The organism is Rhodopirellula europaea 6C, assembly GCF_000338295.1.
GTDB classification, from domain to species: domain Bacteria; phylum Planctomycetota; class Planctomycetia; order Pirellulales; family Pirellulaceae; genus Rhodopirellula; species Rhodopirellula europaea.
Map to the genome: position 1 here is coordinate 1 of NZ_ANMO01000211.1, position 57,671 is coordinate 57,671.

Annotated in this window: 39 protein-coding genes, 1 tRNA gene and 1 pseudogene (1 of these 41 running past the window's edge); 13 read left to right on the top strand and 28 right to left on the bottom strand. The window is 56.3% G+C overall.

Features of this window, described 5'->3' with window-relative positions:
- Window positions 1–497: 497 nt before the first annotated feature.
- The 5 genes from RE6C_RS21190 to RE6C_RS21215 all read right to left on the bottom strand — a co-directional run bounded on the left by RE6C_RS21190 (window position 498) and on the right by RE6C_RS21215 (window position 8,224).
- Window positions 498–1,190, bottom strand: coding sequence for an RDD family protein (locus RE6C_RS21190; protein WP_039962962.1), 693 nt, complete (start codon window positions 1,188–1,190; stop codon window positions 498–500).
- A 419-nt stretch (window positions 1,191–1,609) separates the two neighbouring features.
- Window positions 1,610–2,764 (bottom strand): hypothetical protein, encoded by a 1,155-nt coding sequence (locus tag RE6C_RS21200; protein ID WP_008659925.1) that lies wholly within the window; start codon window positions 2,762–2,764, stop codon window positions 1,610–1,612.
- A gap of 307 nt (window positions 2,765–3,071) precedes the next feature.
- Window positions 3,072–3,659, bottom strand: coding sequence for a TVP38/TMEM64 family protein (locus RE6C_RS21205; RefSeq protein WP_008659928.1), 588 nt, complete (start codon window positions 3,657–3,659; stop codon window positions 3,072–3,074).
- A 4-nt stretch (window positions 3,660–3,663) separates the two neighbouring features.
- A complete protein-coding gene (gene hrpA / locus RE6C_RS21210; protein WP_008659930.1) occupies window positions 3,664–7,794 on the bottom strand; it encodes an ATP-dependent RNA helicase HrpA in 4,131 nt (1,376 codons plus the stop codon).
- Window positions 7,775–8,224 carry a PH domain-containing protein gene (locus RE6C_RS21215; RefSeq protein ID WP_008659931.1) on the bottom strand — a complete coding sequence of 150 codons (450 nt, stop codon included), beginning with the start codon at window positions 8,222–8,224 and terminating at the stop codon, window positions 7,775–7,777. The genes hrpA and RE6C_RS21215 overlap by 20 nt, the downstream gene beginning before the upstream one ends.
- 217 nt (window positions 8,225–8,441) lie before the next feature.
- Between RE6C_RS21215 and RE6C_RS21225 the strand changes: the two genes are divergently transcribed.
- From RE6C_RS21225 to egtB, 5 genes are all read left to right on the top strand, one after another.
- Window positions 8,442–9,002 (top strand): sigma-70 family RNA polymerase sigma factor, encoded by a 561-nt coding sequence (locus tag RE6C_RS21225; RefSeq protein WP_008659933.1) that lies wholly within the window; start codon window positions 8,442–8,444, stop codon window positions 9,000–9,002.
- Window positions 8,999–10,690 (top strand): LamG-like jellyroll fold domain-containing protein, encoded by a 1,692-nt coding sequence (locus RE6C_RS21230; RefSeq protein ID WP_008659934.1) that lies wholly within the window; start codon window positions 8,999–9,001, stop codon window positions 10,688–10,690. The genes RE6C_RS21225 and RE6C_RS21230 overlap by 4 nt, the downstream gene beginning before the upstream one ends.
- Window positions 10,677–13,514: a PSD1 and planctomycete cytochrome C domain-containing protein gene (locus RE6C_RS21235; RefSeq protein WP_008659935.1), complete on the top strand. Its 2,838-nt coding sequence runs from the start codon at window positions 10,677–10,679 to the stop codon at window positions 13,512–13,514. The genes RE6C_RS21230 and RE6C_RS21235 overlap by 14 nt, the downstream gene beginning before the upstream one ends.
- A 189-nt stretch (window positions 13,515–13,703) precedes the next feature.
- Window positions 13,704–14,699, top strand: a complete 996-nt coding sequence (gene egtD, locus RE6C_RS21240; RefSeq protein ID WP_039962907.1) for an L-histidine N(alpha)-methyltransferase — start codon at window positions 13,704–13,706, stop codon at window positions 14,697–14,699.
- On the top strand, window positions 14,696–15,892 hold the full coding sequence (gene egtB / locus RE6C_RS21245; protein ID WP_008659939.1) for an ergothioneine biosynthesis protein EgtB: 1,197 nt from the start codon (window positions 14,696–14,698) through the stop codon (window positions 15,890–15,892). Before egtD ends, egtB begins: the two co-directional genes overlap by 4 nt.
- A gap of 153 nt (window positions 15,893–16,045) precedes the next feature.
- Here egtB and dinB read toward each other — a convergent pair whose 3' ends face one another.
- The gene (dinB, locus tag RE6C_RS21250; RefSeq protein ID WP_008659940.1) at window positions 16,046–17,236 is read right to left on the bottom strand and encodes a DNA polymerase IV; all 1,191 of its coding nucleotides are present in this window, start codon (window positions 17,234–17,236) and stop codon (window positions 16,046–16,048) included.
- Entirely contained in the window at window positions 17,233–18,015 is a 783-nt protein-coding gene (locus RE6C_RS21255) for an SOS response-associated peptidase (protein WP_008659942.1), read from the bottom strand. The genes dinB and RE6C_RS21255 overlap by 4 nt, the downstream gene beginning before the upstream one ends.
- A 371-nt stretch (window positions 18,016–18,386) precedes the next feature.
- On the opposite strand from RE6C_RS21255, the gene RE6C_RS21265 reads away from it, so the two are divergent.
- Window positions 18,387–18,653 carry a hypothetical protein gene (locus RE6C_RS21265; RefSeq protein ID WP_236618397.1) on the top strand — a complete coding sequence of 89 codons (267 nt, stop codon included), beginning with the start codon at window positions 18,387–18,389 and terminating at the stop codon, window positions 18,651–18,653.
- Window positions 18,654–18,846: 193 nt separating this feature from the next.
- Here the strand turns inward: RE6C_RS21265 and RE6C_RS21270 are convergent.
- A tRNA-His gene (locus RE6C_RS21270) sits at window positions 18,847–18,920 on the bottom strand.
- Window positions 18,921–19,327: 407 nt separating this feature from the next.
- On the opposite strand from RE6C_RS21270, the gene RE6C_RS21275 reads away from it, so the two are divergent.
- Complete coding sequence (locus RE6C_RS21275) at window positions 19,328–23,191, top strand: serine/threonine-protein kinase (RefSeq protein WP_039962909.1); 3,864 nt, start codon at window positions 19,328–19,330, stop codon at window positions 23,189–23,191.
- Window positions 23,192–23,690: 499 nt separating this feature from the next.
- Here the strand turns inward: RE6C_RS21275 and RE6C_RS21280 are convergent, their stop codons facing one another.
- Window positions 23,691–25,040, bottom strand: a complete 1,350-nt coding sequence (locus RE6C_RS21280) for a DUF1598 domain-containing protein (protein ID WP_008659951.1) — start codon at window positions 25,038–25,040, stop codon at window positions 23,691–23,693.
- 175 nt (window positions 25,041–25,215) lie between these two features.
- Between RE6C_RS21280 and RE6C_RS21285 the strand changes: the two genes are divergently transcribed.
- Window positions 25,216–27,465, top strand: coding sequence for a sigma-54-dependent Fis family transcriptional regulator (locus tag RE6C_RS21285; RefSeq protein ID WP_039962911.1), 2,250 nt, complete (start codon window positions 25,216–25,218; stop codon window positions 27,463–27,465).
- 105 nt (window positions 27,466–27,570) lie between these two features.
- Here RE6C_RS21285 and RE6C_RS21290 read toward each other — a convergent pair whose 3' ends face one another.
- From RE6C_RS21290 to ftsY, 3 genes are all read right to left on the bottom strand, one after another.
- Complete coding sequence (locus RE6C_RS21290) at window positions 27,571–28,647, bottom strand: hypothetical protein (RefSeq protein WP_008659954.1); 1,077 nt, start codon at window positions 28,645–28,647, stop codon at window positions 27,571–27,573.
- A gap of 266 nt (window positions 28,648–28,913) precedes the next feature.
- A complete protein-coding gene (gene miaE / locus RE6C_RS21295) occupies window positions 28,914–29,495 on the bottom strand; it encodes a MiaE family protein (protein WP_008659958.1) in 582 nt (193 codons plus the stop codon).
- A 5-nt stretch (window positions 29,496–29,500) separates the two neighbouring features.
- Window positions 29,501–30,514 carry a signal recognition particle-docking protein FtsY gene (ftsY, locus tag RE6C_RS21300; protein WP_008659959.1) on the bottom strand — a complete coding sequence of 338 codons (1,014 nt, stop codon included), beginning with the start codon at window positions 30,512–30,514 and terminating at the stop codon, window positions 29,501–29,503.
- 193 nt (window positions 30,515–30,707) lie between these two features.
- Between ftsY and RE6C_RS21310 the strand changes: the two genes are divergently transcribed.
- Complete coding sequence (locus RE6C_RS21310; protein ID WP_008659960.1) at window positions 30,708–33,647, top strand: PQQ-dependent sugar dehydrogenase; 2,940 nt, start codon at window positions 30,708–30,710, stop codon at window positions 33,645–33,647.
- Between the two features lie 291 nt (window positions 33,648–33,938).
- Here the strand turns inward: RE6C_RS21310 and RE6C_RS21315 are convergent, their stop codons facing one another.
- The 5 genes from RE6C_RS21315 to RE6C_RS21340 form a co-directional block, all read right to left on the bottom strand.
- Window positions 33,939–36,119 carry an RNA polymerase sigma factor gene (locus RE6C_RS21315; protein ID WP_008659962.1) on the bottom strand — a complete coding sequence of 727 codons (2,181 nt, stop codon included), beginning with the start codon at window positions 36,117–36,119 and terminating at the stop codon, window positions 33,939–33,941.
- 488 nt (window positions 36,120–36,607) lie between these two features.
- On the bottom strand, window positions 36,608–38,125 hold the full coding sequence (gene malQ, locus RE6C_RS21325) for a 4-alpha-glucanotransferase (protein ID WP_008659963.1): 1,518 nt from the start codon (window positions 38,123–38,125) through the stop codon (window positions 36,608–36,610).
- A gap of 109 nt (window positions 38,126–38,234) precedes the next feature.
- Window positions 38,235–39,392 (bottom strand): cyclic dehypoxanthinyl futalosine synthase, encoded by a 1,158-nt coding sequence (gene mqnC, locus RE6C_RS21330; RefSeq protein WP_008659965.1) that lies wholly within the window; start codon window positions 39,390–39,392, stop codon window positions 38,235–38,237.
- On the bottom strand, window positions 39,392–40,195 hold the full coding sequence (locus RE6C_RS21335; RefSeq protein ID WP_315852362.1) for a menaquinone biosynthetic enzyme MqnA/MqnD family protein: 804 nt from the start codon (window positions 40,193–40,195) through the stop codon (window positions 39,392–39,394). Before RE6C_RS21335 ends, mqnC begins: the two co-directional genes overlap by 1 nt.
- 236 nt (window positions 40,196–40,431) lie before the next feature.
- A complete protein-coding gene (locus tag RE6C_RS21340; RefSeq protein ID WP_008659967.1) occupies window positions 40,432–41,154 on the bottom strand; it encodes a hypothetical protein in 723 nt (240 codons plus the stop codon).
- Between the two features lie 125 nt (window positions 41,155–41,279).
- Here RE6C_RS21340 and RE6C_RS21345 point away from each other — a divergent pair, with 125 nt between their 5' ends.
- Window positions 41,280–42,380 carry an ATPase, T2SS/T4P/T4SS family gene (locus tag RE6C_RS21345; protein ID WP_008659968.1) on the top strand — a complete coding sequence of 367 codons (1,101 nt, stop codon included), beginning with the start codon at window positions 41,280–41,282 and terminating at the stop codon, window positions 42,378–42,380.
- Complete coding sequence (locus tag RE6C_RS21350; protein WP_008659969.1) at window positions 42,368–43,201, top strand: hypothetical protein; 834 nt, start codon at window positions 42,368–42,370, stop codon at window positions 43,199–43,201. The genes RE6C_RS21345 and RE6C_RS21350 overlap by 13 nt, the downstream gene beginning before the upstream one ends.
- A 309-nt stretch (window positions 43,202–43,510) precedes the next feature.
- On the opposite strand, the gene RE6C_RS21355 is transcribed toward RE6C_RS21350, so the two are convergent.
- From RE6C_RS21355 to RE6C_RS32290, 11 genes are all read right to left on the bottom strand, one after another.
- Window positions 43,511–43,921: a hypothetical protein gene (locus tag RE6C_RS21355; protein WP_008659971.1), complete on the bottom strand. Its 411-nt coding sequence runs from the start codon at window positions 43,919–43,921 to the stop codon at window positions 43,511–43,513.
- Window positions 43,922–43,936: 15 nt separating this feature from the next.
- The gene (hemP, locus tag RE6C_RS32625; protein ID WP_007331092.1) at window positions 43,937–44,197 is read right to left on the bottom strand and encodes a hemin uptake protein HemP; all 261 of its coding nucleotides are present in this window, start codon (window positions 44,195–44,197) and stop codon (window positions 43,937–43,939) included.
- 39 nt (window positions 44,198–44,236) lie between these two features.
- Entirely contained in the window at window positions 44,237–45,736 is a 1,500-nt protein-coding gene (gene gatA, locus RE6C_RS21365; RefSeq protein WP_008659975.1) for an Asp-tRNA(Asn)/Glu-tRNA(Gln) amidotransferase subunit GatA, read from the bottom strand.
- Between the two features lie 114 nt (window positions 45,737–45,850).
- Window positions 45,851–47,182, bottom strand: coding sequence for a sensor histidine kinase (locus RE6C_RS21370; protein WP_008659976.1), 1,332 nt, complete (start codon window positions 47,180–47,182; stop codon window positions 45,851–45,853).
- A complete protein-coding gene (locus RE6C_RS21375; RefSeq protein WP_007328727.1) occupies window positions 47,169–47,756 on the bottom strand; it encodes a response regulator in 588 nt (195 codons plus the stop codon). The genes RE6C_RS21370 and RE6C_RS21375 overlap by 14 nt, the downstream gene beginning before the upstream one ends.
- 881 nt (window positions 47,757–48,637) lie before the next feature.
- Entirely contained in the window at window positions 48,638–49,666 is a 1,029-nt protein-coding gene (locus tag RE6C_RS21380; protein ID WP_008659983.1) for a zinc-binding alcohol dehydrogenase family protein, read from the bottom strand.
- Window positions 49,667–49,668: 2 nt separating this feature from the next.
- A complete protein-coding gene (locus RE6C_RS21385; protein ID WP_039962967.1) occupies window positions 49,669–50,949 on the bottom strand; it encodes a tagaturonate epimerase family protein in 1,281 nt (426 codons plus the stop codon).
- 372 nt (window positions 50,950–51,321) lie between these two features.
- A complete protein-coding gene (locus RE6C_RS32285; RefSeq protein WP_039962926.1) occupies window positions 51,322–51,564 on the bottom strand; it encodes a hypothetical protein in 243 nt (80 codons plus the stop codon).
- Between the two features lie 36 nt (window positions 51,565–51,600).
- Window positions 51,601–52,782 carry a DUF1559 domain-containing protein gene (locus RE6C_RS21395; protein ID WP_007336171.1) on the bottom strand — a complete coding sequence of 394 codons (1,182 nt, stop codon included), beginning with the start codon at window positions 52,780–52,782 and terminating at the stop codon, window positions 51,601–51,603.
- A 400-nt stretch (window positions 52,783–53,182) separates the two neighbouring features.
- Window positions 53,183–53,509 carry a cupin domain-containing protein gene (locus tag RE6C_RS21400; RefSeq protein WP_008659992.1) on the bottom strand — a complete coding sequence of 109 codons (327 nt, stop codon included), beginning with the start codon at window positions 53,507–53,509 and terminating at the stop codon, window positions 53,183–53,185.
- Entirely contained in the window at window positions 53,506–53,649 is a 144-nt protein-coding gene (locus RE6C_RS32290; protein ID WP_008659994.1) for a hypothetical protein, read from the bottom strand. Before RE6C_RS32290 ends, RE6C_RS21400 begins: the two co-directional genes overlap by 4 nt.
- A 411-nt stretch (window positions 53,650–54,060) precedes the next feature.
- Between RE6C_RS32290 and RE6C_RS21405 the strand changes: the two are divergent.
- A pseudogene (locus tag RE6C_RS21405) lies at window positions 54,061–54,456 on the top strand (BlaI/MecI/CopY family transcriptional regulator).
- A gap of 2 nt (window positions 54,457–54,458) precedes the next feature.
- On the top strand, window positions 54,459–57,671 hold the 5' portion of the coding sequence (locus tag RE6C_RS21410; RefSeq protein ID WP_039962929.1) for a M56 family metallopeptidase. The gene runs 171 nt beyond the window's last position; only the first 3,213 of its 3,384 coding nucleotides appear in the window; the start codon lies at window positions 54,459–54,461; its stop codon lies beyond the right edge, outside the window.

Genomic DNA, 57,671 nt, shown 5'->3' on the forward strand with positions numbered 1-57,671 from the left:
CATAACATGGTTGATGCACTGGGCCCTTCGGGACACGTTGGCGTCTACGATGCCGGGCAATCTTCTTGAAGAAAATCCCGGTCGTTCAGGCATCGGTCGCTTCGTCTTGGTGCGGTGCCGTAAGAACCTGTCAAGATCGTCAAAGCTGGTTACCTGAGATACTGATAAGTGTTCGATTAGCGAAGATCAGTGTTCCTTAGGAACAGAACTGTACTGAACACTGATCTTCGCTAATCGAACACTCATCCAGTGTGGGCTGATCGCAGGAGAGCAGGACTGCGTTGCAACATAGTGTTGTCGCTGGACCATCAGCGCCGTTTTGGTCGTCGGCTGCTGCTTTGGTTGCCTTGGCCTGGACTCCTGGGACCCTGGTCTCGTGTTTGAATAGCGTGTTGATGCGGTCGCAAACATGTTTGGTTGAAGCTGGCCGTCGCATCCATTGATTCGGCAAGCCTGCAACGCGGCGGCTTGGATGGTGCAGGCTTCTTGCTATTCGTTCAAGACTTGCTGATGTCGATCACGCGTGTGCCCGAAAGCGTGTCGTGCCATCCGAGGCGTTTGTCACCGAACAGGTAGGAAAGCGGATCGAAGGGAATCATGCGAGCCAAGCTTCGCCCAAGGATCTTTCCGAAACCGGCTTTGCCGCCGTCGACTGAACGCACACGAGTTTTCGTAATGAATTTGGCGAGCGTCGCGCCAAAGACTGCTTCCATCAAAATGTAGTAGAGGGCGAAGAATCCGAGCCCCACCAACGTTGAAACAAGTGACATCGTTGCCTCTTGTTCGGGAGTCATGTCGACTCCGTGCATTACGACGAACACGATCCCAACGACAATGCCGATTCCGAATGAAAATACCTGTACGAAAACCCAATCCAAAAAGTAGTTTGCCAGTCGTTTGTTCTGGGACGCGTAGGTGCCGGTGGCAAGTTCCGATGAGTCTGCGGCGTCGTTCAATGACGAAGCATAGGGATTGTGCCCACCGGTGGCTGCTGCTGGCATCATGCCGGGTCTGGGAGCGACGGTGACGGGCTCCAAGTCGGTTTCGGTAAGTTCATCGAACAGACCAGCGTCGGCACCGAGGGGACTGGCAACCGGTTGAGGCCGCCGCGCCGGAGCTGCGGGCCTTGCGGATGCTGACGCTGGCCGTGCCGCGGCGGCGGCCGGAGCTGCTCCTTTAGGGGCGGGCACTCGGAGCTGCTTCCCGCACGGGCATTTCACGGTCTTGCCCGCAGCCGTGTCAGGAACTTGGAGCAGTTTGGAACAACCCGGGCATTTCAATTTCATCGATCATCATTCCCATCGTTTTGGTTCCGGGAAAGTTTCCATCCGGAACAGCCAATTTCTCCGCGAATCGGTTCGCGACGATGGAGATGATAACCCAATTGATTGGTCAAAGATCAGGTTGGTTGTCAATTGCCGCACGATCTATCGCCGCGTGGAGGCTGAATGCTCTGATTTCGGGGATTTCTCTGGCGGGTGCGGCCAAACGAATGCCGGTGCGGACGAATTGATTTGGGAAGATTGCATGAAAAAACGCCCGGGCTCGCTTGAGCTTCCGGGCGTCCTGGGAATCATTTGATCAATTCGGCAACGTTGTGCCGTTGAGATTATTTGATCGCACCGCCGAGGTCAGCAGCAGCGTCAACGCCGGCGTCCACACCAGTGTCGCTAGCTGCACCGTTCAAGTTTGAGTTGACTTCGGTGCTAGCACCAGCGTCTCCGTTGGGCGTGAAACCAGCGTCCACGTTCGACTCAGCGTTCGCTCGTGTTTCGCCAACAACGTTTGCATCGGTTTGATCATCGACTTGTGCGTCGGCGTTCACGTTAGCTTCGCTGTTTGTGTTAGCGGAAGTACGCGACTGAGTGGTAGCGTCCGTTTGAAGGTCAGCGTTTGCATTCACGTCACGGTCACCGTTCAGATTGGCATCAGCGGATTGGCTCGTTTGAACCGCACCGTCGACTTCCGCGTCCAGGTGTTCTGTGGTGTTGCCATCGACCGCTTGACCGCTTCGCGGGGGCGCCGCGTAGTCTTGATCGGCATTTCCATAGCCAGCCTGATACTGTTCTTGGCTACCGGTCGTGTTGGTGTTCGTTGCACCGTCGAAATAGATTCGTTGTCCGGAGACGCAGATATACTCTCGGCCGCTGGCGTCATGGCGTAGCGTGTGGACACCTTGGCTGGTGGAACCATAGTGATTCACCGAGCCATGATGGTAGGTGGTTCCCGCATGGTGAGTCGTGCCGACCTGCGAACCACGGAAGGGATGTCCTGTTTGCCCGTGTCCAATTTGGCCGTGTCCATATTGCACGTTGCCGTGGTTGGAGTAGCCGTTGTGGTGCTGGTACCCGACGCCTGCACTTGCACCGACGTTTTGGTTGAACGATTGTCCATTGATGGTGGCGTTCTGACCCACGTTCGCTCGGATGCCCTGGCCAGAGTACACGTTTCCGTCTTGATCTGCTCGGCTGTTGGCAATTCCATTGGACTGAATGGATGAGCTGGCTGCAGCGTCATCGACTCGGTTGCGGAAACCATCCGCGGCTCCGCGAGTGATGTTCTGGGCTTGGCCAGCGGCTCGGCTGACTGCATTGCCAGCTTGGGTCGCGGCGTTGTTCAAAACACCCTGTGCGCTTGCCATCGTGCCTGTTGCGACGAAGCCCAAGAACGCGGCGGAGTTGATGAATTTTCTCATGTTGTTTTCCTTTGTTGTGGGGTGATGGGGCACGGACGACAAAACGCTCAAAACGTTTGCGACGTCCAATGGGGGATGCCCCGGATGCGTCTTTGTTGGGGAGACAGTGAAGGCAAGCTGTGTTCCGTAAACGCGAAAGTGAAAACAATCTTGAACAAGGCGGCTAAGATGGGTGGATCTACGCACTGCCGTGTTTCTGTCCGCGACTGATCGGCTGGTAGGGCGCTGTGACGCTTGCTCCAAGTCGTTTCATCGTTGGGCGAAAGTTGATCAAGCCCAGCGGTGATTGGTAGAAGTCGACTCGCTTGAGTTGCAAGCCGTCGAGATTGCCGGCGGGAGCATCTGTGGCGTACGCGTGACTGATGGCTCCGGGTGGTCAAGCACTGCTGAGCAGGTGAGCACCGATCGCGGAGAGAAGCAGAGCGCCGGGGACGATGGCAACCGCGGTCCACAGCAAGTATCGCTTGAGAGAGACTCCGCCCGCAGCGGCGACCCCAGCGGTCAGGTGAGCGCCCACGCCGGGGATTTGCCGGCCGAGGACCAGGAACCAAGGGCTGCCGGCGGGCCAGCGTGACAACCATGTTGGCATTTTCTGGCGAGCGTCTTCGGCGGACTCGACACCAGTCAACAGACGAATGGTCAGGAACTCGAGCGTCGATCCGAGGAACCAGCCCAGCCAGCCAAGCAGCACGGCGAACGGATAGGGGTACAGGCCTCCGTTGGCAATCACGATCACATCGGATGGGACCGGGGCGGCCGCGATCACCGCGTGCAGCGGCACCGTGACGACCGGAGCGATCCAGCCAAGACGCTGGTGCATCGCTCGCAGATCGTCACCACTGGTTTGGAACGCGAACCAGCATCCGACCAGCAGAACGATGGGCAATGCCACGCGAAAAACGCTTTTCCAGAGTGGTTGGCTCTTGCCGGTGGGGTGTTCTTCGGCGGGATCGGCGGGGGACATGCGATCAGCTTAACAGCTTTTCGCAGCGTTTCTCGGACACCTTCACCGCGGTGCCGAGGGGCTGAGCGAATTGGCTGACTCGGAGTTCCTCGATCAGCCAGCGGAATTCGCTGGTGCATTGTGATTTGGGATCCCGTCGGTCTTCCGGCAAACCGTTCAGCCAGCGCTGCCATAAACGATCGATCAATTGTCGGCTGTCGGCATCTCGCGAAGCGGCACTGGTGGCTTTGTCCAATCGGTAGGCGATTGCGTTTAGATAACGAGGCAGGTGCTGCAGGTGCTGCCAGGGTGTCCACTGCACGAATTGATCTGCCACCAACCATTCGATTTGTTGCATGACGTCCGCGCGAACCTCATTCAACTTGGGTGAACCGGATTCTTCCCACTGGCAACGCATCGAGTGGTAGGCGTCGGTCAGTTTGCCCAGCCATCCGGCGATGTCTTGGGTTGCTTCGCCGATTCGCTGCGGTGCCATTTGGATGCGTTCATCGTACTCGGTTCGTTTTCGAACCACCGGCATCTTGCGACCCGGTTGGCTTTCGACCAACGCAACTCGAACGATCAGGTCAGCGAGCGCCGTTTCAATCACCGCCGAAGAGACGATCGGTGCCAGTTTGATTTTGGCTTCCGCGAGGGCGGGCAAGTGGCGAACTTGGGCACGCAGGTCTTTTCGACAAGCGATTGCAAACAGTCGCATCATGCCGAGCCGGGTGGCGTCTTCCGCGGCGGCTTCGTCGGAGAACAGTTTGGTCGAGACCGAGTCGCCTTGATCAACCAGTCCGGGATACTGGGCGACTTGAACTCCGCCACGTTTGCGAACGACCTCGCGAGGCAACACGTCCAGTTCGAACGTCGTCATCTTGTCGCGAGACCAATCCGCTTCCGGACCGCTGGCCGCAGCGGCAACTTCGGCGTCGTCGATCACGCGCGAGCCGAGCTTGGCTTTGACAGCGTCGACCCCGCGAGTTTTCTCGATGACGTTGCCGGTGTCGTCGACGACGTTGACGAGAAACTGCAGGTGTGGCTCGAGCTTTTCGTCTTGGAAATCGGACTCGACCACTCGGACTTCCGCATGCCGCGTCAAAGCTTCGCACAGAGTCGGCATGAATGGGACTTGGCCGCGTTTGTCGGAGATTTCTGCGACGACTCGGGCCGCGACGTCGGCGGCGGGAACCAAGTTGCGACGCAATCGTTTGGGCAATGATTTGATCATCGCGATGACCTTGGGTTCCAGCAGACCTGGCACCAGCCAACCGAGTGCATCGTCGCTGACTTGCGGGAGCGCGGCCTCATGGATGGTCAGGTGAACCCCGTCGTCCTCGGCTCCGGGACGGAAGTGATACTGCAACGGCAGACGCGATGACCCCGCGGCCAATTCGTCGGGGTAAGCGTCTGCGGCGATCGCGACCGAGTCGACAGACAGGATGTCTTGCGGACGCAGGTACGGCGTTGTCTTAGAATCCTCGTCGGGAGTTTCGGGTGGTGGATCCGCCAACCAAGCCGCGAGGGCGACGTCGTCGTTCAGTTTGGATGCCCAGGTAGGGGCTGGGTTTTGCCGGTCGAACTTCTCCAAACGCGGTCGATCGCATACATCTTCGGGCAATCGCGACGCATAGAACGACAGCAAGGAATAGTCGTCGACCACCAAGTCACGGCGACGAGTTTTCGCGGCCAACTTTTCAATCGATTCGATCAAGCGTCGGTTGTGGCGGACGAATTTCGCGGTCGTCGGCAATTCGTTCTCCAACAATCCGTGCCGGATCAACAGGTCTCGGGAGGTGGTCGGATCAATGGGTGCCAGCGGAACGCGGCGGCGAACGACGACCGGCAAACCGAACAACGATTGGCGTTGGTAGCAGAACGCTCCGCCGCTTTTGCGACTCCAGTGCGGGTCGCTGTAGGACGCTTTCAACAAGTGTGGTGCAACAGCCTCGATCCATCCGGGTTGAATCTTCGCGCACGTCCGAGCGTATTGTTTGGCGGTTTCAACCAACTCGGCGGCAACAATCCACTTCGGTTTGGCATCGAAGATTCCGCTGCCCGGCCACAGGAACAACTTCAGTCCGCCCGCACCGGTGTACTCGTTCTTATCGCCGGCCATTGCGATGCCAGATAGCAAACCCGTCATCAAGGCTTGATGGATCAGAGCGTATTTGTCCTGATCAACGACCGGTTGTTCTTGGTCGGCTTTGGCGGGATCCAATTCGGCGTAGCGGATCTTTCCGACGGAGCCACGTGATTTGGACGACTTGTTCTTCGAACGACGTTTGCCTTCTCCGATCGTGGCCGCCATCTCTTTGAGTTGGCGATAGACGTCCGACCACTCTCGCATTCGAGTTGGCGACAAAAAGTTCTTGCGAAGGATTCGCGTGAGCTTTCCTCGACTGTGATCGCTGCGCATCGTGTCGTAGAAACGCCACAGTCTCAGCAGCGAAAGGAAATCACTCTCGGGATCCTTGAATGCCGAGTGAGCTTCGTCGGCGGCGGCACGTTTTTCCGGCGGGCGGTCGCGAGGATCGGGGTTTTCCATCGCGGCAGCAATGGGCAAGACTTCCGGCAGCACGCCCATCTCTTTGGCAGCGATCAGGATGCGACCAACACGAGGGTCGACGGGAAGGCGGCCGAGTTGCCAACCAATTTCAGTCAGTTCCTTGTCTTCGTCGATCGCACCGAGTTCATGCAGCGTTCGCATGCCTTCGCGGATGGCTTCGGCACGGGGCGGATCGATCAGCGGGAACTCTTCCAACCGACCAAGACGCAGCGTTTTGCTTTGCAGGACGACGCTGGCCAGGTTCGTTCGCCGAATCTCGGGAGTCGTGAAGGCGTCGCGGGTTTCGAAGTCTTCGACACTGTACAGACGCACGCAGATGCCGGGGCCGACGCGACCGCAACGACCGGAGCGTTGGTTGGCACTGGCGCGGCTGATCGCTTCGACAGGTAGTCGCTGGACTTTGGTTCGTGCGCTGTAGCGACTGATTCGTGCGGTGCCCGAATCGATCACGTATCGGATTCCTGGAACCGTCAGAGAAGATTCCGCGACGTTGGTCGCGAAGATGATTCGGCGTTTGTTGCCGCTGGGGTGAAAGATCGCTTGTTGTTGCGATTGAGGCAGCCGAGCGTACAGCGGCAGCAGTTCGACTCGGTTGGTCAGCCCCATGCGTTTGTAGTGGCCGGCAACTTGGTGGCTGACTTCACGGATGTCGCGTTCGGTGGGCAAGAACACCAGCGTGTCGCCGCTGCCGTCTCGTGACAGCGAATCGAGACCGCCGATCACGTGTCGGGAAAGATCGTAGTGACGTCCGTCGATCTCCGCGTCTTCGCCGGCGATTTCTTCCCAAGGAAGGTACCGCAGTTCGACCGGGTAGCCGCGGCCTTCGACTTGCAGAATCGGAGCCGGGAGGATGTTCGATTCGTTGTCAGGGTCGCTGGCGGCTTCTTCGCAGTAGGTGCCGAAGTGTTCAGCGAAACGTTCGGCGTCGATCGTTGCCGAGGTGATGATGACTTTCAATTCGGGGCGGCGGTCGATCAGTTGCCGCAGGTATCCCATCAAGAAATCAATGTTGAGCGAACGCTCGTGGGCTTCGTCGATGATGATCGCGCTGTAGTTGCGCAGGTCGCGATCACTTCGGGTTTCCGCCAACAGAATCCCGTCGGTCATCAGCTTGATCTTGGTGCGATCGCTGGTTTGATCGCCGAAGCGGACTTGGTAACCGATGGCTCCACCAAGTTTGGTTTCGGTTTCCTCCGCCAGACGAGTCGCGATGCTGCGGGCGGCCAAACGTCGGGGCTGGGTGTGGCCGATCATGCCGTGTTCGCCCAAGCCAGTATCAAGCAGCATTTTGGGAAGCTGCGTGCTTTTACCGCTGCCCGTTTCGCCGCACACAACCAGGACTTGGTTTTCGGCGAGCAGGTCCACAATCGCGTCGCGATGGGCCGTGATCGGCAACTCGCTCGGGTATTCGATCTTGATCGGCGGATCCGCCGGACCGGTCGCACCGTTGGCCTGATCCTCGCCCGCGGGGCTCTCTCCGTTTGGAATAGATTCCGTCGATGCGAGGTCGACCGGTGGAAGTTCGACGTCGCTTGGCAGGGAGGGGCTGTGCGGTTTCAGCGGGCTACTTGGTTTCTGATTCACTTGGATCCATCGATCGGGCAACTCGGTCCATCAATTCCTCGATGAAGCGTTCTCGTTCTTCGGGGGAAAGAATGTGATCGCGTTTGGCGGTGCGAACAATCACCCTTTTCAGTGACATCGCCGGGCCGCTGATCCAAGTCGATGACGGAATCGCTTCGGTGATGTCGGCGTAAGCGACTTGGTAACAGATCAATCCACAGCGAATCGATAGAGCATCGTCCAGCAATGTGTAGCGGCAGGGGATTGTGAACACACCGGTCACCGCCGCGATCGCGGCGGCCATCAGGATCATCGTGCCAGCCTCGTCGGCGCGGCCCTCGTTCAACAAATACGCGGCGAACGCGATGGCCATGAAGATCGGGGCGAGCAGCAGAACGAGCAGCCATCGATCGACGGCGGATGGGTAGACGAGCGGGGCAGTGTTTCTCATTCGAGCAGTTTACCAGCCGGAATGGTTTTGTTGACCGGAGGCACTCTGCGGTGAATTGCTCGTTCAGAGAGCCGCTTTGCCACCAATGTTCGGGGTTTTGGCCGCGAAATCCGCCATTTTGGGAACAACTGCACAAAAATCTTCAGTTTTCTGTAACGAACCGGTATCTCGCCGCAATTGCTAGTGAGACCGAAATGCCCGCCATTAAAATCTGTTCATGACCGATCGTTCCCATCCCGCCGCAAATCGCCTGACCGCCGAATCGGCGGAGGAGCACTTTGTGCAATTAGTGACGGAGTACCAGCCTCGAATCGGGGCTTACATCCAGTCTTTGATGGGCGACGCGAATCGGGCGGCTGATGTGCTGCAGGAAACCAATTTGGTGCTTTGGCGACGCAAATCGGACTACCAGGTCGGCAAACCGTTTTTGCCATGGGCGTTCGGGATCGCTCGTTTGCAGGTGCTTTCCAACCTGCGTGATAAACGAAGAGCCCCGTCCTTGCTCGACGCAGATGTTGCGGAACTGGTTTCAACGGAAGTGGAAACCGAAGCTGAACGCTTGCACGACATCCAGTCGGCTCTTTCGGAGTGTCTGAATTCCTTGCCCGAGAATCGACGGCAGATGATTCAAAATCGATATTTCGAATCGCAAACAATCGATCAAATCGCCAACACGTTGAGTCAGGGAAGCTCGAACGTCCGCGTGACGTTGATGCGAGTCCGACGCCAGTTGGCCGAATGCATTGAACGTCGCTTGGCAACCGGAGGTGCCTCTTGAGTTCATCCAAAACCATCGAAGAGTTGCTGCTGGCCAGCGAAGAAGGAACGCTCAATTCCGCCGATCGTGAACAGTTGAACGAACTGTTGCGGCGAGATCCTGACGCGCGTGCCAAGTTTGCTCGTTGGCAGATGATGACCATCTCGCTGCAAGAGGGAGCGTCGAAGCTACCGAAGACCGAGTCCAGCTCTGTTCATGCGGAAAGCATTGTTCCGGCGGAAGCCAATCAAAGCGTTTGGTCCGAACGTCAAATCTATCGGTGGGTGATCGCCTCGGCCGCCGCGTTGTTGATCGCGGTCACGTTCCGCTGGGTGCAACTCGAAACACGTCCTTCCGCGCCTGTCGCCGAGACCGCGGCAACGAATACTCGCACGTCGGCCAGCGAGCCCACGTCATCCGGCGTCGCAGTTGTCACTCAGTTGGTCAACGCGAGAGATGCGGTGATTCGGGATGCGTCTGGAACAAATTCAAAATCGCTTAGCGTCAACTCGGCTCTCAATCCTGGTTCGGTTCGTTTGGAATCGGGTTGGGCTCAAATCGAATTTCTGAACGGCGCGACGGTTGTTCTTCACGGACCCGCTGAAATGGAATTGGTGTCGGCCGCCGAGGCCATCATGCATCGCGGACGCATCCGGGCGGAGGTGCCGCCCGCGGCACGAGGGTTTGTGGTGCGAACGAATGACATGAAGGTGGTCGATCTTGGCACGGAATTCGGTTTAGAAGTTTCCGAAGAAGGTTCCAACGTTCAGGTCTTCGACGGCGAAGTCGAATTGCAAGTCGATGAAGATCAGCCGCAATTGGTCGGAGCCGGGAAATCGTTACAACGTCGAAGTGGCGTTGGTATCGGATTGATTGATTTGCCGATGACGCCTGAGCGATTTGTCGACGCGGCGGAACTGCAACGTCTCGCGGAAACGCAAGAAAATCAACGTTATCAACAGTGGCGTGAGGCGAGCGAAAGCCTTCGAAATGATCCGCGATTAATCGCCTATTTCGCGATGGATTCGCCGCTGAAAGGCCAGCGGTTCCTGTCGAACGACACGGTTCCGCGAAATGCAGATTTGGACGGCGCGATTGTCGGAGCCACCGTGACGAAAGGCCGTTGGGACGCCAAGCCCGCGTTGCAATTCAAACGTCCTGGTGACCGGGTTCGTGTGAACGTGCCCGGCGAATTTGGATCGCTGACCATGGCGACTTGGGTTCGCATCGACAGTTTGGATCGTTGGTACAACTCACTGTTTTTGACGGACAGCTATCAGCTCGGCGAACCTCACTGGCAGATCCTAGATACCGGTGAAATTCATTTTTCCGTTCGAGCATCCACCGAAGCAAGCGAAGACCAACCGAGTGTTGGTCCACCGCACCACGTCGCGCTGTCGCCATCGTTTTGGAACCCGTCGCTCAGCGGTCAATGGTTGCATTTGGCGGTCGTGTACGACGTCGAGAATGCCACGACGACTCACTATTTGAATGGGGATGTCCTGAGTGTGGACCGCATCCCCGATCATCAACTCGTTCGCACCACTCGTATTGGAATGGCGTCGATCGGGAACTGGTCCACACCTTTAGAACCTGACGAACATTTTGCCATTCGAAATTTGAACGGCAGCATGGACGAGCTGGCTATTTTTGCCGCCGCTCTTTCCCCCACAGAAATCAAGGAAATGGTTGAACATGGAAAACCGTGATTCATGGATGCAAGTTCTCACTGCATCATTTGCTGGACTCCTGATCGGCGGCGGCTTGTTTCTGTCGCACGGCGGCGCGATGCTGCACGCCGAGGATACGGTTCATGCGGTCGGCGATGCCAATCATTCCGCGGAAGACATTGAGCAATTGTTCACGCTGAAGGTGATGCCTTTGCTGACTGAAAAGTGCTTGGGATGTCACGGCACCGATGCGGACGACATCAAAGGCGACTATGACGTTCGCACGCGAGATGCATTGTTGCGGGGCGGTGAGTCGGAAGAAGCGGCGATCATTCCTGGCAACGCCGAAGACAGCCCGTTCTTTTGGGCGGTCAATTGGGATGGTTTGGAAATGCCACCCAAAGAGAACGACCGGCTGAACGAGAAGCAAATCGAAATCGTCCGCATGTGGATCGACGCTGGGGCTCCTTGGCCGAGCGAGGAACGCCAGCAAGAAATTCGGCTGGAAGAATCCATGGTCGCCGAGAACGAAGACGGCGTGCTGATGGCGACCAGTGGCGGTCAAGGCGATGAGTGGACTTATCGTCGTTACAACAAAGACGAAGTTTGGGCGTTCCTTCCTCGTCAAACGGAGTTCGAACTCGACAGCGTCGATGCATTCGTCAACGCGAAGTTGGATGAAAACGGATTGGAACCGGCTCCCGAAGCGGATCCAAACACGCTGATTCGTCGCGTTTACTTCGACATGTTGGGATTGCCGCCAACTCCCACTCAGAAACGCGAGTTCCTGTCGGCTTGGGAAACGGACTCAGAAGCGGCCTGGAACAACTTGATTGAGGAATTGCTCGCCAGCCCTCACTACGGTGAACGTTGGGGGCAGCATTGGTTGGACGTCGTTCGATACGCTGACACGGGCGGTTTTTCAAACGACTATGAACGCTCCAACGCTTGGCGGTATCGCGACTACGTCATTCGCAGTCTGAACGAAGACAAACCGTACAACGAGTTCATCATTGAACAGATTGCTGGCGATGAATTGCATGCTGATAAACCGGCCGACGATCCGGATCGCGTGGAAGCTTTGATCGCAACCGGTTTTCTGCGAATGGGACCTTGGGACACCGCCATGGTGCCTCTCGAAGAAGCCCGCCAAATTCTGCGAGACGACATGGTGCACAGCATCGGTCAGTCGTTCTTGTCGATGCCGATGCGTTGTTGCAAGTGTCACGATCACAAGTTTGATCCGGTGCCGACGCAAGACTACTACCGCATGTACTCGGCCGTTTCGACGGCCCAACCCGTGGAGGCGGAAGCTCCTTTCTTAGCCGAAGAAAATTTGGCCGGATTTGAAGAGGGCAAGCAGCAAACGCAAGCGTTGTACGACTACGCGAAAACGCGCGCGGATCGTCTGACTCGTCAGCGTGAAGAAGCGGCCCGCGAGTGGTACGCCGAACACGGCAAAGAATACAAAGCGTTGAACGCTCGGAAGGATGATCCAGACGCAGAAAAACCACCGCGTGCGGTTGGACTGAGTGAGATGGAACAGGGGCGTTTGAAGGTTCGGGAGCAAGACGTTTGGATTTGGAATCGTCGGCTGGAACGCTATCAGCCGATGGTCCAAACGGTCGTCAACGCTCAAGACACCTGGATGAACGCTCGGAAACTGCGTGCACCGGAAAAGATCAAAGAGGATTGGCGTCCTGACTCGTTCATCTTCAATGGTGGATCGTTGGCCGCGCCAGGGGATCCGGTAACACCGGGTGTGCTGAGCGGTTGTGGTTTGCCCGTCGAAGGTGCTCCTGAGGATGACCCTTATGCGTTGCCCGATACGTTGAACGGACGTCGTCTGGGTTTGGCGAAGTGGATTGCTCATCCCGACAACCCAATGAGCACGCGTTCGATCGTCAACCGAATTTGGCAACATCACTTCGGTCGTGGCATCGTGGCGACGCCTAACAACTTCGGCGTCAAAGGTGCCTCACCGACCCATCCTGAATTGCTGGACTGGATGGCGGATAAGTTTGTGAAGAACGGTTGGTCGATCAAGTCGATGCATCGGCTGATTTTGCAATCGGACGCTTACCGTCGAAGCACCGAGCATCCATCCGCGGAAAAGGACGCCGACAACACCTGGTTCGCTCGCTATTCACCACGACGGATGACGGCCGAAGAAATTCGTGACAGCTTGCTCGCCGTGACCGATGAATTGAATCCTGTCGTTGGTGGCTTGCCAGCGCGACCCGAGATCAACATGGAAGTCGCGCTCGAGCCACGAATGATTCAGTTCTCCATCGCACCGGCCTACCAGCCATCGCGAACGCCGGAAGAGCGAAATCGTCGATCGATCTACTCGTATCGCGTGCGTGGCCAGGCGGACCCATTCCTCGAGGTCTTGAACAAGCCCAACCCGAATGATTCAGCGGACCTTCGCGATGCCGCTTCTGTTTCGCCGCAAGCGTTCACGTTGCTCAATAGTGACGTGATGACCGACCGATCGATCGCGATGTCGGTGCGTCTGCAACGGGAAGCTGATCAGGTGACCGATCAGATCAACCGAGCGTTCGAATTGACGTTGGGACGTTTGCCGACTGCTTCGCAAATGCAGCGGATGAAACGCTACGTCAAAGACATGACCGAGTATCACTCTCAAATCAAGCCGAAACCTCGGACCTACCCAACCGAGATCACGCGTTCCTTGGTGGAAGAGTTCTCAGGGCGTCCGTTTGAATACACGGAATGGTTGCCATCATTCGAGGACTACCAAAGCGATCTGAAGCCTTGGGAAGTCGATGCGAAAACGCGAGCGATCGCAGACATGTGTTTGGTGTTGTTCAATGCCAACGAATTTGTGTTCATCGATTGATCATTGAACTCCAATCGAAACCACAAGAGCCCACTTCACGCCGGAAACGGAGTTGAGTGGGCTCTTTCGTTGGGTTTTTGAGCCGATTGTCGGACGAGAATGTCGAAGGGCAATTTCTCCGACATTGGCACTAGACGTGCTGGTAATCTGATTTGGACATTCTCAACTGGCACTCATTGATGGATTTGCATGGTGATTTCTTCCACTGGATTGGCTGCTGCCAATAGAGCCGAGTGTGCGGTTGCATACGACAGTCGATTGATCGACCGCGATTCGGTCATGGAACTGCATCGTGGATTCTTCAGCGATCAACCTTCGCTTCCGTCGAAGTACTTCTACGACCAATCTGGTTCGGAATTGTTCGATGAAATTTGTGAGCTGGATGAGTACTATCCGACGCGGACGGAAGCATCGATCATGCGAGAATGCGTCGATGACATGGTTGACGCAATCGGTTCCGCGGGTCGATTGATTGAATATGGAAGCGGCAGCAGCCTGAAGACTCGGTTGTTGCTGGAACACATGCATCCCGATGTGACCTACGTTCCAGTGGACATCTCCGGCGATTATCTAGAACAAGTCGCGGGGAAGCTTCGACGAGATTTTCCGAGTCGTCGGATCGCTCCGATCGCGGCTGATTTCACTCGCCCGTTTCGATTGCCCAGTTCCGATGCGACCAAGTCTCGCGATGTGGTCTATTTTCCGGGATCGACGATTGGGAATTTTCGACCGGCGTTTGCGGCGACGTTGTTGTCTCAGATGAGGAACCAAGTCGGCACGGGCGGTGGTTTGTTGATCGGATTCGATCTGCAAAAGGATCCATCGGTTTTAGAAGCCGCCTACGATGATCGACGGGGTGTGACGGCGTTGTTCAATTTGAATTTGTTGCGGCACCTGAATCGTGTCGCCGATGGCAATTTCAATTTGGACGCCTACCGACATGTCGCTCTGTACAATGACCGCGATCATCGGATTGAAATGCACCTGGAATGTTGTCGCGAACAGCAGGTGACGCTGGCCGGACGATCTCGAACGTTGGCAAAGTCACAACGCATTTTGACGGAACTGTCTCACAAATACACGATTGACGGTTTCACTCAGATGGCCGCCGCGAGTGGTTGGAAACGGGAGCAGATTTGGATGGATTCGAACGAGTACTTCGCCGTGGGGATGTTCCGCTCGTGAGTGATTCGATGCTCGATGCTTACCGGCAAGTGCGAGAGCACTCGCGAAAGATTTGTGCGCCGCTGGAAACGGAAGACTATGTTATTCAGTCGATGCCGGATGTTTCGCCGACGCGTTGGCATCTGGCTCACACGACTTGGTTCTTTGAAACGTTTTGCTTGAAGAACTTGCCGGACTACGTGCCGGAGCAGCCTGAGTTCGAGGTGCTGTTCAACTCCTACTACAACTCGGTCGGCGAGCAATTCCCTCGCGATCGTCGCGGTTTGCTTTCCCGACCGACGGTGGCGGAAGTGTGGCGGTATCGAGACCAAGTTGACGAGGCGATGTTCGAATTGCTTGAACGTCCCGACCGTGACTCGATTGTGACGGATGAGGTTTTGCGTACGGGCCTGAACCATGAACAGCAGCACCAAGAGTTGATGCTAACGGATTTGTTGCATGTGTTCTCGTGCAACCCACTTCATCCCGTTTACAGATCCGACGCGGTGCCCGAATCTTCGCCCGTCGAGGATTTGCAATGGATCGAATGCCCTTCAGAAGTTGTCGAGTCGATTGGGTTTGATGATTCGTGTGATGGTCCCTTTTGTTTCGACAATGAGCTGCCTCGACACTCATCACTGTTGTTGCCTCATGCGATTGCGAATCGGTTGGTGACCAACGGTGAGTACTTGGAGTTCATCGAAGACGGTGGTTACGAAGATCCTTCGTACTGGTTGTCCGTGGGGTGGTCGACCGTGCAATCGGAAGGTTGGCGAGCACCGATGTACTGGCACCTCGGTGAAGAAGGTTGGCACCAGTTCACGCTCGCGGGCTTGAGGCCGGTGGATGAGAACGCTCCGGTATGCCACGTCAGTTATTTGGAAGCTGACGCGTTCGCACGTTGGTCGGGATACCGGTTGCCGACGGAGTTCGAATGGGAAATTGCCGTTCGCAATTCGGGTGAGTCGATCAAGGATGCGTTTGGTTCTCGTTGGCAATGGACAGCTTCGGATTACGCTCCGTATCCGAAGTACGCGGCTCCCGAGGGAGCGATCGGCGAATACAACGGGAAGTTCATGTGCGGACAAAAAGTTCTTCGCGGTAGCTCCGTTGCCACGCCGGAAGGTCACGCACGTTTGACCTATCGAAATTTTTTCCCACCATCGATGCGCTGGCAGATCTGCGGAATCCGATTGGCAACGGATCTGGATTGAGGACGGGCTAGGGCCGGCGTGAAGTTATGGGGATCATCGCTGACGCGTTTTGAAGTTGCGTTTTTCTTTGAATGGCGAACGGCCAAGTCCAATCTCAAACGCGTGGGTTGGTGTTGGCCGTTGGCCAACAGAACCGACTGCAAAATCGCAGATTCAAAACTGACGCTTGTCCTTTTTCCGGTCAACCCATTGGTGACTGGACGCACGATAAACACTGTGTTTGCCCAGCTTGGAGGCGATTTGGTCGCTCAGCGTGTCGACTTTCGACGATGCGTTCTCGCCGGTTTCTTCACCAAACAGATTGAGTTGCTTGGGAGCGTCCGCATCGGTCAAACCACCCAGCGAGATTCCGAGCAATCGAACGCTGCGCGGTTCACGCGAACGCATTTCCAATAGCAACTCTTCGGCGACCTGCAGAATCTCGAGAGTGCTGTCGGTTGGTGCCGAGAGCTTGCGAGCGCGACTGAAGGTTTGAAAATCTTCACGGCGATACTTCAATGTGATGGTCGACGCCAAGCGGCGGGCGCGGCGCAATCGTCGTGCGGTTTGTTCGGACAAGTAGCTGACGACCGCGTTGAGCGATTCGATATCGGAGAGGTCTTCCGAGAACGTGCGTTCGTGACCAATACCCTTGGCCAAGTGATCGACCACGACTCGTCGACGGTCGATGCCGTTTGCAAGGTTCCAGAGGTGTTCTCCCCAACGACCGAGTTGTGACTTCAACGCTTCCACTTCTTTGACTCGCAGATCCGCGATCGTGCGATATCCCAACCGTTGCAACTTGGTTTGTCCGACTTTGCCAACGCCCCACAATCGCGAGACCGGCAGTGGATCGAGGAATTCACGAACGCCATCGGCGGGGACTTCGACGAAGCCGTTTGGTTTGCCTATGTCGCTGGCAATTTTCGCGACGAACTTCAGCGGCGCGATGCCAACGCTGGCGGGCAAATCCAACTCCCGCCGGATGGTCTCTCGAATGGCGATGCCGATCTCGCGAGGTGAACCGTGCAAACGAATCGTGCCGGAAACATCGAGGAAGGCTTCGTCCAACGAAAGCGGCTGGACAACGGGCGTGAAGCGATGAAAGATTTCCCGGACGGCTCGGCCAACCGAGGCGTAGTGGTCCAAGCGTCCGCGAACAAAGTCCGCGTGCGGGCATAGCTTGATCGCTCGACTGCCCGGCATAGCGGAGTGGATTCCATACTCGCGAGCTTCGTAAGACGCCGCCGTAACCACGCCGCGTCCTTCGGAGCCGCCGACGACGACCGGGCGCCCACGGAGTTCCGGTCGATCGCGTTGTTCAATGGACGCGTAGAAGGCGTCCATGTCGACATGAAGGATCATGCCTGTTGGTTGTCGTTGGCGGATTCACTGCCAACCGAATCGGGAATGCCGAGCGGTCCGGTCTCTTCGATCGCCTTGAGCTGTTCGTCTCTCTTGGCGACGTTTCCGGATTGGCGTTTGGTCCAGGTGGGCGCCATTTGCCGAGCGACGGTGGCGGAGAGCTCCGGTTCAAACACGTTTTGTTTGAGAATGGCCAGGGAATCTTGCAGGGGGCGAGAGTCTCGCTCGATCCACTCTTCGATGCCGTCGCGTGACAAGAAGAATGGGGATCGATGATGCCCGTGTTCCATGACGGTTGGCAACGCCGGTCGCATGATCAAAGACATCGTGAAATTCGGCGGCGCTTCTTCTTGAGTGTCGTCCGTTGCTTCTTCGCGGTACCAAGTGAAGATCGCAGCGGCGAATAACGGCGAGTCTGGCGGCACGGCGAAGTCGACTTCGGTTCCCGCGGTTTCGCCCCAGTAGCAAGGTTCACGGAAGCCGGTCATCGGAACGATGCAGCGATGTGACTTGATCGCGGATTTCCAAGGCCACTTCTCGAGGTTTTCAACCCGAGCGTTTGTTAGCACACGACGCTGTGATTCAGGTGTCTTGCCAAAGGGGACCAATCCGAATGTCATCGGAAGAATTTCAATGGTCCCAGACCGATTGACCGCGATCGTCGGTGCCGGTTTTCCAGGGAAGACATCTTCGTTGAACTCTAACTGCCGGGGTGGAGCGGCGTCGAGCGATTGCGCCAAATGGGCAAGATCAGTTTTGATGTTGAATCGATTGCACATCACTCCTCCCTGCAGCCCTGGAAATGTTGAGCGTGAACACGACGAATATGTTCGTTCGTTGTTCCCGTCGACCCATCGCAGTAGAACGATTGCCCAGAACGTTGTCCATCAGCGCAGAGAGAGGGTTTTACGAAGTGGTCGAACTTCTGAGCAATGAACCGAAACAGCGATTGTTGGTTCAAATTCCCTTACCAAAGGTTGAGTTCAGGTTCAGCGACCGGTCAGCATACGGTCGTACGCAGGCAACTTGAACGACCGCGAAGAGTTCCATTAGCCTATGGCGTCTTAAGCGTTCAATACAGGTTCGATGATGGTTGTGGGGCAGCAATTCACGAACAGTTTCTTTCGTTGAAGCCGGAGATTGGGATCCGATGAGACATCCGCGACAAATCGCGTATGAGTGTTGCTGTGCACTCAGTAGTGATGCTCCCCTGGTGGATCGACTTTGGCAGTGCCACCGCGCGTTTGAGAAGCTGCAACCGGAGAACACGCCCGCGGATTTGTTGCCAGTAGTTCGTCGCTACAGGCTTCGTTTGAAGAATTGCCCCCAGCTCACCGTCATTGAACGCGAGAACTTGGCTCGCGACATCTTGGTCAGATTTTGGGGCGAGATGTGTAAAGGCCGTGTCTGCGGCTGACCTGTACGGTGAATCAGTCGCACCTTCCAACCTGAAGAGCAGTCTACTCGTGATGCGTCACGGAAGAGGCATTGCAAAGGACGTGTGTCACACCACGCGACCGACGGTATCCGAAGTCAATGCACTACGGGAAGGCGGCAAAATTTAAAGCCGCGACGAGGCGATTTGCCTGTCATTCCCGAGCATCACGGAGGGTGGCTGAGGGGACTCGAACCCCCGACCTTCGGAATCACAATCCGACGTTCTAACCAACTGAACTACAACCACCGTGAGCGAGCGACGAATTTATCGACGTGGTCTGAGGTGGTCAATCCCGCTGGACCGTCCGCGCGGCCCATTCCGCCATAGAAACATGCGGCTTGTCCACAAAATTGGAACAGTCCAACCAGTTTGATGCTTCGTTCGGAACCGGTGTGCATTTAAACTGGACACGATTACACCAGCATGGCAGGATGCCCCCGAAGCAGGTGGGTGGGTGTCGGTCCGCCCGCAGGCATTTGCGAGTCTGTCTACGGAACTTGAGCCCTGCCCCGAATGACGATGCAGACTCGGCTCGGTTCTTTTGCCACTACTTCGCGAATTGTCGAGCTTCTTTTTGAAGCGCTGGCGCAGGAATGCTACGATGATGGAAAACGACAGTCTGACAATGCCCCTTGAAAGATGGCCCGTTTGAAATGTCGCAATGGGAAGATTACACCGGTGACGAGTGGATGCGTCCACTCGCGAGCCAGGACACGCGGACCAAGCATATCCTTGACCGTGAGACTCAAGGCATCAAGCCTCGCCCGCGTTTGCAGTCACCTCCGTTCAAGGCGGGTGACACTTGGGGAGATTTCACTCTCGATGAATGGCTCGGGTCAGGCACGCACGGATGGGTTTTTGCCGCGAGGGAGAAGGCGACTGATAAAGCTGTCGCGTTGAAGATTCTGGCTGTCGAAGACGACCCGGGCACGACTCTGGCAAAGACGGGATTCCGTCGAATGGCCAAGTTGAATCATCGCAACTTGATGCGTTTGCATGGGATCCACGAACACGACAAAACGGTCGCGTTCAGCATGGAACGGATCGACGGCGTCAATTTGACCACCGCTATTCGGCGCTGGCGAAACGAGCCATTGGATGTGGCCTGCGAACACATTATTGAGATGGTTCGCCAAATTGGTTCGGCGATCGGATGGATGCACGCTCGCGAGTTGGTGCACCGTGACCTGAAACCCAGCAACATCATGGTGACGGACGACTACAAACGGTTTGTCGTCATCGATTACGACTCCGCGGGCATGTTCCAAGAATGCGATGCGGAATCGATGCGTGCGTACCTGATTTGGACGCCGATGTACGTCGCGCCAGAGGTCTTGGTGCGGCAGCGTCACACACCGTCGAGCGATGTCTTCAGCTTGGGAATGGTTGTCCTAGAGGCACTGCGTGTCTTCAGCGCCGCTCAATATCGTCGTGAAGGATCGCTGAAGAATGAATCGCGGCCCACAGATGGTGGCGATGAGTCATTGGGCATTCGTCGCGACAAATCCGATGAAGAACAAGATCGGATGTTGATCACCAACGCGGTTCGCGGGTTGCATCCGAGCATCCCCGCAGACTTGTTGGAAACGCTGGACGAAATGCTGGCACCCGATGAGGCGGACCGTCCCATGGCGATGACGCTGTCGCGATTGGGGCGTCCACTCGAGGCGATGCAGATGACTCGGATCACCGACGTTGATTCCAGTCGCGTTCGCGAGGCGACCCAGCAAATTCGTCACGATGAGCTGTCTCGCATTCACCGATGGAGTCACCTGGTGTTGGGCGGGCAAGTCCAACGATTGCATCTCAGTGGTGACTCGGGGATCGGCAAGTCGACGTTGTTGGATGTCGCTCTGTCACAGTTGCGTTCGCTTTCGTGGGCGCAGGTGTTCGTTGCCCGATGTCAGCAGCGCGATCAAAAACCGCTGCAAGCGTTCAGTCAAATTTCCGATGAAATCACGATGCGTTTTCGCGGGATGGATCGCGAGCCGTTGCAGGTGGATTCCGTCACCGTCAGTGTGTTGACCAGCATTCTGCCTGGATTGGCGGAGGTGTTGGAAGTGGATCGATCGCAGCCTTTGTTGCAGACATCGCCGACACGTCCCGGTGGTCTGGAAGCCGCACTGAAGGTTTGCGAACGTTTGCGAGAATACGGACCGGTGTTCTTCGTGATTGACGACGTGCAGTGGGCGGACCGCGACACGATCTCGGTGTTGGACTATTTGCAATCCGGCAGCATGAACCGGCCGAAAGCACCCCAGTTGCAAGGACTGGGGTTGATCACGGTCTCGCGAACCGATGGCGACCGACAAATCACGCTGCCCGATGAGACGATCAATCTGGGGCCGCTGCCGGACGAAACCGCGATTGAAATGCTGATGCGGGAAGCCTCCAAGTACGAACTGGAGATTCCAGAGGCTCACTTGAAAGATTTGGCGAGTCAGATTGATGGACTGCCGTATCGGCTCGATGCGTGTTTAGAAGAGCTTCGTCCGGGCGGATGGTTGTCAGACGCGATTCAAAAGAATGGCGATGATAACGGCAGCATGACCGTGCCGTCGATGGAAACGCTGTGGCAAAGTCGGTGCGAACAATTGCCGCCGGGTGCGTTGCAGTTGCTTCGACGAATCGCGGCCGCGGGACGTCAGTTGCCTGTCGAAGAGCTTCGGGTTTGGGATGAAGATGAATCTTGCCTGGAAGAACACTTGGATGAGTTGCAGCGGCGTCGACTGATCGTCCGCGGTGAATCGTCTGGACCGACCGTGCAAATTTGGCATTCGCGACTGGGCGAAAAAGTTCTGGACCAAATGTCAGAACCTGATATTCGTCAGCTGCACCTGGATTGGGCGGAGACGCTGTCTCATGTTCGGCCAGACGTTGCCAATGTGATTGCGTCGCACTACCAGCGAGCGAAGGTTCACGAACCGCTGGCGAATTGGGCCAAGTTGGCTGCTGAGCAAGCCCAACAAATGTTTGCTCACCGAGAAGTCGCATCGTGGTTGCAGGTGGCGGCGGATCATTCCGAAGGTGAACAGCGAATTGCTTACCTGAAAGAAGCTTCGTTTGCTTGGCATCGCAGTGGCTTGCTCAGCGATGCGGCGACGACACACGAGGCGTTAGCGGAGTTGTTGGATGGACACGCTTCGTTCGAGCAAGAGCTTCACCGAGTGGAGTGTTTGATTCGATCGGGCGAGTTCAGCGACGTAAGCCGATTGGTGGAACCGTTGATCGCTCAGCTTGGTTTGCCACGACTGAAGTCCAAATGGGCGTTCAAATTGTCGGTCATGTGGCGGATCTTTCGTTTGCTGCCGATGCAGCGTGATCTCACGACGCTGCTTGACCAACCTGCCCCACAACGCACGTGGCAGGAAGGCAGCCAAATCGAGGCCTGCAATCGATTGATACGCCCGCTCAGCATCATCAACAACGATGTTGCGGTTGAATGGGGGCTCTTTGCAGCACGACAAGTTCGGTTGCGGGGAACGACCGGCGAACGTTTGCAGTTGGGCGTGGGCGAAGCCGTTTTTGCTTGCTACAGCCCAGGGAAAGCTCGCGAACGAGCCGGGCAGATGTTGGAGCGAATGTCCGAAGCTTTGAAGCCGGAGGACGATCCGTCATGGCACGGTGATGTCAACAGCGGGTTGGCTTGGCACGCGGCTATGGACGGTCGATACGCCGATGCTCTGGCTCCTTGCGCACGGTCTAAGAAATTCTATGCCTTGAGTGAGCACGCCAAGAACTTTGAGATTGCACACACTTCATACGTCGAACTGGCGTCCTTTTTCCAATGCGGGATGATCTCAGAGATTCGACAAGCCGTCGCTGAGATGCAGGCTGAGGGTCGGACGACCAACGATCAGTTCGTGACGATCATGGGCACGTTGGGGTATGCATCGGTCGCGTTCTTTTCCGACAACGACTTGGCTCGGATGGATTTGGCCTCGGAACGTGTCCGCGAATCCATGAAGCAGGTTGGAAGAACGTCCTTCTTGTTTGTTCAACAATTCAAAGACGTGCTGCGTGACCTTTACACAGCGGATGTTACCAACGGAGCATCCAAGTTGGACCTGCTGCCTCGGCAGATGCAGGTCACGGATTTGAAACGGGTTCAAATGATTCGGATCAACTTCCAAGAGTTCGTCTGTTTGTTGTCACTTCAGGCATTGAGCTGCAAAACCAAGACAGCCGAAGCCGTGATGCAGCGATCCATCAAGAAGCTCCGCCGAGAACGATCTGAATTCGCGCGAATGAAGGCGAACTTCTACGAAGGCATCCAGATGGCTCGCAGTCCCGTTGCTGGGATGGATGTCTACGCTCGCGAACTTCTGGTCGCCGCGAAGGCGAAGGCTGAAGAACTACGTCTGACACCGTTCGTACTGGCCACCGGCGATGAGTTGAAGTGGTTGGAAGACATCAATCAACCGTCGGACTTGGAAGCCTACTTGGCTGACCAGGGCGTGGTCGCACCGTCACGCTTCGCAAGACTCTACCGCGGCGTCGAGCGGCCGGAAGCCTAAGTAAACGTCCGTTGATCGATCCTCGTTCGCAACGCCGATGACGATCGCTGTGAATTGCTGGGAAGAGCCGACCGAGTGAATCACTGACGAGCACGCTGGACACCAGCACGTCGTGAGAGGTCGTGAAGTTTTCTGATACCGCTTTTCGGCAGATTTCCACATGTCACACCTCTCCCGAAACGAAGTTTGGGGAGAGGTCGAGCGACGCCGTTCAGGCGTACGCGAGGGTGAGGGGAGTGCATGGGAAGTGGCGCGTGCTACCCTCCCCGGAATTCTCGCTGAACGCTCGCATTCCGACCCTCCCCAACCGCGTTCAGGAGGGTGATTTCAACCTTGCTAGCTCGGCACTCAAAATCTGCACGACCTCATGAAGAGCAGGTGCGGAAACTTTGCGATCTGAGAGATGGGATGTTCGAAACATCCCGGGCGGCGTTCGTGAGGAAGCCGCCGTATGAAACTTCGTCCGTTTGACGATCTTCGCTGAGCAAAGGGGGGCGGCTTATTTGCCGTCCCACCACCAACGCGATGAAGCGTCGCTGGCCGCAGCGATGTTGCCGAGAGTTTCGTCGGTGACGGGGTTTTCAGAAACCGCGAAGGCGTTGAGGTTGACTCCGCCCGAAGCGGTCACGGTCCATCCAGCACGGCCTTTGATGAAGCTGCACTGTGGTTCCAATGTCTTGGGCATTTCGTAGCTTGCCAATTCAACGTGTGAATCGTTGCCACGAAGAACACTCAAGTCGATTCCCGACTTGTGGTCGAGTTGTTGCTGAGTGATGAGCGTTGCAATGACGGCCAAATCCATCGCGTTGCGAAGATCGCGGAAGACAGGACGTTCGCGGGAGAGTTCTTCGTATTGCTCGGTCATCATATCGGCCCACTTGGTTGCCAACGCATTCTTGCGACCGGTGCCGCGAACCTTGCCGTCCTTGTCGAAGGTATCGTCTTCGGTCAGCGTTTTGACACCTTGGCCGGTGATTTTCCAAACGCGACCTTCCGCGTCACGGGCGACTGGTTCGTAGTCCGAAGCCATCCACCATCGTGGAGTGCTGACGGTCGATTGGACTTGGTTCTTGGCGAGTTCCAGGTAGCTGGGCAAACCAGCGACGGGTGATTGAGTCAGTCCCATCGCGATGCGTTTCATTTCGAAATCAGCGGCGACCAAGGTGCGAGCAAAGCGGCTGTCGGTGGCGACTCCACCCAACAGAATTTGCTGCGGTCCAAACGCCTGACGCATACCGGCTTCGAGGTAAGCGGGGTTTTGACCGGGGCGAAGTTTGACGTTCTTCAAGAAATTTTGCAGACGCACGCGACCTTCTGGCGTCGGTTCGATGGAGCACAGGATGCCGCCGTTGTTGCGAGCTGTTTCAACGCTGCGGAAAGCGGTCACCAAGTCATCCAGACGAAGAACCGATCCGCCGGTCTTGGTTCCGACAACGTGTCCGTCGGGACGAACCATCCAAGGTTCTGCGGGACCAGCAAGCAGAATGTCGTTGTTCTCTTGGTCGACGATCACGTATTCAATACGCTGCATGCCGGCGAGGAACATGGTTTCGGTGTCGAGGTGTTGCCCTGACTCGTGAGCTTCCTTTAGTTTCGCTTGCAAGCCATTCAGTGAGATCACTCGGCGATCGGTTGCTTCCGCCAGTTCGCCCGTGGGGGCTTCCATGGCGTTGCGAACAACCTGAGCCATTTCCTTTTGTTCTTGGGCAGTGGCTGTTCGAACGCTTCCATCAGGGGCAATCATCACACCCCCAACCGCACGTTGGTTACCCAGTCCAATGCCCGCGAAAGCGGTGGATGCGGTTGTTGCCAGGCAAAGAGCGGCGACCATCAGAGTTGGAAAACGCATGGTACGAACCCAAGACCCGAAACCGCATTGGATGGATCGACCAGAAACAGGACGACCAAGAAGAGAAGAACGCATCGAGACGTGTATCCGGCTGGCGGAGAGAAGGGATGGTGAAAGACGACCGGCGGTGGGGGGAACCCGCAGTCTATGATTAGAATAATTGCAGGCTCTACCAGTGACAAGCAAATCTAACACAACTCAACCCGCCGCTGCTCCAGCGAATTCGCCTCCGGACGCCTATTTGGTGGTCCATCGCGGCATGCGCTGGACGGATGTGATTCGATTGTCGGGCGATGTTCGCTGGACTATCGGTCGCTCATCGTCCAACCCAATTGTGCTCCGCAGCGCTCAATCCAGTCGTCAACACGCGGAAATTCGTCCCGCGAACACGCTGGATGGCCCGGTTTGGGCAATCGCTGATTTGAATTCCCGCAATGGTGTGAGCGTCAATTCCAGGCGAATCCAGGCTCCAACGGTGCTCACGGAAGCCGATCAGATCGAGATCGCTGGGTTCGAGCTGACGTTCACGCGGAACCCAGCCACGCTGGCTCGTCCCCCCGTTCGGAAAAGCCCCGGCAGCGCAGCGACTGGCGGATCCGGATCAGCCGACGATGGTGCGACTCAAGACAATCTTGCGAAAGGTTGGCGGAGCGAAGATTCCGGTTATGGCGGTGACAACGGCGAAAGCGAAGTGGATGTGGTTTCGCAAATCACAACCAGCGGACTGGCACGCCGGCTTAACCACGGAACGGATTCGGTTTCCAGCGGCGATCCGGCCACGATGGACGCGGCTGATCCTCTGCTCGCGATGGCGTTTGCTCTCGGGCGAGCCGACTCGATTGAAGAATGTGGCGAGACGTTGATGCAAACGCTCGACGAATTGCTGCCAGGAGCCACGATCGGGTTGTACCTGTTTGATGCGGAGCAGCGAGCAGCGTTGGTCCAGGGTGGTGGATTGGCACCGCCGCGATTGGTTCGTCAGCCCAAAGGAACGCGGTACCGTCGTCCGCCGACTCCGTTGATCGAACCGATTCTGCAACCCAAGTCCGCTGCGATCTTGGCCCGCAACGTTCTGGGCGATCGTCGCTTGGCGACTGAGAACACGGCGGGCGAGATCGATGTGGAGTCTATTATCTTGGCTCCGCTTCGGCCGGTGTCACGAGAGTCCGCCGCGAACCGCAACGGCGATTCAAATCGCGAGAAGCGATCGGCTGCGACCAATCAGCCAATCACGGAAAGCAATTTGCCGGTCGCGTTGGTGCATGTGACCACGCCCGCCGGAAGTCCCGCGTTGACACCGAACCAATTGAGGAACGTTGTCGCGGCGGGAGAAATTTTTTGCCAGGCGATCCGTTCGATTCATCGAGAAGCCTCGTTGACGCGTTCGTTGAAGAAGTCCGAAGCGGTGATCAGCCGGTTGAGGCGTCAATTGGCCGGGCGAATTCAGATCCTTGGCAACAGCGAACCGATTCGGTTGGTTCAGCAACAAATCGCACAAGTCGCTCCGACACCTTCAGTGGTTTTGGTGCGAGGCGAGTCAGGCGTGGGCAAGGAACTGGTCGCATCGGCGATCCATCATGCCAGTCCTCGCAAAGATGGACCGCTGGTGTGTTTGAACTGCGCGGCGTTGTCGAAGGATCTGTTGGAGTCAGAACTGTTCGGTCACGAGGAAGGTGCCTTCACCGGTGCGACCCAACAGAAACGCGGGAAGTTCGAAGTCGCGTCCGGCGGCACTTTGATGCTGGATGAGATCGGTGAGATGAGTTTGGATCTGCAAGCCAAACTGCTTCGTGTTTTGGAAGGTCATCCCTTTGAACGCGTTGGTGGTCAGTCACCCATTCGCACCGATGTTCGCGTTGTCGCTGCAACGCATCGCGATTTGCGAGCGATGGTCGAACAAAACAAGTTTCGCGAAGATCTGTTCTATCGGCTGAACGTGGTGGAGATTTTGGTTCCGCCGCTTCGGGAACGTGGGCGCGATGTGGTTTTGTTGGCAAACCATTTTTTGCAGTCCTTTGCCGAGTCGATGGCTCGCGGAAGATTGAAATTCTCTGCTCTTGCGGAAAAGAAATTACAACGACATCGCTGGCCGGGAAACGTGCGCGAGCTGCGCAACGTGATCGAACGGGCCGTCGTGATGTCGCCAATGGATGCGGCTGGTGATGGCGAAGCAACGGAACTCGACGCGAATGATTTGATGATCACCGCGGTTGCGAATTCCTCGAAAGAGAGCACCGGCAAAGCGGGTCGTGCAGGAGCTTCGTCGGAAGATTTGGAACTTTCGTTGGCCGAACTGGAAATGCGGCACATCCGCCGGGTGTTGGAATCAACCGGCGGGAATAAAAGCCGCGCGTCAACGATTTTAGGGATCGAACGCAGCACGCTGGATCGAAAGCTGAAGAAGGCAGAGAAAGACGGCCGCTGAGGAAACAGTCAGCCGCCATACGGCAATTCAGGAGTGCTGCGATTGCGACCGTTCCCACTCGAGAGGCAGATCTTTTGTGCCTCTCGTGGTCGCCTCAGTCATCGATCAGCGAGGTTCGTCAAGTGCCAGCAACGCTCGGCGGCTGTCGTTGTAGTCCAATGCGACGACTCGAAGGTCGGTTGGTAACTTTCGAATCACGGGATCGATGTAGGGATCCGCTTGGCCGGCGATCAAACGTTCTGCCCAATCACCATGGACGTCGACTGAGTCCACGTCGATCTTCGCAGCAACGTGTCGGATCAATGTCGGCAGCGAACGGATTGGCGTGTCGGCCCGGTGACCGGACGCTGCCTGACGCAGACGGACTTCTGCGGATGCCAGTTGACGAGCCAAGCTCCAGGCCGCATCGTCACCTTCACGGTGGACCGCGACGGTGAAGTGGGCTTTGCCGAGCAGCTCGGATGACGAGCTGGTTTCCAACAATGGCATGTCCGCCCAAACGCCCTTCATCGGGTTGGATTTGGCTGGTTTGCCGTAGGCCATCACGACAACGTCCAACATTCCAGCTCGGAAGCCAGGAGGAACGTCGAATGCAACTTGGAACATCTTCTCGCCTTCCAAGACTTGTTGCGAAGTCCAACGCAACTTGTAGTAAACCCCGCGGCCACGTTCGATCGTTCCTGCAGCTGAAACAGCGTGCAAAGGAGCGTGCTTATCGAACTGGATCGCTTCGGATTTTTTGTCGCCGTGGTCCGCGCCCAGGTGGGCGGATGCCAAGTGGCCGTAGCCACCATCCGCGGCGACACCGATCGATCGAGTCGACTCGTCGGACCGTTTGACTTGGATGGGCGTGGCGTAGTCCGACCCGGTTTCGGTGCGAGGCGAGTAGTCGAGAACTCGCCATGATGCGGCACGTGGAACGACTTGAACCATCCAGCGTTCGATCGTTGGTAGCTTGCTGCCCGTCACCATCGATGACAAACGCAAGTCAACCTGCATGGACTCACCCGCCTGCGATGTTGGCGACATTCGGTCCGAAAGGTCGACCGGGCGAGCGACCGCGGTGGGAGGAAGATCAAACGACAATGCTTGAACGTTGTCTTGAGCAGCGATGTCGGTGGCGAGAACGGCCAATGCGAACGCTGCTACGTAAGATTTGACTTGAGATTGAAAAGTTTTCATCCGTGTGTCTCCGCGACCAGACGATTGATTGACGGTGGTGGCCGGGTCATCCGACTCGATTCCGTTCCTTCATGGATGCGGGCTGACTTTCGACAGCAACGAGAGTATTTCGTCTTCTCCGCGCCGGGCAAGCATCGCAAACTAGGTGCCAATCAACGGCCCGTTCAACACGCTGAGTACGCCGCGGCGCGTGAAACATGATCGTCGGTGCGGATGCGGATCGGCTCACGACAAATGCGGAGAGAGCACGCCGTGAAACAATCGTGTTAGGAGTGCATCCGTGGCAGTTCGCTGCCCTCGGCGATGATCTCACTTTCCAACTTGGACAGTTCCGTGAGACGTTCGCGAACCATTTCGCGACTGGCAAAATGCTCGGCGAGCTTCACGTACGTCGTGTGATGGCGAGCTTCACTCTCGAATAAACCAGCGTAAAACGCGGACAGTTCGGGCTCTCGGTCGGCCACATGATCCGCGAGCAATCGGAATCGTTCACAACTGCGGGCTTCGATCAAAGAAGCGACCAGCAAACGATCAACGGCGCGGTTGGGATCGTTTTGGCGGATCAGCGCGGTCAACTTGCGACCATACGGCCCCGGTGCGATCCGGCGAAACGGAATGTCACGTTTCTTCAAGATATCGATGACCATGAAGAAGTGCTCGAGTTCCTCTTCCACAATCGTCGCCATCTCTCGACAAATGTCGAGGTTCTCGGTGTAGGCGTTCATCAAGTTCATTGCGGTCGACGCGGCTTTGCGTTCGCAATGGGCATGATCCAACAGCAGTTCGTCCAAGTGGTTGTCGACTTGAACCAGCCAACGCTTGGTCGATTCGGAATGCAGGTGAAGCATTTCGATCAGGCCTCCAACAGCGCCGCGGCAAACGTATCAGGATCGAACTTGGTCATGTCTTCGATGCCTTCGCCCAACCCAACGAACTTGACCGGCAGTTCGAACTGTTCACGAATCGGCAGAACGACGCCGCCCTTGGCTGAACCATCCAACTTGGAAAGGATGATGCCAGTGCAACCGGCTGCATTGCTGAAGCCTTTCGCTTGACTGATCGCGTTTTGACCCGCGGTCGCATCGAGGACCAAGAGGACTTCGTGTGGTGCACCAGGAAGTTTCTTGTCGATCACTCGCCGGATCTTTTCCAATTCCTGCATCAACTTGCCTTGCGTCTGCAATCGCCCAGCCGTGTCGATGATGGCGTAGTCGGCACCGATCTCAACTGCTTTTTCGGTTGTTTGATAAGCAACGCTGGCCGGGTCAACTCCGCTAGGCCCGGTGACGATTTCGCAACCGATTCGTTCGGACCAAATGGTCAGCTGTTCGACCGCCGCGGCGCGGAACGTGTCACCGGCACCAAGGACGATCTTGTGGCCTTGCGAAACCAGGTGGTGCGAAAGTTTGCCGATCGACGTGGTCTTGCCACTTCCGTTCACACCGACGACCAAGATCACGGTTGGTGGTGAGTCGGCTTTAGCCAGGTCACCGTGATCTTGTTTCAGCTGTTCGCGAATGTCTTCTGTGATTGTTTGGACGACTTCTTCCAAGTGAACGACTCGGCCGCGAAAATCTTTGGCGACGCGATCACGAATTCGTCCGGCTGGTCCCGCGCCCATGTCGGTGCGGATCAATCGAGCGTACAGTTCGCCCAAGAAATCTTCGTCGACCAATCGGCCTTCGGCTTTGAACAAGTCGCGAATGTCGGTTCCCAGAACCCGGCGAGTCTTTTGAAGGCCGGTCTTCATTTTGCCGAAGAGTCCGCCCGAGGCTTCTTCACCGGATGCTGGGGAGGAAGCCGACGGAGTCTCGGGGGCGGTGGATTCGTCGCTCGAGTCGTTCTTTTTGGATCGCCAGAAAGCCATCTATCAATGCACGTTTGGGAATGGAGCGTCTGAGAACTGGATGGGCCGGATGCGACGTCGCCGCAGCCAGACAAATTGTGTCGCAACGCGATGAAATCCACCACCCGGGGAAGTCCACAGACGTGGGGGTTTGTGCATCGCTTGGGTTAAGATGGGCACGTCCTCCTCATCCCTCCGCCGGCTTATCATCCCCATGTTGCTGACGAAATCCTTCGGGCAAATCCTCCCCGTCGCACTTTTGACGCTGTTGTACTGCTGCACGAATTCCGCAGCGGATCGCCCGGCTTGGAACGATTCTCGATTGCAGGGGACTCCGGAACCTCCGTTGCCGCTGACGGTGCAGCGCGTTCATCCAAACCTCGTTTTGCGTTCACCGATCACGGCGATGGATTTGCCCGGCACGAACCGACGTTTGGTGCTGCTGCAGAACGGCCAAGTGCATACGTTCGAGAATCGAGACGATGTCGAGTCGATGGATTTGGCATTGGATATCAACAAAGCCAATCAAACACACACCGACGAACAGTTTGCGGCGGCGCGAGATCTGACACTGCATCCAGATTTTAAAACCAATGGCTATCTCTATGTTGTTTGGTCGATCCGTCCGCACGACGTCGAAGGCGGCACGCGCGTTTCGCGATTTGAAATGAGTTTGCCAACGGCGAACGAATTCGATGCTGACTCGCCGAACAGCGTGCCGTCAATCGATCCCGAATCGCGATTGGATTTGCTTTCGTATCCTTCCGGCGATCACATCGGTGCGTCGCTGAACTTCGGACCGGATGGGTTGCTGTACATCACGACCGGCGATGGATCGTTGCCCTTCCCGCCGGACGTCAACAAAGCGGCGCAGGACATCAGCGATCTTCGCGGCAGTGTGCTTCGAATCGATGTGGATCAAACGAGTGAGTTGGCGGACGGAGCGACACTGCCGTATCGCATTCCCGATGACAATCCGTTCGTTGATGTCGAAGGAGCCCGCGGAGAGATCTTCGCGTTTGGATTACGGAATGGTTTTCGCGCCGCGTTCGATCCCGCGACCGATGATCTTTGGGTCGCCGATGTTGGTTGGGAACGCTGCGAGATGGTGCACCGGATCGTTCCCGGCGGGAACCATGGATGGAGTCTCTACGAAGGGCCTCATCCGGTGGACCTCGAGCAAGCTCCCGGCCCCGGCAAAGTGATCTTGCCCGAGGTGGTGTTTCCACGCAGCGAATCGCAATCCATCACCGGTGGCGTCTTCGTTCCCGCCGATGCACTTTGCGCTGCCGACGATGTTTCGCTGGCCGGTGAATACCTTTGCGGATGCTTCATGAATGGGAATGTCTGGTCGATCGACACGCAGTCCAAAGCGACAACGGGCAAACCACCGGTGCCGCGAAAGATTGCGAGCACCGGATTGAAGATCATTGACTTCTTTGTCAGCCAGAACGATTCATCGTCAGAGATTTTGTTGGTGGATCATTCCGGTGGTCTGTATCGGTTGAGCAGCAACGAGTCGGTCGATGACTACGAAGCGTTCCCAAAACGACTGAGCGAAACGGGATTGTTCTCGGACACGAAAAACTTGATTCCCAACCCCGGCGTCGTCGCCTACCGCCCCGCCTCCACGATGTTTCGCGATGGAATTCGTACGGTCCGGTTTGTTGGGATCCCCGGTCAAGATCCGATCAATCCGATGCGGAAACGGTACGTGCCCGGGACCGTATTTGCGAACACATTGATCCGTGACATATTGGATGCTTCAGGTGATTCCAAAGAGATTCGGTTGGAGACCCAGGTGTTGTCTTATGACGGATTGAACTGGAATCCCACCACGTTCGCGTGGAACGAAGATCAAACCGACGCGACGCTGGTACCCGCGATGGGAGCCACACAGACTTTCCGTGTGGACGATCCCATTTGGGGACAGCGTGATTGGGAGCATCGTTTCTATCCACGTGCTGTTTGTGTCACCTGTCACAACGTTGCCAATCCCGGTGCCGCATCATTGGTGCCTGAGAACCTGCGTGACGAGAGCGGTCCGGGATCTTGGTCTGAACTAGCGCAAGCCGGGTTTTTGGTGCAAGCCAAAGTGAAAGCAGGCCATGAGATGGTGAACGCTTATCACACAGACGAACCGCTCGAACAAAGGGCTCGATCGTATCTGCATTCCAATTGTGCGCACTGTCATCGGCCCGCCGGTGGTGCGACATCGAAGATGGATCTGAGACACATTCGGCCACTGGACCAAACCGCGTTGCTGGGAGTTCCCGCTGCCCAGGGCGACTTTGGTTTGGGAGCCAACACCAAGGTCATTGAACCGGGGCATCCTGAGCGATCCGCATTGATCTATCGTGTCGCCACCGGCGGTCCGGGGAAAATGCCTCGCGTCGGTTGCTCAGCCGTGGATCTGGCCGGTGCCAAGATGCTTTGGGACTGGGTGGAATCGATGCCAGTCGATTCTGATCAGACCGAGGCCTCCGCTGAAGAGTCGAATGAGACGTTGCAAACGATGTTGTTGTGGCGAGAGCTTGTTCAAGCTTCACCGGAGCAATCGAAGACGATCGTATCTGAAATGCTGATCGAGGAGAGTGTCTCGCAATCGCCGGTGGTACTTGGTCTGATGCAACCTTGGATCGATCCTGGGCAACGCAAACTTTTGGTGGGTGATACTCCCGACGTGGACGCCCTGCTGGCTTTGGAGGGGAATGCGCAGCGAGGGTTGCAGTGGTTCTACGAATCCGCGGCGTCGCAATGTCGACAGTGTCATCGTATCGGTGGATTGGGAAAAGATGTTGGACCGTCGCTGGCGGGAATCGGCAAACGTCGAACGCGTTTGGAGGTGCTTCGAGGAATCGTCGAACCGAGTGAAAAGATCGAACCGGAATGGAGAAGCCACACGATCTTGACGGTGGACGGTGAGTTGATCGTTGGTCGCATACTTCGGGAGGACGGTGAAGCCGTGGTCGTACAGCATGCCGACGGAATCAAGACGACGCTGCATTCCGAGGACATCGAATTGAAAAAGCCGAATGAGCAATCGCAGATGCCGGCGGGTTTGCTTTCGGCGATGACGCCACAAGAGGTTGCGGACTTGCTCGAGTTTCTCATGCAAACGAACGAAGCCGGTGAGTTGCCGGCTTCGAATTGATGCGTCGCGTGGAGTTGTTCTAATGTCGGACAACTCGTTTGTCGGTGCGCCCCACGAGAGTAAACCTGTAGCTCGGTGGTCCCCCACCGAGACGAGCATGAGATTCGAACCGTTGTCACGACTGTTCGCGTGCTCGAGGCAGGTTGCTCGGAAGCGTGACGCGAATAGTTCGAGCGTTGCCGTGGATGAAACGCTGGTTGGCGGTGGTGAGCTTGCAGACGGAACAATTGGGGACAATCGTTCTACTCTGGTGCAGGATCTTCCGTTGGTTCGCCCCAAGGGTTGCCGTGTTCAGAACATTCCGCCACCGCCACCACCGTCTCCGCCTCCACTGCCTGACATTCCACCCCCGATTGTCTGCGTTCTGTTTTTTTGTTGCTGCTGATATTCTTCGTCAGACAGGCGAGGGTCTTCGCCGGTGTGTGTTTCGCGAAGAGCACGCATCAGATCTTCGACTTCTTTGTGCACTTCGTCGGTTGTGCTGACCAGCAACGCGGGACGGCCCTCTCGCGAGTGATTGACTGAGCTGATCGTGGAGTAGCCCCCGAGTACCTCCCATGCGTCGGGCTGAATGGTGGAGGTGATCATCTCGATCGTGCCAACGTCGCCACCTCGAGGCAGGCCGGTGCCTTCCAGGAAATACAATCGTTGCCGAAGACTAGCATCGCTAGCTTCCATGGTTGTGATTTGCAAAACCTCATCCTTAAATTGATATGTGAGTCCGAGAGGACGCAGCATCAGGCGAAGGAAAGATCGAAAGGAAACCGATTGAATCGAAATATCCAAAGGGACGTCGGTTGACAGCCCAATCTCTTCCAAGGAAATCTTGTCGACCAGGATTGCGAAATCGACGTCTTCGGACATCAAGCGAATCGCGTCGTGCAACGGGGTATGCACAAAATTGTAGGAAACCTTTTTGTCCATGATCTCATCGTACTTCTTCTCTTCTTCAGGCGTCATGTCCAACCATCGATCCGTCGAAACACCTTTGCGCGTCAGTACGGTCATGTCGGCTGTGATCAGCAGACCGTCGTCATCAACGATCGCCTTCAAACCGGCAGGTTCTAAAGCTTTTCGAAGCAAGGTTCGAAGCGGTTGATCGCCCTTCGAATCGAACTGAACATGAAGGCTGTCGATGTCGATCTGTCCCAGCGTCATGGCTTGTTCGTCGAGCAAGACTGGCGTCCGAATCAAGTTTTGCAGTGTTTCTGGTAGCGAACGAATGTTGGATTCGAATGAAAGTGACGTTGGCTGATCCAATGTTTCCGCCACTCGCTTCGCAACCAGGCTGGTGCCATTTGTTGGTACGGGCGGCGTGGGGGGAATCGGTGGCGTGGGCGGTGTCGGCCGAACGGGAGCAGGCACCGATTGAACGTCCGAAGTTTCCGCGTGGGTCCCGGCGTTCAGATTGTTCGCTTGCGCATTTTGCGTGAATTGCGCTAGTGTGGTGGAAGAGTCTGCGTCCGGTGTCGCGAAGGTCAGAACACTGGCGTTGCGTCCTGTCTCGTCGTCGCCCACGGGAACCGCGAAAGCGACTAGCAAGGCCAATCCAACCGCAGCGGTGGAGCCAAGTACTGGGACAATAGGCATAGTAGCGATTCCTTGTGCTAGATGAGATTCAAGAGCGGAGAAGTGGGAGGATGACGAACGATTGGCCCAATGGGAGTTGCCAGAGTCTGCGCCTGGGGCGGCGTCTGGTTCGCAAGTTGGATGGGGCATCGTTGGTGAGGATGTGAGTTTGAAGGTGGCTTGCGTGGCCATCGCGTCGGTGGCACTCCAGGCGTGGGCAGCGGCCCAAGCCGCCATTGGTGCGACCCCGCGAAGTCGCAGTTGTCGACAAAGACGTTGCTTGCCCCGCGCCAGCCACCCACGAACGGTGCCTTCAGTGGTACCCATCCGTTTCGCGGTTTCGTTGACCGTGATGCCTTGTTGAAGGTGCAGCACAATTGCGGATCGGTATTTTTCGGGCAGTTCCGACAACTCCTCGTCCAGCACGATCGCTTGATGACGAAGTGTAAGTCGTTCCAAAGGATCGACCGGTTTGGAAGGAACATCCGATAGATCTTGCTGCGAGTGTTCGGGTGACATCATGGTCGCGATGCTGGCGCGTTGGGCGACACGGTGCAGCCATCCGGCCAACCGATCGGGACTTCGAATCTTCTTCGCCGATTGGGTGAGGTATAAAAACGTTGTCTGCATGGCATCGTCGGCGTCCGACCGATTGTGGCACCGCCGGATGCAAACGCTGAGAACCATTTGGGCGTAACGTCGAACCAACGTGTCGAGGGCTTCGATGCAGTTGTCCGTGACCCAAGCGTCCAATAAATCCGCGTCGGTGGAATTGAGGTCATCCCAACGGTCCGCGATTATCGTGTCGCAGGAACCAGCAATCGATTGGTCTGGACTCGCGTCCGGGGTGACTGGTGGCGGAATCGAATCCGGGGGTTCGATGGTGGAATTTTCGCTGGGCATGATCGTCCCTTTCCTTTCCGGCCGAATATCGAGGCTGCAGCGTCGTGATATGCTCTGAATCGATGTGACGGTTGTGCGCGGAAGCAAAAACGCCTCTTCTGATCATCGCTTGTTCAAGAAGACAGTGGGACGAGATGCCTCCACGGCGCGCAAAAAATCAGAAATTCGAAGAAAAGAAACTTTGAGCGTTCAACAACCTGTAGCTCGGTGGTCCCCCACCGAGACGAGCGCAAGAGTCAATCAGTTGTCTCAACTGTTTGTGTGCCCGGAGAGATTCGCTTCGAAGCTTGACGCGAATGTTTGGAACGTTGAACGCGATGAAACGCTGGTTGGCGGTGGTGAGCTTGAAGAAGGAATTACTGAGGACAATCGCTCTACTCTGGGGCTCACTTCGTTCGATCCGGGGCGATGGAGTGACCGGGAAAGTGCGGGTGGGCGAATGCTTTGGTTTGCGCTTGGTCACGGTGGGGGACCACCGTACTACAGGTTTAGCTGACGCTGGGGACTTCGTGAGTGAGGCGGCCTCGTTGTTGACACAGCGATGCGAGACGGTCGGCGTGTTCTTGCGTCAACGCTTGCGGTGACAAACGCCATGCCCAGTTGCCGTCGGCGATGCCAGGCAAATTCATTCGGGCTTCGTTCCCCAGACCCAATACATCTTGAATGGGGACGATTGCGATTTCAGCGGCCGATGACATGACCGCATCGATCAATTGCCAGTGCACGTCGTGGTCGCTGGTCACGACTTCGGCGAGAGGATCGTCGCCTTCTTCGGGTGGCGTTCGCAGGTGGTACCAACCCATCACCGTGTCGTTGTCGTGGGTACCGGTGTAGGCCACGCAAGATTCGGGGTAGGTCGATGGACGATGGAAATCATCTTCCATGGTCGCGAATCCGAACTGGAGCACTCGCATGCCCGGGAACCCAAGTTCTTCACGCAGTTCGTGCACGGCGTCGGTGATCATCCCCAAGTCTTCGGCGATGAACGGAAGTTCGCCGAGTTCTTTTTCGGCGGCGCGGAACGGTTTCGCGCCGGGGCCGGTTCGCCACTGACCGCCGATCGCGGTTTCGGCACCGTAGGGAACTTCCCAATAAGCTTCGAAGCCGCGGAAGTGGTCGACTCGGAGCAGATCAAACTGTTCCAACGAACGACGGAAACGCGCGGTCCACCAAGCGTAGTTGGCATTCTCGAGTGCATCCCAATCGTATTGAGGGTTGCCCCAGAGCTGACCGGTTTCGCTGAAGTAGTCTGGCGGCACACCGGCGACCAACTTTGGCGTTCCATCTTCGTTCAACGCGAACATGTCTTGGTTGCCCCAGACATCGGCGCTCTCGTAAGCGACGAAAATCGGCATGTCACCGCACAGTTGAACTTGTCGTTCGTTGGCGTATGTCTTCAGTTGGTTCCATTGGCGATCGAACAAGAACTGTTGAAAGCGAGAATAGTCGATCTCGCGTGACATCTCTTGGCGAGCTTGTCCTAGTGCGTCGGGTTCGCGACGACTGATGGGATCGGGCCACTTCGACCAATTCGATTCTTCGAACTTGTTCAAGAAAACTTCGAACAAGGAAAACTCATCGAGCCACCAATCGTTCGCGTCCAAGAATAACTCGAACGCGATCTTCAGTTCACGTGGTGGCTTGGCGAGGTAGCGTTCGTACGCGAGTTTGAGTCTGGCGTGCTTGAACTCGTTGACCGCACCGAAGTCGACGCATGCTGGATCGCTCTGCGTGAAGCCTTCCAGGTCGGATGCTTCGAGCAAACCTTCGTCGACCAATGACTCCAAGCTGATTAACAACGCGTTGCCCCCAAACGCCGAGTAGGCGCTGTAGGGTGAGTTGCCATAAGCAGGAGGACTGAGCGGCAAGATCTGCCAAATTGATTGGCCAGCCGCGTGCAAGAAGTCGACCATCTCGTACGCCGCAGCACCAAGATCACCAATGCCCAATTCCGATGGCAAACTGGTGATGTGACAAAGAATGCCGGAGGATCGCGGGAAACGCATGCGTGAGATCTAGTTGGCGATAGTCGGTCGGTTGAATCGGAAGTTTTTGGCCTCGTGTTGAACACAGGGCAACTTCCGCACCACTTTTAAGAAGACTACCGGACTTCGGTCAAACCGCCAATTGGACCAACTCTCTTGCCGATTGTTCCCCGTTTGCCTGAATGGCTTTTGCTTCCAAGCTTTCGTCCACGAGGTTGTAATGCACATCACGCTGGCGGGGGACGAAGCCAAGCTCCTCGATCGCTTCGCGAATTTGCTGTAGTGACAGATAGTGCACCGTTCCGGCTTCGGCAACGACGTTTTCTTCGATCATGAGACTTCCCATGTCGTTGGCACCAAACATCAACGCCATTTGCCCAATCTTCAAACCTTGCGTGACCCAACTACTTTGAAGGTTTGGAATGTTGTCCAAAAACAATCGCGAGACGGCCAACATTTTCAGATATTCAAACGAACCGGTCGGTCGCACGTCGGACATGTCGGTGTTGTCGGGTTGGAACGTCCAACAAATGAAGGCGGTGAAGCCACCGGTTTCATCCTGCAAACTTCGCAACCGTTCAAGATGCTCGATTCGTTCAGCCAGCGTTTCGACATGACCAAACATCATCGTGCTGGAACTGATGCCGCCCAGTTCGTGCCACACTCGCATGACGTTCAACCAGTCATCCGTCATGACTTTGCCGCGAGTGATTTCGTTGCGCACGCGATCGGTGAGAATCTCGGCACCGCCGCCGGGGACGCTTCCTAGTCCAGCGTCCTTCAACCGTGAAAGAACGTCGCGAAGCGGGAGGTTGTTGACCTTGGTAAAGTGATGCAATTCCGGTGGTGAGAATCCGTGAACGTTCACCTCGGGAAAGCGTGACTTGATGTCCCGCAGCATCTCCTCGTACCAATCGAGTTTGTACTTTGGATGCAGGCCGCCTTGCAGCAAGATCTGATTGCCGCCCAGGTCGACCGTCTCTTGGATCTTCTGCAGCAGCACTTCGCGAGGCAGCACGTAGCCTTCGTCACTTTTGGGGCCGCGATAGAACGCGCAGAAGTCACACACCGCGGTGCAGACGTTGGTGTAGTTGATGTTCCGATCGACGTTGTAAGTTCGGTAGGGCTCGGGGTGCTTGGCTCGCGAAACTTTTTCGGCCGCGGCACCGATCGCCGCCAAGTCGTGGCTTTCCAGCAACGTTAAACCTTCGGCGGATGTCAGCCGATCCCCAGCGACGGCTTTGGCGAGAATGTCGTGGACGGCAGATGAGTTGGCGGGTGCGTTCATCAATCTTGCAAAGGTGAGTGGGAAGCGGGGACCAGCCCCAGATGTTCGGCTTTTTCGCGAAAGGCTGCCAGCCCCGATCGTTCGCCGTTGCCGAGTTGGAAGTGAAGATTCTCTGCGAAGTAGCGGTGCAGGTCCTCAATCGTCAGACCGTGACCAGCGGCTTCGCGTTTGGCGATGGTCTCGAATTGCTGCAATCCCTCGTCTCGAGACACATTCAATGCGTCTTCGATCCTCTGGCGGATCTGAGGATCCGCGACGGCGGATCGCCTCGCCACCCACATGGCAAACACGAACGGCAATTCCGTCCAGCGGCACCATCGATCGCCGAGGTCCCAGATTTCTTGGTATTTGCCTGGAGCCGGATGCATGGCTCGATCGCCGATCATCAACAAAGCGTCGGCGTCGATTTCGTCTGGTGAGGATCCGATCGGGAAAGGAACCGTTTCAGGTCGCAGCCCGTGCATCTCCGCCAACAAGACTTGCGACATCGCGGCGCTGGTGCGGCTGCCTTCGTCCAAAGCCAGCGTGCGGACTTTGTTCATCGGCACGCGACTGAGCACCCGCACGCTCCATACCGGGCCGCGACACGCGATCGCGGCGTCGGAGATGATCTCATACTCATCGCCGCCGCGGAAATATTCGACGCTGGGGATCAGTGCGATGTCCAGTTCTCCCGCCGCTAAATCGCGAGCCAACCGCGATGGCAGGTCCAAACGCAATTCGCCCGATTGGCCCAAACGCTCTGGCAGCGTTTCAATCAACGGCTTTGTGTTCAGATAGGAAACTGCACCGAGGCGGAGCATGATCGTTTCAGGGTTGGAGGAGTTCGTACGATTGCCTTCCGAGGCCGTCGCGGGTCGAATCGACGGCTTTGAAATACCAACGCAAATGAATCGACAGCCTTGGAAGGCCATCGTACATACCGGGGGAACTGCGACGGCTTTTGAAGGCCATCGTACAGGGCAGATGATTGGTGGGGTTTACTGGGAGAACTTGGTCCGTGTTGATAACCGCGGCGAACGGAGGCCGGCAACCCGGTTCAGCTTCGGCCACGGGTTTTTCGCCAAACTCGCATTTCGTTGGGGCCTTTGAAAAGCACCATGACTGCTCCATAGGCCGCGTAGCGATGGAAGACATACTCGTGGAAGTCGTCTTCGCCCGGCCAAGGGTAGCTGTAGAAGATTCCGAAGTCCTCCACGTCCAAACCGATTGACGAGTAGGCCGATTCGATGGAGTGACCCAGGCTGGGGAGCGTTGGGTCTTCCGCAAGCGTTTCGGATCCTTCGGGCAAGAAGTTGCCTCTGACTAATTCGGGGGTGGGGCCTGATTTCGGTATCGAGGCCAAGGTTTCTTGCCAATCGCTCAGCGTCGTTTTGCCCTGGCGGATCAATTCTGGTTCGGACTCGATGCCGATCGCATCCCATCCCACCGCGGCGGCCAGCCACGTGATCGCCGCGAAACCGCAGCCCCATTCGACGAACCGCGAATTGTTCAGCATTTGTGATTCGGCCACCCACCGCATCGTCTGATAAACGTGCAAGTAATCCGCCGCCACGAACAATTCGATTTGGGGGCGGTCCCAGCGATCCTGGAATGCTTCGATTCGTTGCTTCACGCCGTGTACCATGGCGTGAATTTCGGTCGGGATTTCGGTCGAGTCCAAACCGGAAGGCAATTCGATCGGTGTCAGCATGTCGGGCGGGTCAATCGAGGACGAGTCGGGTGCGAATGCGTGTCGGAATAGATCGCAGAATCCGAACAATCCGTTCAGCAGCGAAGCCAGACCGCGTGGTTCTCTGGCGAACCCCGTGATTCGTCAAGCCCGCTGGAGGGAATCGACCTATCTGTTTCGATAAGGCACTTATTCAGCATCTAAGAAATGGCACCATGAATCTAACTTCAGTCGATTTCAGCCAACCGTCGGTCGGTTGGTTGGACGAAATGTGGGGGCAACTGGAGGACACCAGCCACGAGGAAGAACCACTCGAGGAACAGTTGGCTGACCAATGCGGTCTGACCGACGAATCCAAGCTGGCGTCGGTCTACGCGTCGCATTACTTGTTGCCGTTGTTTGAACCGCCCAGCGGTTTGGCGATTCCTGTCGATCGTCGTCTCAAACAATGTCTGCCGGCTGACTTTTGCGAAAAGCACGAAGTGGTTCCGTTGGCGGTGCAGGATCACAGCCTCGAAGTCGCGATCGCGTCCCCGTCTGCATTGCTGTTGGCCGACGAAGTCAGACGAATCAGCGGTTTGCAAATGCGGCCGCTGTTTGCTCGAGCGACCGTCGTTCGCCGAGCCTGCCAGGAACTGTTTGGCGAGCAGAATCCGCCGTCGAAAACTGCTGATGCGACAGCAACTTCTTCGGCGGCATCGGCGACTGAATTGAAGAAGGCTCAACGTCAATCGATCCCGCAGCCTCCCCCCGTGGAAAAGACCGTGGTCGCATCGCCAATGAATTTGACCGCTTACGACCTGAAAGCCGCCGAGCGATCGGCATGGCAAAAACAGTTGGTGGCGGACAGCGGATTGACGATTTATTGCGGGCGAAAGGGTTTGGACAAAAGTCCATTGGCTCGATTGTGGGGCGTTTGGTCCAGTCAAACGCATGGCCGTCCCGCCAGCCGTTGGAATCCCTTGCAACGCGAATCGGTCGAATCGGACCCTTCTGTAGTCATCATTCCGGACCTGAACAGCCCCGTGTCGGCAGAAGTTTGTTTGCATTCGGTGCTCGAGGGACAGCGTGTTTTTGCGGTCGTTCACGCCCGTGACCCTGTTTCGGCGATTTTGCGACTGCGAGCTTGGGGACAAATTGGCCACTCGCTCGCCGAACAGATTAACCTGTTGATACATCAGAACGGCCTTTCCCGATCGGAGTGTCGCAGCATCGAAATTGACGATGTTCGACGTTCCGCTTTGGCGTCCGAAAATGACATGGGCCGATTGCAGAAGCTTTTTCCTTCGACTGGTAGCTTTCTATGTGGCCCCTGACCAACGGAAATCGATGTCTCGTCGGTCCCGAAGCTGAATTGTTTCGCGGCACGGTCGCGATGATGGTGGATCAGTTGGTCGATGAGTTGAATCCCACCGCGGAAGTGGAGCACGATGCCGAAAGTGATTCGATGTTCACGTTGTCGGGCCCCGTGGTCGGGTTTGACCCGCCGCATTGGTACGACATGTGGGAACCGCAGCAGAAGATTTGGCTGCTCGAACGAGTCGCCACATCGTTGCTGACGTCTCGCCCGGCACCCGCGATGGCGGCGATGTTCGAAGCCACCGTCGAAGCGGTCTATGTCGAGATGGGCAATCTGATCGCTTTGGAAATCACCGAAGGACGCCCCATCGAACCAGGTTCGTGGCGTCAATCGCTGTTGGATGCCTATGTGCAACGATGTCCACGCGACAGTTTTTTAGAAGCCACCCATTTCGAAGCGACAACGTTGGATCCGTGTTGGCCGCGCGAAATCGAACAGCAGATCCGCCAATACGAACAAACGCCTTCCACGGACGGCGATGCCAACACGAACTCGATTCAGGATGCCAATTCGGTTCCCGATCCCGTTGAGAAGCGGCAAAGTGATTGGTTGACTTATTGGTCGATGGTCATCGAACGGTTGCTCGATGCGACTTATGGTCCACGAGTTCATCACGCGGCGGAAGCGTATCGCGATGGCGATCCAAAGCTGCTCAAACAGTTCCTGCAATCCAAAGGCGTCAGCCCCAAGTTCGTCCAGCGAATTCCGCCCCTACGAACCAAGGCTCAACTCCAGAAAGCGGTGACGCGTTTGCAAGCGTTGTTGCTGGACGAGTGAAGTCGCGAACGTAGTGGATGAGGCAACGAAACTTCCACGCTCGGCGTAGTGGATGAGGCCAGGAATCCTTCGGCCTGAACATGAGAGTAGAACAGTTGTCTTCAACTGTTCCGTCGTACCGCCCTTAACGGCCAAGCCTCATCGCGACGTGCGCCACTTCTCATGCCCGGCCCTCACCCTCGCGTACGCTTGAACGGCGTCGCTCGACGTCTGACCAAACTCTCTTTCGGGAGAGGTGCGTCATGCTGAAATCTGCCGAAAAGCGGTATCGACAAACTGCACGACCTTAGTTCAGCTTGAAGCAGCGTGCTAAGCCGAGACGGCTCGGGATGGTTTGAATGGGATTACCGACGGTGTGTCGGCGTCCATCACGTTCAACTTTCGGACGGTGCGTTTGCGACGGATGGCGGGCATTGTTTCGGGAACCATGGTGCGACGCATCATGTCCCATTGCTCGCGGCTCATTTCGACGCAGCTTTGTGTGAACCAGCCCACCGCTTCGCTGAATGTTTCTTGACGCAGCACGATCGGTTGCGATTGAACGCTGGTCAGTTGCTCGCAAAACGGGCGACTGTCGTCAGCTCGTTCTGGTTCGGCTTCGACAACTTCCGAATGCAGTTTCAATCGCTCGGCGATTTCGATGAAGCGCGTCGCGACCACCATGCGCTCATGCTCGGTCGCGCCGGGGATCACTGCGAGAATCGTTTCACTGGTATGCACGGATGGATTCCAAGGTCATTTCGTCAGAATCAGTTTGCCTTGGCGAGTTTTGCGGAGCCGGTAAATCTGGCCTTCGTTTTCGATCCAGATTTCACCACCGCAACGTGCCAAGGCCTCGAATCGGATGATTTTTGGCATTCCACCGGTCGACATCGTTGTCGCCGAGGGGACCGATTCAACCGCCGGCGTGCCCGCCGGAACACCTTCCACGACCGAACCAGTTGGGATCTCTCCCCATGCAGGATCGGTCGCCGACGAAGGTTTTGAATCAGTCATGCGACCAATCTAAGTCGACGGCAATGTCGCGGCAAGACCTTATTGCGAATGATTTGCAGTAAAAGTAGGCGGGCGGCGAGTGTGGAAATCGCTGGCCATTTGGAACACGTTGCCGGCCCGCAAAAGACGCGATTCTTCCATCACCGGGGCCTGCAATTGCACTCCGACAGGCAAACCATCCGCGTCGAATCCACCAGGCAGCGAAATCGCGGGCACACCCGCCAAGTTGGCTCCGACGGTGAACAAATCGCACAAATACATCGCGATCGGATCGTCGTTTTTCTCGTTCAACGCAAACGCGGGCGATGGCGTCACCGGGCCGAGCATCAAGTCGACTTGTTGGAAAGCTGCGTCGTAATCGTTTCGGATCAGACGACGAACCTTGAGAGCTTGGTTGTAGTACGCGTCGTAATAGCCTTCGCTCAAAGCGTACGTGCCGACCATGATTCGGCGTTTGACTTCGCTGCCAAAACCACCAGCGCGACTGAGCGAATACATCGCTTCGAGCGGCCCCGAGTCGGCAGCGGCGATTTCGGCGTCGGCAACGCGATACCCGTAGTGGGCTCCATCGAATCGCGACAAATTGCTGCTCGCTTCGCAAGGTGCGATGACGTAGTACGTCGGTACCCAGTACTTGCTGTGCGGCAATTCGACTTCGACAATTTCGGCACCTTGTTCGCGAAACACCGACTCGGCGGTAGCCAATGCGTCGCGAATGGCGGGCGAAACTCCGTCTTGGTCCAGGCCTTCTCGCAGGACTCCGATTCGCATTCCGCGAACGTCTTCCGCCGCCATCGCGGGCGTGTAATCGGGAACTTCCGCGTTGACCGAGGTGCTGTCACGAGGATCGTAACCCGCCATCGCTTGCAGTCCGATCGCGACGTCATCGACCGACCAACCCATCGGGCCGGCTTGATCGAGGCTGCTGGCAAACGCGACCAAACCATACCGGCTGACTCGACCGTAGGTGGGTTTCAAACCCGTGATGCCGCAGAACGCTGCCGGTTGCCGGATCGATCCTCCGGTGTCGGTGCCCAAGCTGAGTGGGACGGTGCCGGCCGCGACCGCCGCGGCAGCTCCACCGCTGCTTCCGCCGGGAGTTTTGGTGGTGTTCCAAGGGTTGCCGGTCACACCCATCGCGCTGGTTTCGGTGCTGGCACCCATCGCGAATTCGTCCATGTTGGTTTTGCCAACGACAATCGCACCCGCGTTTTTCAATCGAGCGACCACGGTCGCATCGTATGGCGGGATGAATCCTTCCAGCATCTTCGAAGAGCAGGTGGTCGGCATGTCCGAGGTGCAAAGGACATCTTTGATCGCGACGGGCAGGCCTGCCAACGGTCCCAGAGTTTTGCCCGCTTTTCGGTCGGCGTCCACGGCTTCCGCGGCTTGCATCGCGGTTTCTTCGGCAACGTGCGTGAACGCATTGATCGTCGGCTGAGAAGCTCGGATGGCTGCGAGAGATTGTCCGATGACCTCGACTGCGGTGACTTCGCCGGAATCGAGCTGTTTCAGAATTTCCGAGGCCGAATGCAACATGAACGAACCGTCTTGGTCGCGTGGAAAGGAGCGTGAATGGTTTGCGAGGCGGCAGTATCGGCGATCCGACGCCGGATTGGAATGCGGCTGGATTCACACTTCGCAAGTGGCTCGTCAGACGTGCATCGGCCAAGAAAGCTCGGCGACGCAGCCTATCAATGCCGGATGCAATTGGATCGACCCGCCGTGAAGTTCCGCAATCCGGTGAACGCGACAAAGCGATAAGCCGAGTCCGCGGCCGGCTTCTCGTCCGCTGAAATACGGATCAAACGCACGAGCGGCATCGTCCGGCGTCAGCCCCTGACCACTGTCCGAAATTCGAAGCAGACAGCGTTTGGCGTCGGAATCGGCTTCGACGGAAATGACGATTTGGCCTTCGACGCCAATCGACTCGATCGCGTTGAGAACCAAAGCCCGGATGGCCTCGCCAAACATATTCGGGTCCCCATCGCACTTCAGCGAGGATGGCACATCGACATCGATAGAAATCGCATCGCGTTGAAGCGACGGTCGCATCGGAGTGATGACTTCGTCGACAACATGCTTCGCAGAGAATCCCGATTCAAACTGCGGCTCAGGTGGATGAGCGTAGAACATGAGGTCCGCGATCATCGCGTGAGCCCGGTAGGACTGGTCGACGATTCGTTGCAACGAGTCCGCTTGTTGGGTTCCCGATGCCGACGCGATCAATCCCTGAGCTCGCGTCGCGATGTTTGCCAGTGGATTGTTTATCTCGTGAGACAATCCGTACGCGAGTTGCTTTGCCAGGTCGCGTCTTACGGATTCGAGCGAATCTGAAAACTCACCCTGCAAGCGTTCGCGTTCCGCAGCCATGGCGGTCACTTTGCCGAACGCCACATGGGCATCTTGATTGGACGCGTGTTTGATCGGTTCCGAAGATGATTTGGATTGGTCCGAGTCGATCAAGCGGATCGAATGCAATGATTGGCAAATACTGGATCGCCGTGACAAGCCCGCTGCTTTCCACCAAAGATCGGATTCGAGCAGCCAACGCGAAAACGGCAGCGTCTGGAAATGCTGATCCAGTCGCATGAATCGTTGCAGCAAGCTTTCGCCGGTTTGGATGTCAGGGCATGACAGGAAAGCGGAGCCATCCCATATCTCTGCACCATGACGCACCCACCAATCCGCCAATTGTTTGGTGGTCCACTGTCCCGCGATCGGACGCCAACCACGTTCGTGTTCTTGCACCACTTTTGCAGCAGTGAATAGACACAGAGCGGGATCGTGCCGAAGTGTATTTCGCAACTGACGCCGAAACGTGGCGCTGGTGTCGCGAGAAACCAACGCGTGCAGCAATGTTGCCGACGAACTGGAACGCATCGGTAACCAAATGCGTTCTTCGTGCGATGGATTCGCCGTCCCCTCGTCACGCTGGATGACGATGGGAGGCAGCCAACCGGCAAACAGATCAGCCGATGACACCGCGATCCATTTCGAGCAAAGTGCAAGCGCGGCCGACCAAGTCGTCAATCGAGAACGGCTTCTGCATGAAGTCGTTGGCACCGGCGGCTTTCAAACCGTCGACCTTGCTGTGCTCGACCATCCCCGAGATGCACAGAATCTTCACGGTGTCCATCGATGGATCACTGCGGACTCTTTGGCAAACTTCCTTCCCATTGATATCGGGAAGCATAACGTCGAGGATCACGAGGTCAGGCCGAAATTCCTTCACACCCATCCCGGCGTCAAAGCCGTTGTTGGCGGTGCGGATGTCGAACCGAGCATCGCGTTGAAATCCGTCCTGCATCAAGTCGACCAAGTCTTGGTCGTCATCGACGATCAGCAGTTTCTTTTTACCGCTTTCCAAGGCATCGGTTGGGATCCCGTTGTCCTTCATGAACAGAAACAACTGCTCACGGGGGATCCGTCGGAACTTGCTTCCTGGGACACGGAAACCCTTCAGCGAACCGTTGTCGAAACAACGGATGATCGTCTGTTGACTGACTTTGCAGATCTTGGCTGCTTCGCCAGTCGTGAATACCGTTTTTGTGGTCATGGCGGGAACCGTCCTCCCTGTGGGGTAGCCCAATACCGAAATGAGGAAAGCGCGAAGCCGGTGAGTGGTCAGAGAAAACTCTCACCGAAGCACCCAGCTTCACTCCGTCACTCCAATTAGCAAAACCGCGGGGATGATGCACTAGCACTTCAACCCACTAGAGTCACAAACGCACTTAAAATCCGCCGAACTCGCAAGGGTCACAAGCGACCGCACTTCCCTGGCTTGCCACTACGGCAAATCATACAGTTCAGGCAAGATGGGTCAAGGTTGATTGGGCGGCTCACCGGCGCAGTGGCTGGTGATTGTCAGAGAACGCGAATTTGCCTGCGTTTTACGAGGCGTTTGCGTCCCTTTTCCCGGCGGAAGGACGTTCAGCGCCGTCAAAGCGAGACCAAGCGATCGTACGATGGTCTTCCAAGACCGTCGTAAGTGACCCGACGGTCTTGGGAGGTCGTGCAGTTTTTAATTGCTGTGCCAGTGACGCCTTAAGAACCCCGCCCGAGCAGCGGGAGGGGTCGGAATGCGAGCGTTCAGCGAGAATTCCGGGGAGGGTAGCGGGCGCCCTTTCCAATGCTCGGCCCTCACCCTCGCGTACGCCTGAACGGCGTCACTCGACCTAGTATATCGCTGTTGCTCTCCCCAAACTTCGTTTCGGGAGAGGTACGCCGTGTGTAAGTCAGCCGAAAAGCGGCATCAGAAAACTGCACGACCTCTTTGGGAGGGATTCGTTCGAGCTTGAATAGTTTCTTCGACGGTCTTGTAGGACCGTCGTACGCGTTCCGAGAAAATCTTCGACGGTCTTGGAAGACCATCGTACGTGTGTTGAGAAGATACGCGACGGTCTTGGGTAGACCGTCTTGGGCTCGCATTTGCGGGTATTAGGAAACGTGAATCACGGCTTTCACGACACCCGATTCGGGATCCGTCCAAGCCGGGAAGGATTCGATCACTTCCTCGAATTTGGCGTGGTGCGTGATCCAAGGATCTGTGTCGATGACGCCGGACTCGATCAACTGAATGATGCGAGAGAAATCTCGAGTCAAAGCGTTGCGGCTGGCAAGGATCGTCAACTCGCGGCGATGCAAGAACGGTGCGTGCGGGAACTGCAAGTCTTGCTGAGTGATCCCGACGTACACGACTCGTCCACCGAACGCGGCCATCTCCATTGCGCGACGCATGGAATGATGGTTGCCGGTTGCATCGACCACCACATCCGCACGACGGCCATCGGTCATCGCTTCCAGCTTTTCGATGTCCGCTTCGGATCCATCAAACTGGATGGTGTCGGTCACGCCCATTTTGTTCGTGACAAAGTCCAACCGCGTTTGACTGAGGTCGGCGACAATCACCCTGGCTCCTGCAACACGAGCGAACTCGATCGCGGACAATCCAATCGGTCCCGAACCAATCACCAACACGGTGTCTTTGTCGGTCACGTTTGCACGATCGATCGCGTGACAGCCAATGGCCAACGTTTCAACGAGCGCAGATTGCTCGTACGAAAGGTTGTTGGCTGGATGCAGTTTGCGGGCCGGCAGAATCATCTTTTCCGTCAGTCCGCCGTCGCACATCACACCGAGTGTTTGGTGTGATTCGCAACAGTTGGTCAAACCACGCTCGCACGAGTAACACTTTTGGCAATTGATGTAAGGTTCGACGCTGCAGCGATCGCCGACCTTCACGTTCTCGACGCCTTCGCCAACCGCGACAACTTCCACGCCCAACTCATGACCCGGAATTCGCGGGTACGAAAAGAAGGGGAACTTACCGAGGTAGCCACCCAGGTCCGTGCCGCAAACACCAACACGGTGAATCCGCACCAACGCTTCGCCAGCAGCTGGCGGCGATGGTTCGTCGATGTCGATTTGCTCCCACTGTTTCGGAGCACTCAGTTGCAACGCTTTCATGTTCAGGCTCCCGTTCCGATGGCTTTGCCATCTTCGTCGATGAACAATGCCAACAGGTGGCGATCGTAGATGTTCTCGGTGACTTGTTGGCCAACGATTTCTTCGTTGGACTTCAGCAGATCCGTGTAACGAGCGCCCGCTTTCGCAGCGACCTTAAATGACACGTGCAACAACTGACGAACGTTGGCGTTGAAGTTCGGATTCGAAGGGATGTGGCGAATCAGTTCCGCAAAGGCGGGGCCATCCAGCTTTTCAACAGCGGCCGAATCAGGCAACTGCGAACGGTCGATGTCGATGACACTGGCGTAAGGAGCACACAGTTCGTCGACGTGTTCCAATGCGTAGACATAGATTTCTTTGGCCAGGGCCAATCCATCGCCACCGGCTTCTGCCAGCCCGATGATCTCTTCCAACCAAGTCGTGCCAGCGGTTTTCAAGTGAACGCCCGCGCCGGTTCGCTTCAGACAATCGCGAATGATTGGGTACAAGCTGAACTTGTCACTGCCGCTGTGAACGCTGAGTTTCAGAACTTCGGGCAAGCCGTACGCTTTGACGGCGTGAGCCAGAACCGCAACATCATCGTTGAATTCGCGTTCGAATTGAGCCAAGTCACCAACGTAGTCGACGCCTTTGTTGAATCGACCGGTGAACTTCGGCGCGATCGTTTGCACGCGAATGTTCTCGTCGGCCAACATTGCCAAGATGATCAGCAACTCGGGCGGCGTTTGCGGTTCGTCGGTTTCGTCCATCGAAACTTCGGCGATGTAGTTGCCTTCGCCTTTGACGGACGCGATGTGACGATCGATCTCGCCCGCTTCCTTGGTTGCCAGCATGTACTGACCAGCGACGCGACGAACGTCTTCTTCGGTGATGGTCAGCGGAGCGGAGAGGCCTTCCAGTTCCAACGTGCCGATCAGTTCGCTGTGCTTGGCAACGAAGGCATCGATGTCAGCTTGGTCGGCTGGTTTGCCGATCGAGTCAGCAACGTCGAGAGTGAAGAAGTCCGAGCAAGGCAGGAACGGTTCGACGGTTTGCAAACCGATGTGATCCGCGTCGACGTGCCAAGGGCGATCGAAGCCAAGCTTTTCGACGGCGGCCGCTGCGGCGTCGTGCACGCTCTGTGGTTGCGAACCGACAAAGGTGTGTTCGCGATTGGATTTATTCCAAACCGGAGCGACGTGGATGCCCTTTTCGGCCAAACGAGTGAAGGATCGCAGTTGAGCGGCCGCTTGGTGGGCGAAACGGTCACCGACGCCGAAGGAGTATTTCTCAATCGTTAGCAAGGGAAGGCTCTTGAGCAGAGGGGGATGAATCTGATTGGGGCCAACAATATGACGCATCCAGTCGATTTCGACCACGGGGTCGTTTCAACCCTCCGGAACCGTAAGTCTTAATTGTATGTAGACTTCGGGGTGCGGGTGGGCCGCTTCGCGAAACGACGGGGGATCCTTTGTCAGAACGCGTATCCGAGCGTCACCTGCGGTCTGGTCATTGTCGCAATGGACCTGTCGTTGATATCAGGCACAGAGATCAGGCACAGAGATCAGGCACGGGGATCAGGCACGGGGATCAGGCACGGGGATCAGGCACAAAAAAACGGAAAGCACCAGCGTGCTTCCGTTTCATGAACGTTCTTTCGATACCGATCGGAGTGATCAATACTGTTCGCCGTTGACCTCGGCAGTTGGATCAGCCGTCGAGTTCTCGGCAGCGACATCTTCAGGAGACATCTCTTCGTGACCGGTGACCACGGTGGGTTCATCTGAACCGCAACCGGTGATGGTTAGACAGCAAGCCACCATGCCGAGCATGGCAAATCGAATCAAATTCATTTCTTTGTTCTTCAAAAGGTGTGAAACGGAGTCAGTGAAAGGTGAAGTTCGTTGGATGGAGTTCATTCGATCGAATTCCAGACCAGCGATTCAGGAGAGCGATTAAAACTCGCCGATGGTTTCCTTCGCGGCGCGGCTTCCGAGAGCTCCAAACAGTCCATAGGGACTCTCTGATCCAGCCGGGTGAACAGTGTTGCCGGTGAAGACAGAGCTGCTGTCCGCATTTCCAGCGTCGATCGAATCGGTGATAAAGCGAACCGCTCCATCACCCATCAAGACGTGAGCACCACCTTGGTGACGACTGCTCGGCGACGCTTGGCCGGTCGAGTCGAATCCGCCGCCGAAGCACAACGGCGTGTTGGGGCCACGCATGGTATTGATGCAGGTGAACGGCACATCGCTGCTCGCCCATCGAGCGCCACGCGATCGCGTTCCATTGTTCTCGGTGCTAATGCCAGGAATCCAAAATTGTGGGCGTTCTGGATCCAGGTCACCGTCGCAAGCATTCGCGGACCCACGTACTCCGGTGGGAAACCAGCCATTGCTGACGTTGATCAATGTTCGGGCGTCACGGTCACCCAGGTCAGACAACAGTTCGCCTGCGGCGATCGTGTTCGAAAGGCCATCCAGAATATCTCGGAACTTGTTGTTGGAACGCTGGACGAAAAAGCCGCGGCAGCTTCCCGAGACTTCTTGGATGTGTCCTTGGTTCCATGAGCCACCAGTCAAACGCCAGATGCCCCATTCCGTCCATTTGATCGCGTCGCCAATGTTGACGCCGTAGTTCGTGCGACCGAGAGCCGGCAGTCCCTGACCTGGATCGCTCGGGCATCGGTAGGAAGGAATGTTGGTGACCCAAGGATCGTATTGAGCCACCCAAGGACCTGGGCCCATCGCCTGCCAAATTTGGTTTGGATTGGCGGGATCTGGCATGTGCGGATTGCTGATCTGCTCCCACAACCCTTGTTGTTCGATGAACGGCAGCAAGCCAACGAGAACGCTGAGTTTGCGCTGATTGTGACCGGGAAAGGTTTCGCTGTTGGCGTTGGTCGTCGGGAGAAACGTGCCGGTGCCCTGGATTGGCAACTGGTTGTAAGCGGAATGATAGTTGTGCATCGCCAAGCCGATCTGCTTGAAATTGTTGCTGCACGACATGCGGCGAGCTGCCTCGCGAGCCGCCTGAACAGCTGGCAGAAGCAATCCAACCAAGACACCGATAATTGCGATCACGACCAACAACTCAACCAGCGTGAATGCACGCCGACTGATAGAAACGCGTTTCATATGTTTTGCCCTAGAAGATGAGATGGAACAGAATGGCGTCGAACACGCCGTTCGAAGGATCCGCCGGACAGGGGGGCCCCAATGGCGAATACTATAAGCAAGGATGCTCAAAAAACAGTGTCCGTTGCGTGTTTGTCACTCTCTAAGCGTCGTGAAGGGCTCAGGAGAAGCCAATATGTCTCAGAAAACGGGCTTGGCGTGATTCGCTATCTCACTGACGCAAAACGCCTGGGCTGCGGCTTTACGCAAGGCGTGAGGTGTATAGATCCGGTGTCTTTGGGAGCTTTCTCCCGCTTTGAGCCGGATGACAACAGTTCTTCGCGAATTATTTTGCGCGGAATCCACCCAATTTCGTTTTCGAGACCGGCATCTTGTTGGACAGTGTCCAGCACTCAGGTCATCAACGCTGGCGCAGCTGTGCAAAGAAGATAGCGATCCAGACGGTTGGTTCGTCGGGCGTGGTCCATTCGACTCGGTGACGCCGGTGGGCGGGGATAAGAAGATGATCGCCCGGTGTCATGGTGACCAGTTCGCCGTCGTCGAAACGGAGTTTGGCTTCACCCTTGAGAACGACCACCCATTCGTCTTGTTCTTGGTCGTACCAGTTGTCCGGATCGGTGGTGTGTCCGGTTGAGACGATTCGCTCGATGCGAACCGACTCTCCTTCCGCCAACACTTCAATGAGTTCCGATGGCAACTGCGTCGGAACATCTTCGAAAAGATTCATGTCGGCGGGTTATTGTCGTTGGATTGGCTGGTGAACGATGTGGACCGAGCGTGAATCCGATCGCGAACTTCTTGATCATTCCAGGTGAATGATCCCCAGGTCAACTGCATCGGTCGCACGCGTCCCGCTTGTTCGGGCACCGAGAATCGATGGTTCGGGATGGCCTTTCAGGTCAATGATCCGTAGCTCGAAAGTCTGTAGTTCAGCTATTGAGCCGTTGTTGCTTTCCTCTGCTTGGACAGATGGAAGACTCAGCAGCGTGAGCAACAACAGTCCTGCGAGCGACCACCGCGTTGCAGGGAATGTCAAAGACGTCTTGTCAGATTCTCTGTGTTGGGCGAAGCGTTGAGCGACAACACCGTGCTGCACGAAACCATCAACAAAATAGCACGCCGCGACCTTCTGGATAAAAACTACTTGCACTGCCTACGATATGTCGGCACAATGCCTACAGGTTGTCGTCGCAGGGGCGTTCTTGCAGAACCATGGTCCGGGAGAAACGAATGACGAAATCCACACCGCCGCCCTTGACTGAATCCCAGCGGGAGGTCATGGAAATAATCTGAAAGCACGGCGAAGCGACCGTCAGTGAAGTGCGTGAGCACCTTGCTGGTCTCGGACGCCACGTCGCACGCAATACAGTCCAAACAACGATCGTGCGTTTGGAGGCCAAAGGTTGGGCGAAGCATCGTGAATGTGGCAGGACATTTGTCTACTCCGCTGCTCAACCGAAAACGCGATCTTTGGGCGTCAAGGTCGCTCAAATGGTGGACCGATTCTTTGCGGGTTCACCGGAGGACATGGTGACGGCGTTGATCCAATACCGCGGGCTCACGGAGGAAGAGGCGACGCGAATCACGGCGATGATTGACGAAGCAGCAGGTAAAGCGAAGGAGAGTGCTCCGAAGAAGACCAAGTCAAAATCCAACCAAAAGCGAGGTCGGTGAAGATGAACCTTCCATCTTATGGTCTCAGTTGCGTGCTATTCGCCAGTCTCGTCTCTATTGCGGCTTTGACCGTCAATCGATTGATGCAACGGTTTGCAACCGCTCGGCACGGGATGCTTCTTTCCGCATTGGTGGTGATCCTTGCCAGCCCAGCCTGGATCGCTCTGTTGCGAACGCCTCAAGTTGCTTCTCGCAACCCGTTGTCGGGTCTGCTGGTCAGCGAACGCGACACGATGATGGTCGGCGAAACCAACATGCTTTTGCCGTTGCAGTTGGAAACGCCCGCCGAAACGGAAGTGCCTGATTCGATGGAGAGTCACGCGGAGTGGAAGCCGAACGACGAGGTTTCGTGGGAGGAAAGTGCGCAAACGTTGCAAAGCAATCTGCCAGCGACTTCACTGGCGGTCCAGCCCAAGATCGCGACCGGAACGTCTGCGGAGTCTGCAGTCCAAGCAAACCCACTTAACGATTGGATCATGCGTGCGGCGCGGTCGGTGTTTCCGTCACTGGTCGCGGCGTCGTTGCTTGGCACGCTCGTCGTATTGATTCGTGTGTTTGTCGGCTTGATTCGATTGCGTCAAATCCTGAGAGAATCCACTCCTGTCTCCAGCCATCGCGTGCGTGAAAGTTTCGTCGAAGCCTGCGAACGTATTGGGCTCCGACCTGATTCCGTTCGTTTGGCGGTTTCTGATCAAGTCGAGATTCCCATCGCCGCTCGATTGATCCAGTCGGTCGTCGTATTGCCTCGTGAGATGGTTCAGGACGATTCGCCATCGGATTTGAGCCAAGTTCTGATTCATGAACTGGCTCATGTGAAACGCCGCGACCAGTGGATCGTGCTTCTTCAGCACCTCGCATCGGCGATCCATTGGTGGAACCCGTTGGTTCATCGTTTGAACCGATGTCTGGCAGAAGCTCGTGAAGAGATTTGCGACAACCATGTGCTCGTGAATTGCGATGCGCCGAGCTATTGCCGGACTCTGTTGCAAATCACCCAGCGTCAAAGTCCGTCAATGGTTCCGTTCGGAGCGGTTGGCTTGTTCACCTCACGATGGAAGCTCGAACAACGAATCCAATCGCTGCTGAACGCGAATCGAATTCGGGCAACAGCAATGACTTGGAAAGGTCGTTCGCTAATCGGGCTTGGAGTTCTATTGGTGTTGGCTATGGGTAGCCAATTGGCGATCCCGGTCGAGGCGGTTGAGCCTCAAGTCACGGGCTCCAGCGAATCCCCGGCCGAGACTCCCGTCGTCACCCAGCCGAACGAGGATAGCGAAGAGCGGTTGCAAAGTTCGGCTGTTGCGGGAACCGTCAAAGATGAATTCGGCCAGCCCATTGAAAGTGCAAAGGTGGTTGCCTTCTACCAACTGAGCGAGCAGCGTGAAGTGGTGAGCTCGGTGGATGCGTCGGATGCGGAGGGGCGTTTCGAATTCACTGACGTCCCACTTACCAACCCAGATTTGAAATCACTGGCCATTTATTCTTACGCGAGCGGCTATGCAATTCAAACGCGACGTGTTCATCGCAGCTTGTTCTCGCCTCCATTGAATGCTGCTTTGCTCGACCTTGATTTCGAACTGCAGCCAGAGGCAATCGGAATAGTCGATGTGGTCGACGAAGACGGGCTACCGGTGGCTGGGGCTGTCCTGACTCAATTGCAGTCGAAAGGCGAAACATTGACCAGTCTGTATCTGTACCGTGATGTCTGGGAGCAGCTTGGTTTGTCCGTTCCAACGTCGAACGCAAATGGTCGTATGGAAATCCCTTCCATTTCGCCAGGCCGGATTTATGACGTTCAGCTCGTGCATCCCGAATTTGCCAAAACGCCGATTTGGGAAACTTCTCTTTCGGAAACACCTTTGACCGCCGTGATTGAGAAGGGGAATCCGGTCAAGTTCGTCGTCACGAGTCCCACCGACTCAGACAAGATCGATGAGGCCAGAGTTGAAGTCTTGGTCCAGGAGCCAGGTGGGATTTCCATGGTCGTCTGTGACGTACCTGAATCTGGAATCATCGAGACGCGTCTGCGCGATGTCGACTCAACAATTACGATCAAGCACCCAACGCTCGTCAGTAGGTCCTGGCATTTTTACCGAAAAAACAAGCCAACGATGGAGTTCTCGCTTCATCGCACGGGGACGGTTCGAGGGCGAGTGGTTGATGCGGAGACGGGCGATGGAGTTGGACAAATGTCGGTCACTTTTGGCGGCAATCATCGGCAGTTGCACCTCCTACGCACCGATGAGGAAGGCTACTACGAGGGTGAGGTTGCGGAAGGTGAGTACTCGGTGAGAATCGAAGATATTCAGGGGCAGTGGAAAGCGACGGGGAACGATCGGCGGGAAATCCATGTTGCGGCGAACGAGACGGTTCAAATGAAAACGTTCACTGCGAACCGGTCTGCTCCGATTCAGGGGCGAGTGTTACTTGAGTCAGGCGAGCCCGTTGCGAATGCCATCGTCCTTCAGGGTTTTCGGCAAAAGCCCATCCTGACTGATGCCGACGGAAAGTTTGCTGTCGTTCGTGGTTCGCGAAGGAATCAGGTGGTCTATGCGATTCATCCGACTAAAAAACTGTCTCGTGTGACGATTTTGCCGAACGAGGCGAAACATCTCGATATGGTGCTGGCACCCGAAGGAAGCTTGAAGGGCGTTGTCATCGACTCGGACGGCAACGCTTTGGTGGATGTTCCGGCTTCGCTGAAAATTCAGGTGTCATCTCGCTCAAATCGTGGGAGCAACATGTCGACGACCATACGGACCAAGCAAACCGATCAAGAGGGTGCCGTCCGTTTTGATGGCCTGATTGAAGGAGCCCACTACGCTCTCGAGGCAAATGGCAAATTCAGGTCGAGCTTTGGTGAACGGTTGCGGCAAACCAGTCGGTCGTTTGATGTTGCCGCGGCCCCCTGGGAAGTCGTTGAGCTCAAAGTCCACTCCGCGTTGGAAACTGAGCTCAATGAACTAGCCCGGTATCGACAGGCTCCGGAGATGATCCAGCCACTGAGGGCAACGAATTGGTTGAACGGCGATCCGGTCGATGTTGTATCAGGGGAAGCGGACTTTCGTCTGATTGTGTTCGGACGATCGAAACACAGTTTCGAAGAAGCGAATCTGGTGCACCAGTTTTATGGTGATCAAGGGGTTCAAGTCGTTGGCGTCGTCGGGAACAGAATCTCAGGACCTGAAAGCAGAGCCGCATGGGCGGGAGAGCTT

What these genes read in the sequence shown, in the direction of transcription:
- ftsY (WP_008659959.1), bottom strand. Translation starts at nt 30,514, where the DNA reads ATGGCTTTCTGGCGATCCAAAAAGAACGACTCGAGCGACGAATCCACC.
- RE6C_RS21290 (WP_008659954.1), bottom strand. Translation starts at nt 28,647, where the DNA reads ATGAAAACTTTTCAATCTCAAGTCAAATCTTACGTAGCAGCGTTCGCA.
- RE6C_RS21380 (WP_008659983.1), bottom strand. Translation starts at nt 49,666, where the DNA reads ATGAAAGCGTTGCAACTGAGTGCTCCGAAACAGTGGGAGCAAATCGAC.
- egtD (WP_039962907.1), top strand. Translation starts at nt 13,704, where the DNA reads ATGGTGATTTCTTCCACTGGATTGGCTGCTGCCAATAGAGCCGAGTGT.
- RE6C_RS21395 (WP_007336171.1), bottom strand. Translation starts at nt 52,782, where the DNA reads ATGAAACGCGTTTCTATCAGTCGGCGTGCATTCACGCTGGTTGAGTTG.
- RE6C_RS21275 (WP_039962909.1), top strand. Translation starts at nt 19,328, where the DNA reads ATGTCGCAATGGGAAGATTACACCGGTGACGAGTGGATGCGTCCACTC.
- mqnC (WP_008659965.1), bottom strand. Translation starts at nt 39,392, where the DNA reads ATGAACGCACCCGCCAACTCATCTGCCGTCCACGACATTCTCGCCAAA.
- gatA (WP_008659975.1), bottom strand. Translation starts at nt 45,736, where the DNA reads ATGTTGCATTCGGCCTCGGAAATTCTGAAACAGCTCGATTCCGGCGAA.
- RE6C_RS21215 (WP_008659931.1), bottom strand. Translation starts at nt 8,224, where the DNA reads ATGAGAAACACTGCCCCGCTCGTCTACCCATCCGCCGTCGATCGATGG.
- RE6C_RS21225 (WP_008659933.1), top strand. Translation starts at nt 8,442, where the DNA reads ATGACCGATCGTTCCCATCCCGCCGCAAATCGCCTGACCGCCGAATCG.
- dinB (WP_008659940.1), bottom strand. Translation starts at nt 17,236, where the DNA reads ATGATCCTTCATGTCGACATGGACGCCTTCTACGCGTCCATTGAACAA.
- RE6C_RS21310 (WP_008659960.1), top strand. Translation starts at nt 30,708, where the DNA reads ATGTTGCTGACGAAATCCTTCGGGCAAATCCTCCCCGTCGCACTTTTG.
- RE6C_RS21375 (WP_007328727.1), bottom strand. Translation starts at nt 47,756, where the DNA reads ATGACCACAAAAACGGTATTCACGACTGGCGAAGCAGCCAAGATCTGC.
- RE6C_RS21255 (WP_008659942.1), bottom strand. Translation starts at nt 18,015, where the DNA reads ATGTGCAATCGATTCAACATCAAAACTGATCTTGCCCATTTGGCGCAA.
- miaE (WP_008659958.1), bottom strand. Translation starts at nt 29,495, where the DNA reads ATGCTTCACCTGCATTCCGAATCGACCAAGCGTTGGCTGGTTCAAGTC.
- RE6C_RS21400 (WP_008659992.1), bottom strand. Translation starts at nt 53,509, where the DNA reads ATGAATCTTTTCGAAGATGTTCCGACGCAGTTGCCATCGGAACTCATT.
- RE6C_RS21280 (WP_008659951.1), bottom strand. Translation starts at nt 25,040, where the DNA reads ATGCGTTTTCCAACTCTGATGGTCGCCGCTCTTTGCCTGGCAACAACC.
- RE6C_RS21335 (WP_315852362.1), bottom strand. Translation starts at nt 40,195, where the DNA reads ATGCTCCGCCTCGGTGCAGTTTCCTATCTGAACACAAAGCCGTTGATT.
- RE6C_RS21205 (WP_008659928.1), bottom strand. Translation starts at nt 3,659, where the DNA reads ATGTCCCCCGCCGATCCCGCCGAAGAACACCCCACCGGCAAGAGCCAA.
- RE6C_RS21235 (WP_008659935.1), top strand. Translation starts at nt 10,677, where the DNA reads ATGGAAAACCGTGATTCATGGATGCAAGTTCTCACTGCATCATTTGCT.
- hemP (WP_007331092.1), bottom strand. Translation starts at nt 44,197, where the DNA reads ATGACTGATTCAAAACCTTCGTCGGCGACCGATCCTGCATGGGGAGAG.
- RE6C_RS21345 (WP_008659968.1), top strand. Translation starts at nt 41,280, where the DNA reads ATGAATCTAACTTCAGTCGATTTCAGCCAACCGTCGGTCGGTTGGTTG.
- malQ (WP_008659963.1), bottom strand. Translation starts at nt 38,125, where the DNA reads ATGCGTTTCCCGCGATCCTCCGGCATTCTTTGTCACATCACCAGTTTG.
- RE6C_RS32285 (WP_039962926.1), bottom strand. Translation starts at nt 51,564, where the DNA reads ATGAACTCCATCCAACGAACTTCACCTTTCACTGACTCCGTTTCACAC.
- RE6C_RS21315 (WP_008659962.1), bottom strand. Translation starts at nt 36,119, where the DNA reads ATGCCCAGCGAAAATTCCACCATCGAACCCCCGGATTCGATTCCGCCA.
- RE6C_RS21350 (WP_008659969.1), top strand. Translation starts at nt 42,368, where the DNA reads ATGTGGCCCCTGACCAACGGAAATCGATGTCTCGTCGGTCCCGAAGCT.
- RE6C_RS21265 (WP_236618397.1), top strand. Translation starts at nt 18,387, where the DNA reads ATGAGACATCCGCGACAAATCGCGTATGAGTGTTGCTGTGCACTCAGT.